The 57,671-nt window shown below is 61.3% G+C and carries 49 protein-coding genes and 1 pseudogene (1 of these 50 only partly in view); 8 read left to right on the forward strand and 42 right to left on the reverse strand.

Features of this window, described 5'->3' with window-relative positions:
- The 35 genes and pseudogenes from BW992_RS25885 to BW992_RS26055 form a co-directional block, all read right to left on the reverse strand.
- Nucleotides 1-130: pseudogene (locus BW992_RS25885) on the reverse strand (STAS domain-containing protein) (its annotated part extends 170 nt beyond the left edge of the window); the annotation flags it as partial.
- Nucleotides 131-233: 103 nt separating this feature from the next.
- Entirely contained in the window at nucleotides 234-683 is a 450-nt protein-coding gene (gene fliJ / locus BW992_RS25890; protein ID WP_053154949.1) for a flagellar export protein FliJ, read from the reverse strand.
- Between the two features lie 6 nt (nucleotides 684-689).
- The gene (fliI, locus tag BW992_RS25895) at nucleotides 690-2,048 is read right to left on the reverse strand and encodes a flagellar protein export ATPase FliI (RefSeq protein ID WP_053154947.1); all 1,359 of its coding nucleotides are present in this window, start codon (nucleotides 2,046-2,048) and stop codon (nucleotides 690-692) included.
- Nucleotides 2,038-2,868, reverse strand: a complete 831-nt coding sequence (fliH, locus tag BW992_RS25900; protein WP_072389500.1) for a flagellar assembly protein FliH — start codon at nucleotides 2,866-2,868, stop codon at nucleotides 2,038-2,040. Before fliH ends, fliI begins: the two co-directional genes overlap by 11 nt.
- Nucleotides 2,869-2,875: 7 nt before the next feature.
- Nucleotides 2,876-3,895 carry a flagellar motor switch protein FliG gene (gene fliG / locus BW992_RS25905; protein WP_053154943.1) on the reverse strand — a complete coding sequence of 340 codons (1,020 nt, stop codon included), beginning with the start codon at nucleotides 3,893-3,895 and terminating at the stop codon, nucleotides 2,876-2,878.
- The gene (fliF, locus tag BW992_RS25910) at nucleotides 3,888-5,672 is read right to left on the reverse strand and encodes a flagellar basal-body MS-ring/collar protein FliF (protein ID WP_072389502.1); all 1,785 of its coding nucleotides are present in this window, start codon (nucleotides 5,670-5,672) and stop codon (nucleotides 3,888-3,890) included. Before fliF ends, fliG begins: the two co-directional genes overlap by 8 nt.
- 16 nt (nucleotides 5,673-5,688) lie before the next feature.
- Nucleotides 5,689-6,015 (reverse strand): flagellar hook-basal body complex protein FliE, encoded by a 327-nt coding sequence (gene fliE, locus BW992_RS25915; protein ID WP_072389504.1) that lies wholly within the window; start codon nucleotides 6,013-6,015, stop codon nucleotides 5,689-5,691.
- Between the two features lie 230 nt (nucleotides 6,016-6,245).
- On the reverse strand, nucleotides 6,246-7,640 hold the full coding sequence (locus tag BW992_RS25920) for a sigma-54-dependent transcriptional regulator (RefSeq protein ID WP_072389506.1): 1,395 nt from the start codon (nucleotides 7,638-7,640) through the stop codon (nucleotides 6,246-6,248).
- 4 nt (nucleotides 7,641-7,644) lie between these two features.
- Nucleotides 7,645-8,835, reverse strand: coding sequence for a sensor histidine kinase (locus BW992_RS25925; RefSeq protein ID WP_172834668.1), 1,191 nt, complete (start codon nucleotides 8,833-8,835; stop codon nucleotides 7,645-7,647).
- Between the two features lie 134 nt (nucleotides 8,836-8,969).
- Entirely contained in the window at nucleotides 8,970-10,445 is a 1,476-nt protein-coding gene (locus tag BW992_RS25930; RefSeq protein ID WP_072389509.1) for a sigma-54 dependent transcriptional regulator, read from the reverse strand.
- Nucleotides 10,446-10,617: 172 nt separating this feature from the next.
- Complete coding sequence (locus tag BW992_RS25935; RefSeq protein WP_072389511.1) at nucleotides 10,618-10,914, reverse strand: flagellar protein FliT; 297 nt, start codon at nucleotides 10,912-10,914, stop codon at nucleotides 10,618-10,620.
- Between the two features lie 11 nt (nucleotides 10,915-10,925).
- A complete protein-coding gene (gene fliS / locus BW992_RS25940; RefSeq protein ID WP_072389513.1) occupies nucleotides 10,926-11,321 on the reverse strand; it encodes a flagellar export chaperone FliS in 396 nt (131 codons plus the stop codon).
- 131 nt (nucleotides 11,322-11,452) lie between these two features.
- Nucleotides 11,453-12,889, reverse strand: a complete 1,437-nt coding sequence (gene fliD, locus BW992_RS25945) for a flagellar filament capping protein FliD (protein ID WP_072389515.1) — start codon at nucleotides 12,887-12,889, stop codon at nucleotides 11,453-11,455.
- Nucleotides 12,890-12,970: 81 nt separating this feature from the next.
- Nucleotides 12,971-13,336, reverse strand: coding sequence for a flagellar protein FlaG (locus BW992_RS25950; protein ID WP_072389517.1), 366 nt, complete (start codon nucleotides 13,334-13,336; stop codon nucleotides 12,971-12,973).
- Between the two features lie 72 nt (nucleotides 13,337-13,408).
- Nucleotides 13,409-14,260 (reverse strand): flagellin domain-containing protein, encoded by an 852-nt coding sequence (locus BW992_RS25955; protein WP_072389519.1) that lies wholly within the window; start codon nucleotides 14,258-14,260, stop codon nucleotides 13,409-13,411.
- Nucleotides 14,261-14,510: 250 nt separating this feature from the next.
- The gene (locus tag BW992_RS25960; protein WP_076407270.1) at nucleotides 14,511-14,780 is read right to left on the reverse strand and encodes a hypothetical protein; all 270 of its coding nucleotides are present in this window, start codon (nucleotides 14,778-14,780) and stop codon (nucleotides 14,511-14,513) included.
- The gene (locus tag BW992_RS25965; RefSeq protein ID WP_076407271.1) at nucleotides 14,777-16,069 is read right to left on the reverse strand and encodes a motility associated factor glycosyltransferase family protein; all 1,293 of its coding nucleotides are present in this window, start codon (nucleotides 16,067-16,069) and stop codon (nucleotides 14,777-14,779) included. The genes BW992_RS25960 and BW992_RS25965 overlap by 4 nt, the downstream gene beginning before the upstream one ends.
- Nucleotides 16,070-16,154: 85 nt before the next feature.
- Nucleotides 16,155-17,081: a ketoacyl-ACP synthase III gene (locus tag BW992_RS25970; protein WP_072389525.1), complete on the reverse strand. Its 927-nt coding sequence runs from the start codon at nucleotides 17,079-17,081 to the stop codon at nucleotides 16,155-16,157.
- Nucleotides 17,082-17,301: 220 nt separating this feature from the next.
- Nucleotides 17,302-20,235 carry a TIGR00180 family glycosyltransferase gene (locus tag BW992_RS25975; RefSeq protein ID WP_076407272.1) on the reverse strand — a complete coding sequence of 978 codons (2,934 nt, stop codon included), beginning with the start codon at nucleotides 20,233-20,235 and terminating at the stop codon, nucleotides 17,302-17,304.
- A gap of 50 nt (nucleotides 20,236-20,285) precedes the next feature.
- Entirely contained in the window at nucleotides 20,286-21,023 is a 738-nt protein-coding gene (locus BW992_RS25980; RefSeq protein WP_072389529.1) for a cephalosporin hydroxylase family protein, read from the reverse strand.
- 15 nt (nucleotides 21,024-21,038) lie between these two features.
- Nucleotides 21,039-22,109 (reverse strand): class I SAM-dependent methyltransferase, encoded by a 1,071-nt coding sequence (locus BW992_RS25985; protein WP_072389532.1) that lies wholly within the window; start codon nucleotides 22,107-22,109, stop codon nucleotides 21,039-21,041.
- A complete protein-coding gene (locus tag BW992_RS25990; RefSeq protein ID WP_072389534.1) occupies nucleotides 22,099-22,956 on the reverse strand; it encodes an NAD-dependent epimerase/dehydratase family protein in 858 nt (285 codons plus the stop codon). Before BW992_RS25990 ends, BW992_RS25985 begins: the two co-directional genes overlap by 11 nt.
- On the reverse strand, nucleotides 22,953-24,179 hold the full coding sequence (locus tag BW992_RS25995) for a class I SAM-dependent methyltransferase (protein WP_076407273.1): 1,227 nt from the start codon (nucleotides 24,177-24,179) through the stop codon (nucleotides 22,953-22,955). Before BW992_RS25995 ends, BW992_RS25990 begins: the two co-directional genes overlap by 4 nt.
- The gene (gene rfbC, locus BW992_RS26000) at nucleotides 24,176-24,736 is read right to left on the reverse strand and encodes a dTDP-4-dehydrorhamnose 3,5-epimerase (protein ID WP_076407274.1); all 561 of its coding nucleotides are present in this window, start codon (nucleotides 24,734-24,736) and stop codon (nucleotides 24,176-24,178) included. The genes BW992_RS25995 and rfbC overlap by 4 nt, the downstream gene beginning before the upstream one ends.
- Nucleotides 24,733-25,815 (reverse strand): CDP-glucose 4,6-dehydratase, encoded by a 1,083-nt coding sequence (gene rfbG, locus BW992_RS26005; RefSeq protein ID WP_072389540.1) that lies wholly within the window; start codon nucleotides 25,813-25,815, stop codon nucleotides 24,733-24,735. Before rfbG ends, rfbC begins: the two co-directional genes overlap by 4 nt.
- Nucleotides 25,797-26,570, reverse strand: coding sequence for a glucose-1-phosphate cytidylyltransferase (gene rfbF, locus BW992_RS26010; RefSeq protein WP_072389542.1), 774 nt, complete (start codon nucleotides 26,568-26,570; stop codon nucleotides 25,797-25,799). Before rfbF ends, rfbG begins: the two co-directional genes overlap by 19 nt.
- 260 nt (nucleotides 26,571-26,830) lie before the next feature.
- Nucleotides 26,831-30,403 (reverse strand): glycosyltransferase, encoded by a 3,573-nt coding sequence (locus BW992_RS26015; RefSeq protein WP_076407275.1) that lies wholly within the window; start codon nucleotides 30,401-30,403, stop codon nucleotides 26,831-26,833.
- 95 nt (nucleotides 30,404-30,498) lie between these two features.
- Nucleotides 30,499-32,064 (reverse strand): flagellar hook-associated protein 3, encoded by a 1,566-nt coding sequence (locus BW992_RS26020; protein ID WP_072389546.1) that lies wholly within the window; start codon nucleotides 32,062-32,064, stop codon nucleotides 30,499-30,501.
- A gap of 13 nt (nucleotides 32,065-32,077) precedes the next feature.
- Nucleotides 32,078-34,144 carry a flagellar hook-associated protein FlgK gene (flgK, locus tag BW992_RS26025; RefSeq protein ID WP_076407276.1) on the reverse strand — a complete coding sequence of 689 codons (2,067 nt, stop codon included), beginning with the start codon at nucleotides 34,142-34,144 and terminating at the stop codon, nucleotides 32,078-32,080.
- 10 nt (nucleotides 34,145-34,154) lie between these two features.
- A complete protein-coding gene (gene flgJ, locus BW992_RS26030; protein WP_072389551.1) occupies nucleotides 34,155-35,471 on the reverse strand; it encodes a flagellar assembly peptidoglycan hydrolase FlgJ in 1,317 nt (438 codons plus the stop codon).
- Between the two features lie 10 nt (nucleotides 35,472-35,481).
- The gene (locus BW992_RS26035; protein WP_168199562.1) at nucleotides 35,482-36,552 is read right to left on the reverse strand and encodes a flagellar basal body P-ring protein FlgI; all 1,071 of its coding nucleotides are present in this window, start codon (nucleotides 36,550-36,552) and stop codon (nucleotides 35,482-35,484) included.
- A 45-nt stretch (nucleotides 36,553-36,597) separates the two neighbouring features.
- Nucleotides 36,598-37,293, reverse strand: coding sequence for a flagellar basal body L-ring protein FlgH (gene flgH / locus BW992_RS26040; RefSeq protein WP_072389553.1), 696 nt, complete (start codon nucleotides 37,291-37,293; stop codon nucleotides 36,598-36,600).
- 48 nt (nucleotides 37,294-37,341) lie between these two features.
- Nucleotides 37,342-38,127 carry a flagellar basal-body rod protein FlgG gene (gene flgG, locus BW992_RS26045; RefSeq protein WP_053154880.1) on the reverse strand — a complete coding sequence of 262 codons (786 nt, stop codon included), beginning with the start codon at nucleotides 38,125-38,127 and terminating at the stop codon, nucleotides 37,342-37,344.
- Nucleotides 38,128-38,176: 49 nt separating this feature from the next.
- On the reverse strand, nucleotides 38,177-38,914 hold the full coding sequence (locus BW992_RS26050) for a flagellar basal body rod protein FlgF (RefSeq protein WP_072389555.1): 738 nt from the start codon (nucleotides 38,912-38,914) through the stop codon (nucleotides 38,177-38,179).
- A 254-nt stretch (nucleotides 38,915-39,168) separates the two neighbouring features.
- Nucleotides 39,169-40,731 carry a sigma-54-dependent transcriptional regulator gene (locus tag BW992_RS26055; RefSeq protein ID WP_072389557.1) on the reverse strand — a complete coding sequence of 521 codons (1,563 nt, stop codon included), beginning with the start codon at nucleotides 40,729-40,731 and terminating at the stop codon, nucleotides 39,169-39,171.
- A gap of 346 nt (nucleotides 40,732-41,077) precedes the next feature.
- On the opposite strand from BW992_RS26055, the gene phhA reads away from it, so the two are divergent.
- From phhA to BW992_RS26070, 3 genes are all read left to right on the forward strand, one after another.
- Nucleotides 41,078-41,863, forward strand: a complete 786-nt coding sequence (phhA, locus tag BW992_RS26060) for a phenylalanine 4-monooxygenase (RefSeq protein WP_053154874.1) — start codon at nucleotides 41,078-41,080, stop codon at nucleotides 41,861-41,863.
- Nucleotides 41,864-41,961: 98 nt separating this feature from the next.
- Nucleotides 41,962-42,318 (forward strand): 4a-hydroxytetrahydrobiopterin dehydratase, encoded by a 357-nt coding sequence (locus BW992_RS26065; RefSeq protein ID WP_003184087.1) that lies wholly within the window; start codon nucleotides 41,962-41,964, stop codon nucleotides 42,316-42,318.
- Nucleotides 42,318-43,511 carry an amino acid aminotransferase gene (locus BW992_RS26070; protein ID WP_072389561.1) on the forward strand — a complete coding sequence of 398 codons (1,194 nt, stop codon included), beginning with the start codon at nucleotides 42,318-42,320 and terminating at the stop codon, nucleotides 43,509-43,511. The genes BW992_RS26065 and BW992_RS26070 overlap by 1 nt, the downstream gene beginning before the upstream one ends.
- An 80-nt stretch (nucleotides 43,512-43,591) precedes the next feature.
- Here the strand turns inward: BW992_RS26070 and BW992_RS26075 are convergent, their stop codons facing one another.
- Nucleotides 43,592-44,155 carry an NAD(P)H nitroreductase gene (locus BW992_RS26075; protein ID WP_072389563.1) on the reverse strand — a complete coding sequence of 188 codons (564 nt, stop codon included), beginning with the start codon at nucleotides 44,153-44,155 and terminating at the stop codon, nucleotides 43,592-43,594.
- Nucleotides 44,156-44,326: 171 nt separating this feature from the next.
- On the opposite strand from BW992_RS26075, the gene BW992_RS26080 reads away from it, so the two are divergent.
- Entirely contained in the window at nucleotides 44,327-45,781 is a 1,455-nt protein-coding gene (locus BW992_RS26080) for a TrkH family potassium uptake protein (RefSeq protein ID WP_072389565.1), read from the forward strand.
- Here the strand turns inward: BW992_RS26080 and BW992_RS26085 are convergent.
- Nucleotides 45,738-46,793: an AraC family transcriptional regulator gene (locus tag BW992_RS26085; RefSeq protein WP_072389567.1), complete on the reverse strand. Its 1,056-nt coding sequence runs from the start codon at nucleotides 46,791-46,793 to the stop codon at nucleotides 45,738-45,740. The genes BW992_RS26080 and BW992_RS26085 overlap by 44 nt on opposite strands.
- A 156-nt stretch (nucleotides 46,794-46,949) precedes the next feature.
- Between BW992_RS26085 and BW992_RS26090 the strand changes: the two genes are divergently transcribed.
- The gene (locus BW992_RS26090; protein ID WP_072389569.1) at nucleotides 46,950-47,261 is read left to right on the forward strand and encodes a DUF962 domain-containing protein; all 312 of its coding nucleotides are present in this window, start codon (nucleotides 46,950-46,952) and stop codon (nucleotides 47,259-47,261) included.
- A 2-nt stretch (nucleotides 47,262-47,263) separates the two neighbouring features.
- Here BW992_RS26090 and BW992_RS26095 read toward each other — a convergent pair whose 3' ends face one another.
- The gene (locus tag BW992_RS26095; protein ID WP_072389571.1) at nucleotides 47,264-48,079 is read right to left on the reverse strand and encodes a UDP-2,3-diacylglucosamine diphosphatase; all 816 of its coding nucleotides are present in this window, start codon (nucleotides 48,077-48,079) and stop codon (nucleotides 47,264-47,266) included.
- 135 nt (nucleotides 48,080-48,214) lie between these two features.
- On the opposite strand from BW992_RS26095, the gene BW992_RS26100 reads away from it, so the two are divergent.
- On the forward strand, nucleotides 48,215-48,964 hold the full coding sequence (locus BW992_RS26100) for a helix-turn-helix transcriptional regulator (RefSeq protein ID WP_072389573.1): 750 nt from the start codon (nucleotides 48,215-48,217) through the stop codon (nucleotides 48,962-48,964).
- 162 nt (nucleotides 48,965-49,126) lie between these two features.
- A complete protein-coding gene (locus BW992_RS26105; RefSeq protein ID WP_072389575.1) occupies nucleotides 49,127-50,017 on the forward strand; it encodes a DMT family transporter in 891 nt (296 codons plus the stop codon).
- On the opposite strand, the gene BW992_RS26110 is transcribed toward BW992_RS26105, so the two are convergent.
- Complete coding sequence (locus BW992_RS26110; protein WP_072389577.1) at nucleotides 50,011-50,298, reverse strand: SelT/SelW/SelH family protein; 288 nt, start codon at nucleotides 50,296-50,298, stop codon at nucleotides 50,011-50,013. The two genes, BW992_RS26105 and BW992_RS26110, sit on opposite strands and share 7 nt — an antisense overlap.
- Nucleotides 50,299-50,369: 71 nt before the next feature.
- Here BW992_RS26110 and BW992_RS26115 point away from each other — a divergent pair, with 71 nt between their 5' ends.
- Nucleotides 50,370-52,571: a patatin-like phospholipase family protein gene (locus BW992_RS26115; protein WP_072389579.1), complete on the forward strand. Its 2,202-nt coding sequence runs from the start codon at nucleotides 50,370-50,372 to the stop codon at nucleotides 52,569-52,571.
- Nucleotides 52,572-52,664: 93 nt separating this feature from the next.
- Here BW992_RS26115 and BW992_RS26120 read toward each other — a convergent pair whose 3' ends face one another.
- The 3 genes from BW992_RS26120 to recQ form a co-directional block, all read right to left on the reverse strand.
- Nucleotides 52,665-54,632, reverse strand: a complete 1,968-nt coding sequence (locus BW992_RS26120) for a FimV/HubP family polar landmark protein (protein ID WP_076407277.1) — start codon at nucleotides 54,630-54,632, stop codon at nucleotides 52,665-52,667.
- Nucleotides 54,633-54,783: 151 nt separating this feature from the next.
- Entirely contained in the window at nucleotides 54,784-55,218 is a 435-nt protein-coding gene (locus BW992_RS26125; protein WP_072389583.1) for a MarR family transcriptional regulator, read from the reverse strand.
- 128 nt (nucleotides 55,219-55,346) lie between these two features.
- The gene (recQ, locus tag BW992_RS26130) at nucleotides 55,347-57,473 is read right to left on the reverse strand and encodes a DNA helicase RecQ (protein ID WP_072389585.1); all 2,127 of its coding nucleotides are present in this window, start codon (nucleotides 57,471-57,473) and stop codon (nucleotides 55,347-55,349) included.
- Nucleotides 57,474-57,671 lie beyond the last annotated feature (198 nt).

Below are 57,671 nucleotides of genomic sequence, written 5' to 3' on the forward strand. Positions count from 1 at the left end.
AGGTTTCGGGCTTCTTGTGGAACTTTTCGTAAGATTCACGAAATTCCTGGTGCCGCCCGAAATCGAAACGACCCTTGATCGAAATCGTCAGTTTCTTCCCATCGTCGGATACTTCTGTAACGACTGACATAGTAGGCTTCCCTGTCATGGACATACGTGTACAAGGTGTAGCACCTGGTAGAGGACTGAGCAAGGCCTTGGATCGCCCCGCCCTCTAAATTCCAGTGCCCCGGTCAAAACGGATCCTGGCGCGGCAGGCGCTGGGACAGCTCATCCAGCAGCTTCTGCTCGCGTTTGTCTTCCAACTGTCGCGCCTCATCGATGTAACGCTGCACCAGTTTGCGCAGCCCTTCGACGCGGGCGAAAGCCTCCTGCCAACTCTGGCGCGCCTTCTCCAGGTTGTTCTGGTGCCAGACCAGGCTCTGGCGCTGCTGGTCGATGGCCGTCCCCAACTGCGCGAGAAACCCCTGATAGCCCAATAACCACTGGCCGGAAACGCCGTGGCTGCCACGGGCGATCCATTGTTCCTGATATTCCAGGCGGAAATTCTCCAGGTCGGCCAGCTTGCTTTCGGCAACGGCCACTTGGCCCTGGAAATACGCCAACCGCTGGACCGCGGTCTTCTCGGCCTTTTCCGCCATGTCCACCACGGGCGCCAGGCGCGCCGCACGACTCGTGGCCATGATCGGTTATCCGCCGGAAACCGGGGCGAAGATGGTCTGCAGGTGCGCTTCGCTGGCGCCCATGCCGATGTTGTCGTTCAGGCTCTGGCGCAGGTAGACCGCCATGGCTGGATAGAGATTGATGGCGGTGTCGGTCTCGCGATCGCCCCCGGGTACGTAGGCCCCCACACTGATCAGATCGCGGCTCTGCTGGTAGCGCGACCAGTATTGCTTGAATTGCTGGGCGCGCTTGAGGTGTTCGGCGCTGATGACCGATGGCATGACCCGACTGATGGACGCCTCGATATCGATGGCCGGGTAATGCCCCTCCTCCGCCAGGCGCCGGGACAGCACGATGTGGCCGTCCAGCACCCCCCGCGCCGAGTCGGCGATGGGGTCCTGCTGGTCGTCGCCTTCGGACAGCACGGTATAGAACGCCGTGATCGAGCCGCCGCCCTTCTCGGCATTACCGGCGCGCTCCACCAGCTTGGGAAGCTTGGCGAACACCGATGGCGGATAGCCCTTGGTGGCCGGCGGCTCGCCGATGGCCAGGGCGATTTCCCGCTGGGCCTGGGCGAAACGGGTCAACGAGTCCATCAGCAACAGGACATTCTTGCCCTTGTCGCGGAAATATTCGGCGATGCGGGTGCAATACATGGCGGCCCGCAGGCGCATCAGCGGCGCGTCGTCCGCCGGCGAGGCCACCACGACGGAGCGCTTGAGGCCTTCCTCGCCGAGGATGTGCTCGATGAATTCCTTCACCTCACGACCCCGTTCGCCGATCAGCCCCACCACGATGATGTCGGCTTCGGTGAAGCGGGTCATCATGCCCAGCAGCACACTCTTGCCCACCCCCGTACCGGCGAAAAGCCCCAGACGCTGGCCGCGCCCTACCGTCAATAAACCGTTGATGCAGCGAATGCCCACGTCCAGCGGTACGCTGATGGGGTCGCGCTTGAGCGGGTTGATCGTCGGACCGTCCATCGGCACCCAGTCCTCGGCCTTCATGCCGCCCTTGCCGTCCAGGGCACGGCCGGCACCATCCAGCACGCGCCCGAGCATGCTCATGCCCATGGGCAGCCGGCCGGTATCGGCCAGGGGCACTACCCGCGCACCGGGCGCGATGCCCGCCACGCTGCCCACCGGCATCAGAAAGACCTTGCTGCCGGAAAAGCCCATGACTTCGGCTTCGACCTGCACCGGATGGTAGGTGTCGTCATTGATGACCAGGCAGCGGCTGCCCATGGCGGCACGCAGGCCTTCGGCCTCCAGGGTCAGGCCGACCATGCGCAACAGACGTCCTTCCAGGATCGGCTGGCCGGCCAGTTCGGTGGCCTCGGCGTAGCTGCCCAGGCGCTTGCCGAAGCTGGTTCTTTCAAGGCGCATCGCGAGCATCCGGTTCGGTAGCGATCAGTTCGGCGGCATCCAGGCCGGCACTGACGGCGCCCCTGGGCTCGTCCGGCAATTCCACGCTAAGGTCGGCAGCGGCCGGATGCAGGGCCTGTTCGTGCAACTGGTCGAAGAGCTTGGCCATGGCTTGCTGGATGCGGGTTTCGACAGTGGCATCGATGCGACTGTGTTCGGTTTCCACCCGGCATCCACCCGGCAGCAAGGCTTCGTCCTCGACGATGCGCCACGTTTCCTCGTGACGCTCGCGCAGAGCTTTGACCAAGGCGAAATCCTGGGGATTGATGTATAGGCGCACGTTGCCCACGCCCAATGGCAACAGCTTGAGGGCCTCGCGCATGACATGTTCGATCTGGCTCGAATCGATGGCCAGTTCGCGCTGGATCACTTGCCTGGTGATGTGTTGCACCAACCCCACCAGGGATTTTTCGATCTGTGTATCCTGCTCGGCGATGGGCTCGAACAGGTTGAGCATCAGTGTCTCCAGCGCCTGGAGCTTGGCCGTCAACGCCGTTTCGGCTTCCTGGCGGACCTTGATGGACGTGCTGTGGAAGCCTTCCTTCTCACCGATGGCGAAACCTTCGTTGTAGGCTTCCTGGCGAATGCCTTCCACTTCCTCCAGGGTCAGCGGCTGGACTTCCTCCAGCGGCACTTCCTCGATTTCCGGCAGTTCCTCCACCGGCTCGGGCTCAGGCTCCGGCACATGAGGATCGAAGCTGGGCAGCGACCAGACGTCGAAACCACCGACATCCCGGGCGCGGATCAGGTCGCTGGGTGCATCATCACTCTTGGCAGACATAACGACCTTAGATCATCTCTTCGCCGCCCTTGCCACCGAGCACGATTTCTCCGGCTTCGGCCATGCGACGGGCGATGGTGAGGATTTCCTTCTGTGCGGTTTCCACATCGCTGACGCGCACCGGGCCCTTGGCCTCCAGGTCGTCGCGCAACAGTTCGGCCGCCCGTTTGGACATGTTCTTGAAGATCTTCTCCTTGACGCCTTCGTCCGACCCCTTGAGGGCCAGTACCAGCACATCGGAGGACACTTCGCGCAACAGCGCCTGGATACCGCGGTCGTCGACATCGGCCAGGTTGTTGAACACGAACATGAGGTCTTCGATCTGACCGGACAGGTCTTCGTCGAACTCGCGGATCGAGTCCATCAGTTGGCCCTCGATCGAACTGTCGAGGAAGTTCATGATATCCGCCGCACGCTTGATGCCACCCAGGGTGGTGCGCGAGGCATTGGAATTGCCCGAGAACTGCTTCTCGAGTATCTGGTTCAGTTCCTTCAGCGCCGCCGGCTGCACGGTGTTGAGCGAAGACACCCGCAGGATGATGTCCAGCCGCGCCTTGTGATCGAAATTGCCGAGCACTTCGCCCGCCTGGTCGGGATCGAGGTAGGCCACCACGATCGCCTGGATCTGCGGGTGCTCGTAACGGATCACGTCCGCCACGGCCCGCGGCTCCATCCACTTGAGGCTGTCCAGGCCACTGGTGTTGCCCCCCAGCAGGATCCGGTCGATCAAGCCATTGGCCTTGTCCTCGCCCAGGGCCTGGGTGAGCATCTTGCGCACGTAGTCATCGGAGCCGACGCCCAGGCTGGTCTGGTCGCCGACGATGTCGACGAACTCGCTCATGACCTGCTCGACCTGCTCACGGTGCACGTTACCCATCTGCGCCATGGCCACACCCACACGCTGGACCTCCTTGGGCCCCATGTGGCGCAGCACCTGGGCGGCATCGGTCGACCCCAGGGACAGCAGCAGGATCGCGGCCTTGTCGACCCGGGACAATTTGGCAACGGCGGCTCGATTATCACTCATCTGCGTTAATCCACTCTTTCACGACCTGGGCCACACGACCCGGATCTTCTGCCACCAGACTCTTGATGGCGTTCAACTGTGCGTCATAGCCTTCGCTCGGGCTTGGCAACAGAATGCTCTGCGGCCCACCGAGGCTGACGCGATCGTTGGCCAATTCGCCATCCAGGCCACCCATGCCTCCCAGCTCTACATCACCCAGGCCGGCCAGTTGCTTGTTCCTGCCGCCATTGGTGATGTTGTTGAGTACCGGACGCAGCACCCCGAAGACCAGCACCAGGATGAACAGCACGCCCAATACTTGCTTGACCACATCCCAGAACCAGGGTTGCGAATAAAACGGAATATCGGCGATCACTTCTCCGCGCTCGGAGGAGAACGGCACGTTGATCACGCTGACGCTGTCGCCACGGCTGGCGTCGAAACCCACGGCGTCCTGTACCAGGCGGGTAAAGCGCGCCAATTCGTCGGCGCTCCAGGGCGCACGGGTGGTTTCGCCGTTCGCCGGGTTGACCTTGACCTGATCGTCCACCACCACTGCCACCGACAGGCGGTTCAAACGCCCTTGCTGTTGCTTGGTGTGGCTGATGGAACGGTCCAGCTCGAAGTTCTTGGTCGATTGCTGGCGCTTGTCGGCCGGGTACGGCGCGAGCATCGGCTGGCCGGTGGCCGGATCCATGATCTGCTGGCCGTTGGCATCTACCAGCGGCTGGCCTGGCTGCACCATACCGGCAGCCCCGGCGGCACCACCAGTGGTCTGCGGCGCGCTGGCCGGCGATGGCGGCTGGTTGCTCAGGGCACCGGGCACGCCTTGGGGGCCATTGCTGGCGGTGCGCTGCTCAGTCACCGACTGCTCACTGCGCAAGGCCGGTTGATCGGGGTTGAACTGCTCGGACGTCGACTCGACGGCGCTGAAGTCCACATCGGCCGACACTTCGGCCTTGTAGCGGTCATTGCCCAGGATCGGCTGCAGGATGTTGTGGACACGCTGGGTCAGCATGCCTTCCATGCGACGGCTGTAGTCGAACTGCTTGCCAGCCATGGTCAGTTCGGAGTTTTCCACCTGGTCGGACAGCAGGTTACCCTTCTGGTCGACCACGGTGATCTGCGACTTGCTCAATTCAGGAACGCTGGTCGCCACCAGATTGACGATCGCCAGGACCTGGCCAGGCTCGAGCGCGCGGCCCGGGTACAACTCGACCAGTACCGAAGCACTCGGCTTGCGCTCGTCGCGCACGAATACCGAGCTTTTCGGGATCGCCAGGTGCACACGGGCACCCTTGACGTTGTTCAGGCTGGAAATGGTACGCGCCAGCTCGCCTTCCAGGCCGCGACGATAACGGGTCGCTTCCATGAACTGGCTGGTGCCCAGGCCCTGATCCTTGTCGAGGATCTCGAAGCCGATATTGCCGTCGCTGGGCGTCACGCCGGCGGCGGCGAGCTTGAGGCGCGCACGCGCTACGTCGTCGGCCTTGACCAGCAGGGCACCGGAATTGGGCTCGACGGTATAGGGAATGTCTGCGGAAGCCAGGGTCTCCATGACTTGCTTGGCGTCCATGCCTTCCAGGCTGCCGTACAAAGGACGGTAGTCCGGCTGCTGGGACCACAGCACCACGGCGAAACCAATCGCCACGCTGGCAGCCAGGCCGACCAACAGGCCGACCTGACGCAGCATGGTCATCTCGGAGAGGTTTTCCAGGAAAGACAGCCCGAACAGCGGCGGTTTGCCGTCTGGTGCAGGGGTCTTGGCCGGAACGTTATCAACGACTGCTTCTGCCATGACTCAATAGTTTCCTTTAGACCGGCATCTGCATGATGTCTTGATAGGCCTGAACCAGTTTGTTGCGAACCTGGGTCAATGCCTGAAACGAGACAGAGGCTTTCTGCGAAGAGATCATTACGTCAGTCAGGTCGACGCCACTTTTGCCAATTTCAAAAGCACTGGCCAGTTGACTAGACGCCTGCTGGGTATCGTTCACTTTATTGACGGCCTGACCGAGCATGTCGGAAAAGCTGCTGCCACCCACCTGGGGGACCGCGACCGACTTGGGCTGTGCCATGGCGTCCATCTGCATGGCCCGCATGTCCAGCATCAATCGATTAAATTCAATACCTTGGCTCATGGTCTACTCTCTCTGGCGGCCCGCATTTTTTTGACACTTACTCAGCGGGTATACAGGTGTTAGCAACAAGGGTGCCAGCTCCGTGGCCGTCATAAACAAATGCGCGCGCCGCTCCTTCGAGGCACCTGTGCAAGCGCGCCTGCTGGCGATAGCGGTGTGTCGGTCAACGTCCTCGTCGCGAGACCATGGTCGTCGCGCGCAGACTCGTTCCCACAGGGTTCAACTCAAATTCAACTGGCGAACAGGTAGGCCTCTACGTCCATCCCCGCGTCACGCATCTGCGCCAGCTTGTAGCGCAAGGTGCGCGGGCTGATGCCCAGACGTTCCGCCGCCTCCTTGCGCCGGCCACGCTCGGCACGCAGGGTGTCGATGATCATCTGGAACTCGCGCCGCCGCAGGTCATCGCCCAAGGCCCCAGCCGACTCGCCCTCGACTTCCGCCGCCGGTACGAATGCCGCCACCGGCGGCTGCGAAGCGACCGGCAATGGGGCACAGGCCACCGGGCCGGCCAGGCAGAAATCCTCAGGCTGGATCAAGCCGCCCTGCTGCAGGATCAAGGCTCGCTGGATCGCGTTATCCAGCTCCCGGACATTTCCGGGCCAAGGGTAGGCAACCAGGCAGGCCTGCGCCGCCGGCGACAACCTGGCGGCCGCATGCTTCATTTTATTGACGTGCCGGGCCAACAACCGCTCGGCCAGCGGCAGGATATCGGCAGTGCGCTCGCGCAATGGACGCCAGGCCAGGGGAAATACCGACAGGCGGTAGTAAAGGTCTTCCCGAAAACGACCCGCCGCCACTTCGCCGGCCAGGTCTCGGTTGGTGGTCGCCACCACGCGGATATCCAGGTGGATGGGCTTGCGCCCACCGACCCGCTCCACTTCCCGCTCCTGCAGCACCCGCAACAGCTTGGCTTGCAGCCCCAGGGGCATTTCGGAAATCTCGTCGAGCAGAATGGTGCCGCCATCGGCCTGCTCGAATTTGCCGGCCTGGGCCGCAATGGCCCCGGTGAACGAGCCCTTTTCGTGACCGAACAGGGTCGCTTCGAGCATGTTGTCGGGAATCGCCGCGCAGTTGATGGCAATGAACGGTTCGTTGGCGCGCCGGGATTGCTGATGGATATAGCGCGCCAGGACCTCCTTGCCGGTGCCGGACTCACCGGAAATCAACACAGTGGAATCGCTACGCGCCACTCGCGCGGCCAATTCCAGCAGTTGCGCACTGGCCGGCTCGAACGCCACCGGCCCTTCGCCTTCGACGAGCGGGACACCCAGCGCATGGCGCGCCACCAGATCCAGCAGCGCCTTGGGTTCGAATGGCTTGACCAGGTAATCCGCTGCGCCCTGGCGCATGGCGTCCACCGCTCGCTCCACCGCACCGTGGGCGGTCATCAGCAACACCGGCAATTGTGGATGGCGGGCACGTAACAGCCCGAGCAACTGGTGACCATCCATGCCCGGCATGTTCACATCACTGACCACCAGGTTGAAGGTTTCCCGAGCCACGGCCAGCAGCGCGTCCTCTGCCGAGCCAACGGCAACATAATCATGCCCGGCCAGCACCAGCGTGTCGGCCAGCGCTTCGCGCAGGGCCCGGTCGTCCTCTACCAGTAACACCTTGATCGCCATCACTTCACTCCACCTGTGGCGAACTGGAGAACAACGGCAGGAGCACCGTTGCACAGGTCCCACGCCCCAGTCGCGACTGCAATTTCAATTCTCCCTGATGGGCACGGGCCACGGCCTTGACCACGGTCAGGCCCAGGCCGGTGCCGGTGGCCTTGGTGGTGAAGAACGGCTCGCCGAGGCGAGCCAGCACAGCCGGCTCGATACCGCTGCCGCTGTCGCTGACACACAGACGCAGGGTCTCGGCCCGGGTGTAGAGGTGAACCTTGAGACGCACGTGCTCGCCGCCGGCCTGGATCGCATTTTCGATGAGGTTCAACACCGCCCCCACCAAGGTGTCACGGTTACACAGCACCTCACCGGCATGGCTATCACACTGCCAGCGGATCGGCAGGTCCCGCACATGGGTCAATGCCGCGGCCTGCAGGGATTGCAACAGCGCCTTCGGGGTTACCCGGTCGGTCAATGGCAACTCGCCGCGGGCGAAGACCAGCATGTCCCGCACCTGATGCTCCAGCTCGTGCAGGCGCTCTTTCAAACGTCCGGCAAAGCGCTGCTGGGTTTCCACCGACAGGGGTTGCTCGGTCAAATGACTGGCGTACAACAGGGCGGCGGACAATGGCGTACGGATCTGATGAGCCAGCGACGCCACCATGCGCCCCAGGGAGGACAACCGCTCATGGCGCGCCAACTGGTCTTGCAGGTGACGGGTTTCAGTCAGGTCGTTGAGCAGCACCAACTGCCCGGGCTCGGCGTCCAGCGAACGGGTCGAAATGGACAAGCGGCGACCATCCTTGAGGGAAACTTCATGACCGTCGTCTTCACGAGGCGCGAAGCAGCGGGCAATGACGTGTCGCCACAACTCGCCCTCAAGGGGCAGCCCGAGCAGCTCGCAAGCCGCCGGGTTGGCTTCGCGGACGAAACCCTGGGCATCGATGACAATGACGCCGCCAGGCAGAAGGTCGAGCAGGTTCTGCAGCCGGTTGGCCAGACGCTCTTTTTCCGCCAGCTCTTGCATGCGCTGGGCGCTGACCACCGCCAACTCACCCTTGAGCTCGGTGACCCGGGCTTCGAGGAGGCTGTAGGAATCGGTCAGTTGGCTGGACACCTGATTGAACAGCGAAAACGCCTGCTCGAGCCCAAGCCGGCTTGCCTGCTCGGCGGAAGGCATGCCCCCCGCATCGGGGACCGAAGACATCTGAACGTGGGCGGCTTGGCTCATCGGGCTCTCTCGCTTGGCTGACCGTCAGTTAAACGGAACGTTGAGAGAGCTTTAGCAATACCCGTGCCGAAAAAAAACCGCCTGAAAATCAGACGGTTGCAAAACAGGCGTCAATCATCCGCCTGTTCGTCTCCTTCGCGACGGCTCATGCCGTACTTGCGCATCTTTTCCACCAGGGTGGTGCGGCGAATGCGCAAGCGTTCCGCCGCACGGGCCACGATGCCGTTGGCGTCGTCCAGCGCCTGCTGGATAAGCCCCTGCTCCAGGCCTCCGAGGTAATCCTTGAGGTCCAGGCCCTCCGGCGGCAGCAGGGCATTGGCGGTGAAATCCGGCGTGTGGCCGTTGATCACCACCCGCTCTTCCAGGTCGCTGCGCAGGCTGTCGACCATTTGCTCGTCTTCATCGTCGACGTAGCGGAACTTCTTGGGCAGCTCGGCCACCCCAATGACGCCATAGGGATGCATGATCGCCATGCGTTCCACCAGGTTGGCCAGCTCACGGACGTTGCCCGGCCAGCCATGGCGACACAGGGACATGATCGCCGCCGAATTGAAACGGATCGAACCGCGCTTCTCGTGCTCCATGCGCGAAATCAGCTCGTTCATCAGCAACGGGATGTCTTCGACCCGCTCACGCAACGGCGCCATCTCGATGGGAAACACATTGAGGCGATAGTAGAGATCCTCACGGAAACTGCCCACCTCGATCATGCTCTCGAGGTTCTTGTGGGTCGCGGCGATGATGCGTACGTCGACGCTCTGGGTCTTGTTGCTGCCCACTCGCTCGAAAGTACGCTCCTGCAGGACCCGCAGCAGCTTGACCTGCATCGGCAAGGGCATGTCGCCGATCTCGTCGAGGAACAGGGTGCCGCCATTGGCCAGCTCGAAACGCCCGGCCCGGCTGGTGATCGCCCCGGTGAAAGCGCCCTTCTCATGGCCGAACAGTTCGCTTTCCAGCAACTCGGCCGGGATCGCGCCGCAGTTGACTGGCACGAATGGCGCCTCGCGACGCTTGGAATGGTAATGCAGGTTGCGCGCGACCACTTCCTTGCCGGTGCCGGACTCGCCGAGGATCAATACGCTGGCGTCGGTGTCGGCCACCTGCTGCATCATCTGGCGAACATGCTGGATCGCCCGGCTGGTACCGACAAGGCTGCGGAACAGGTTGGGTTCACGATGCCTGCCGCGCTCGCGAGCCTGGTCATACATCTCGCGATAGACCTGGGCCCGGTGCAGCGAATCGAGCAACTTGCTGTAGCTGGGCGGCATTTCCAGGGTGGAAAGCACTCGGCGACGCTGGTCCTCTGGCAAGTCAAGGGAAGAATTTTCGCCCATTAACAAAACCGGAAGGAACTCATCCCAGGTTGAGAGTGTCTTTAGCAAGCCCAAAAGAGTTGCGGGAGCATTTACGGTCCCGATAAGGACACAAATGACTTCACGACTGGACGACAAAGAGCCGACTGCCTGCTGCCAGTCATGGCTTCCGCAGGGTAAATTTTCTTCGCCAAGAAAATTCAGGATCACCGCCAGGTCGCGGCGGCGAACGCTATCGTCATCGATCAGGAGAATTTTGGTTTCACGCCACATGCAATAGCAACTTCCCTAGTCAACTCAGTGCCCGGAATTAGGGGGCAAGCTAGACGCTTGCAGACTTGTCGTGCCTGTAGACGCCTGAAAAGTGTAAACAGCCACTAGTTAAGTCAAAAAACGCTGCAGAGTCAAATTTATGGCGCAGTTTGTTCGGATTATTTGAGCAGGATCAACCGAACAAGTGGTAAACCTTGGCCGCAGCCTGTGCCTGCTGGACCTGCGACATCTCGTTGACTATCGCCTGCCGCTCCCCTGTCGCCGCCTCGAGCAATTGCCTGTACACCCCCAGCAACTCCTCAAGATTACTTCGCAAAGCTGCCTCATCCACTCCGGATTCGCTCAGGGCGTCTTCCATGCAGGAACGGCAGGTCATGTCCAACTGACCGATTGCCTCCCAATTACGCTCGGCCAGGGCATCGACCAGGGCATCACGGGTTTGTTCTATTCGCTGCAGGACAAGACTCATGAGAGTACTCCTTAAAATTGCGGACCTTGCGGAGCAATGCCATCCCAGCCTTCCTTGACTGTGCGAAGCAGATCGGCGACTTCGTCAAGAATCTTCGGATCGGTCTTGGCGTTGGCTTCAGCCAAGCGTTTCATCATGTAAGCGTAGAGAGCATCCAACTCGGCAACCGACTCGGCCTGGTTTTCCAGATCCAGGCCTTCACGCAGACCGCCGATGATGCCGATGGCCTTGCTGATGAAGACGCCTTTGTTGGCGATATCCTTGCGCTCCATCGCACCCTTGGCCTGCGCGATACGGTCCAGGCCGCCTTCCATGAGCATCTGTACAAGACGATGGGGACTTGCTTCGGAGGTTTGCGCCTGGGCACCAATCTTCTGGTATTGGCGAAGGGCTAACATCGGATTCATGTTCTACCTCATCTAAAAACTTCGGTTCGTATAAACAGCGTATCGACGCCGCGTCAAAAAACTTTAGACCGGAAAGCCGAAAGCCCGGAACGCTATCAAACGTCACCGGGCTTTTTTGCATCGGTTGAAGATCAGCTGTTCTTCTGTTGTGCCGTCAACGCTTCGAACATCGAGGTAATGTTGCTGGCAGTTGCCTTGAGCTTGCCGACCAAGGTGTCCATATCGTTGTACTTTTTGGTCAGCACAGCGGTAAGGGTCTCGATTCGGCGATCCAGGGCCGCCTGGTCCGCACTCAATTTCGCCTTCAGAACATCAAGATTCTTGGAACGAGCCGTCAGAATGGAGTCGATGGTTTTCTTGGGATCATTCGGATCGGCCTTGTTAACGGTATAGGGAGCGAGCGCATCTTTCATGCGTTCGATCAGGCCGTTTTCGCCCGTGAAGAGGGTTTGAATTTCCCCTCCCAGTTGCTTTTCGTTCAGGGCAGCAGTGAACTTCGTACTGTTGAAATCCAGAGCACCGGTGGTCTGGTTAGTGGTAATCCCCAACTGGGACAGCACGGTGAGCTTATCGCCCGCACCGGTTTCGGATAAAGGAGCCCGTATGGCCGCCAGAAGCGATCGTGGCAACGAGTCGCCGGTGAGGGCTGCCGGAACGGAATTACCATCGGCATCTGTCGACGGTTTGGTCAGGGAAGTCACTGCCTTCGCAACGGCGTTATAGGCATCGACAAACTTCTGGATGGACGCTTTCAAGCCGTCGGTGTTGGTGGCAACGGTGACAGTCGTTGGGCCGGAGTTGGCCACGAGCAACGTCATGTCAAGACCGGAAATAACGTTACTCAACTTGTTCGTCGGGCTGGTCATTGACAGCCCATCAACTGTGAATACCGCATCCTTGGCCAGGCCGATCGAGCCCGAAGAGGTTGCACTGGGCGTGCCCATCAACGTAGAGCCATCCGCAGCCAGACTGGCAATACCGCTGAGAGAGATGTCGCTGCCCGCACCGGTTTTAGTCGATCCCACCACCAGCCGCGAACCGAAATTGTCGGTCACGATGTTGGCGGTCAGACCGCTGGAAGAATACTTGCTGTTGATGGCATCCCGAACCGATTGCAACGTCCCATCAGCCGGTACATCGAGGGTATAGTCTTTTCCCGCCTGGCTGATGGTCAGCGTACCGGCCCCTACCTGACTGGAAGCGCCACCGGCGAAAGCGGCCGTCGCAACTTTTGACGACGTCGCCAGTTGGGTGACATTTATCGAATAGGTACCGCTTACCGCCGAGTTGGTGGCCGCCACCGTCAACGCCGTGTTATTGGCCGACGTGGCAGACACGCCCGTAAATTGCGGAGTGGTCGTACTGCCCAGGCTATCAAGCGTGGATTGAAACGTTGCCAGCAGCGACTTCAGGGTGCCGATCCCGGAGATGTTGGCCGCATTAGTCTTGGTGGCGCGGTCGATCTGACCTTGCTTGGCCGCTTTGTCAGAATCAACCAGTGCCTTGACGATAGCAGTGGTATCAAGGCCAGAGCCTAAACCCAAGCCAGGTAGAATTGGACTTGCCATGTGGGACTCCCTTCAGTGTGTCGCCGGCTTTTTGACCATTACAACGGCAAAAAAACTAAACAACAAAATTCGTGCCAGTCATCAGGCTTCAGCACTGAACAACAGGCTGTTTGCATCATTCAAGCTATTGGCCAGCTTAAGAACTTCTTCATTCGGGATCTGGCGAATCACTTCACCGGAATCACTGGCAATCACCTTGACCACTACTTTGCCTGAAGGCTCATCAATAGAGAACTCCAGGTTGCGCTTGACCGACTGGACGAACTTCTCGATTTCCTGGACGGCTTTCTTGAGTTTGTCCTGCTCGACGGCAGCTTCTTTAGGAGTCTGCTTGACCGGTGTCACGATAGCGACGTCAGCCCGAGGCTTCTCCACTGGCTTGTCGGCCACTGTTGGCGCCGGCTTGGCCGCAGGATAAGACAAGTTCAGCTTCACGCTCATATCCATGTCCATCACCTCTTGAACGGAAAAAGCGAGAGAGTACGCAAGCGCACTCCCCCGCTAAAACTCATCCGGCTATTACTGAAGCAGCTTCAGTACAGCGGATGGCAGTTGGTTGGCCTGGGCCAGAACCGAAGTGGAAGCCTGTTGCAGAGTCTGCTGCTTGGTCAGCTGGGCAGTTTCAGCAGCGAAGTCGGTGTCTTGTACACGACCCAGTGCAGCACTGGCGTTTTCGTTGATGTTCTGCAGGTTGGAGATGGTGCTGGTCAGACGGTTTTGTGCAGCACCGAGGTCAGCACGGCTGGAGTTGATGGTCTTCAGAGCTGCGTCGATCGCATCGATTGCCGCAGCAGTGTTGGTCTCAGCTTCAGCACTGTCGGCAGCACTGATCGCGATGGCTGCAGAGTCAACGCTCAGAGTCGCTGCGTCGAAGCCGCTGTCCAGGGTCAGGGTGATCTGGTTGTCAGCACCGGTGTTGGAACCGACCTGGAAGGTCATGGTGCCAGCAGTACCGTCGATCAGGTTCTTGCCGTTCAGGTTGGTGGAGTTGGCGATCCGGGTCAGCTCGTCGGACATAGTGGCAAACTCTTTGTTCAGAGCTGCACGATCGTCGGTGCCGTTGGAGTCGTTTCGAGCCTGAACAGCCAGCTCACGCATACGCTGCAGGATGTTGGTGGACTCTTGCAGAGCGCCTTCAGCGGTTTGCGCGATGGAGATACCATCGTTGGCGTTTTTGATCGCCATGGTCTGACCGCGGATTTGCGAAGTCATACGAGTGGAGATCTGCAGGCCAGCGGCGTCGTCTTTGGCGCTGTTGATTTTCAGGCCGGAAGACAGGCGGGTCATCGAAGTGGAGAGAGCATCGGAAGCGCGGTTCAGGTTCTTCTGAACGTTCAACGATGTGACGTTAGTGTTTACTGTTAAAGCCATGACGAATTCCTCGTTGGTTGGGTACTGCGGCTTCCGGCCCTGGCAACCGCCGGGTGTGGCCTAGAGAACCTTCGTAATAGTTATCGTCGTAATCGGAACTTGCTTTAGCAGTTTTTTCAGATTTTTTGCCATCAGCTTGCCACCCCTCATAAATCAAGGACTTGGCTGCGCCTGGAGTGAAAAAATGACGCCAGGGAAATGCCGGAGCCGCGACTCTGCATCGGGACCAATAACGACAGGCGAAAAGCACCTAGATGATCAGACTGGCGCTCAATAGCTCCACCAGTTCGTACTCAAGGTAATCGGCCAGCGAAAGCCAGTTCTGGGTTTGCTGGTCACTTAGCATGGACGCAAGCAGATCGGCCCAATATGACTGGACATTCTCTGGCATAGCCTCAACGAAAGGTTGCGCCGCTTCGACCAGGATAACCATTGTAAGCCCCGCCTCGACGTCCCGTCCCAAGCGAAACAAACGGGCGCATTCTCGCGCATCATCGATCACACGCTCTTGCACGGTCATCGAGTGAACTCCTCATTGAAATCGGTGCCGACGATCCTCGCCCCATCACGACTGCTGTTATAGAAGCGCACCTGGGGATGGGCCGCGATAAACCGTTCCAGCTCACACAGATAACTGCGGAAATTCAGTTGGGTCTTGACCCGGCTGCCATGACCATCAAGAACCCAGTGCTTTGCCGCCCCCAAATGCGGCCCTAGGTCACCATCACCCCAACCAGCGTGAGTCTTGTCATGGGGAAAAGCGAAATCCGCCCCGAACAGGGTAATCCGGGTCGCTCCCATCTTTACTGCCAAGTCCACGGCAGGATGGATCACGCTGCCCCCCGCATGCAGAAGACCACGGGGAAACTGCTGGCGCATTTGCCGATAGACCGGACTGGGGGAAAAGCCAGCGTAACGTGGCCCCTGCCACGCACTGAGCACCGAGGGATCAGCCATCGGCATATAAACCAGTGCAATATCGGCCGTATGATCGGGCGGTAGGTGCCGCGCCGATATGCGCTGATCGATGCTGACCACGATGTCCGGCCTAATACCCTGGCGGAGCAGCGGCAGATAGGCCGTGTCGACGCAAATCAATAGCGGTCGGCCGTCTTGCTCCCGAATGCTGCGCAGCCTCTGGAAATGCTGTTCAAGGCTGGGACCGGTGGCAATGACAAACACCTCCCGTTCGCCCAGGGAATCGAACAGCTCGGCCACATCGTGATCCACCTGCACAAGACCGGCAGCGGCTTTCAGGCGCGCGACAATCTCCGGTGCCTGCGAGTGGAATTCACGATTGTTGAACGCCAGGTGGGTTTCACTGACCAGCCGGTCGCGAATCTTGGCATTGAAGTCATCGGCCAGGACCAATTCGGCGGGCAAGGCAAAGAATGGCAACTTGATTTCCGCCTGGTCTCCCGCATAAAGCAGTTCGACTCGCGGATCGACGAGCCACTGCGTCTGATCCAGTACCCGCAGCACCAGAGCGAACACCGAGCCGTTGAGAATATGGACGTACAAGCGCTCGAGCCCGGCCCGCTCCAGCAAATGGTTCTGCAGATCTCCCAGCCCAGTGCCATAGACATGCAACACGGCGGCGTCCGACGGCAGGCTGGCAGCTTGCAGTTCAGCCTCGGCGAGGCGGTCATGTCGACTGGTCAGTTGGATACCGTCGATGCTCAAGGTCGATCCCTGGCCTTCCACCAGGTCTGCCCGCAGCCCGTCGACCGCCTCCGACAGCAGGCGCTCGGCCATGAGCGGCCAACGCTGCTTGATCGTCTGGAGATTGCACTCAAAGAACTCGCTCATGGCGTCTCGACTTTCCAGTGGGCAAAAAAAATAGCGTCCAAGGTTACACCTTGGACGCTATTTTTGTGCCTGGGTTTTAATGTTCTCAGGGGCGATAGATAATCGCCGATCCCCACGACAGGCCAACACCAAAACCGCTCAAGGCAACACGTTTCCAGCTGGAATCGAGCACATGCTTCTCCAACAGCAATGGAATGCTCGACGAGACGGTGTTCCCGGTCTCGACCATATCCTTGATGAATTTCTCCGGCTCGCCCTCGAAACGTCGCGCCACGGCATCGACAATCGCCGCACTGCCCTGGTGAATGCAGAAAGCGTCGATGTCGCTGGCTTGCAGGTTGGAATCGGCCAGCAATTCATGCAAATGTGCCGGAACCTTGAGCAAGGCGAAATTGAACACCTGCCGGCCATTCATGAAGAACACGCCATCGCTGACTTTCAGATGCGGCGCACCGGAGCCGTCAGTGCCGAACTTGGACTTGCCCAGTTGCCACGGCGCATCCTCGCCCATCCAAGTCGCTGTGGCGGCGTCGCCAAACAGCATCGTGGTGTTGCGGTCTTCCGGATCGACGATTTTCGAATACGGGTCAGCGGTTATCAACAGCCCATTCTTAAGGCCTGCGGCTTCCATGAAGCCCTTGATGGCGTAGATGCCATAGACATAACCCGAGCACCCCAGGGAAATATCGAATGCCGCGACGGTGGTAGGCAAGCCGAGCTTGTCCTGGACGATGGCCGCCGTATGGGGCAATCCTTCCTCGTCGCCATTCTGGGTGACCACGATCAGAACATCGATGGCTTCGCGTTTCAGACCAGGATTGTTGGCAAACAGCGCATTGGCCGCTTCAACACACAGGTCGGAGGTCTCCTGTCCATCATCCTTGCGTGGAAGGAAGGCGGAACCGATCTTGCCGAGAATGAATTCTTCATCCTTTTCGAACTTCGCACCCTGTGCGTAATTGTCCACGCCGGCTACAGGAACGTAGCTCGCAATGCTTTTTATGCCAATCATTACGGCTTCCCAATCAAAAACAGCCCAATACCACCGCTCGCAAGGAATCGAGGGGGCGCCGACAAAAAGGGAAGTATAAAGGGCTATCACTGGACCTGATAACGGCCAGGCGCCATCTTCCCGGTCAATACAATACAGTGAAGATGCGCGTTATGACTCGCAGGTCACGCTAATTTGCCGAATAAGCCCTTTTTTGAAAGGGCTATCCGTAACGGCATGCCTATCCGATCAGCCGAGCCCAGTTCACAGTCTTGGGAGCGCCCAGTGCGAAGCCCGTCCCGGTCGGGGTCAGGTTGGGGTTACGCATCATGTCGTGTTCGAAGCGCGACGGCCATTTGTCTCGCAGTGCATCTGCAGCTCCAAATGCGTCGGGCAAAGTGCCAGGGTGCAGCATCTGAGCCTGAGGCGTCCACACCGTGAGATAACCTGCGTCGGCCGATTTCAGACACAAGTCGACATCGGCAAAGGCATCGGCGAAGGGTCCTTCGTCCAAACCGCCCACGGCTTCGAGCAGGTCCTTGCGAATCATCAGGCAAGCGCCGGACACTGCCGAGCAGTTCTGCTCCACCAGGTGGCCATTGAGGTAGCCCTTGGCGTCCTTGCGCTCACCGACATACACCGAACACACCAGCCCATCGGGACTGAGCACCAGGCCGGCCTGGGTGGTGATACCGCGCATGTCCATCTGCTTGCTACCCACGATCCCCACTTCAGGCCGCTGGGCCTGGTTGAGCAGGCTGTCGAGCCAGTTGGCGTTGATCACTTGAACCTCGGCCGACAACAAGACCAGGTACTCTCCCCTGGCCTGGGCAGCCGCCCAGTTGTACAACGCCGACGCACTCAAGCGTCGATCACTGCGCAGGATACGGATCCGGTCGCCCTTGCCCTCCAGGCTGTCGAGCCACTGGGCCAATGCTTCAGACTGGCTATGATTGTCGGCGATCAGAATTTCGTGACGCTGATAACGGGTGCGCTGCAGCACGCTGACGAGCGCTTGCTGCACCTGTTCGAAGTTATCCCGGCTTTCAAGAATGATCGACACCAATGGTCGTTCGGCGTGTTGGTAATCGATCTGGTAAGTCAATGGCTGGGCTGAAGTGACCTGGGCTCGATAACCCCGCGCAGCCAAGTGACGCGTCAGTACCTGACGTTCCTGCGGGTTCTCTTGTTCAGCCGGGGCATTGCAGATCAACAAGGGCTCAGCCAAGTGAGCCAGGCCGGCCATCCCTTCATCGACGATCAGACGCAACAACAGGTCCTGTTCCAGCGCCTGGGTGTATTGCGCGGTGAAGCCGCCAGCCTGAGCCAATACATCACGGCGGATCAGCCAGTGACGCGCCATCAGCGACGGCACCGACTGCAGCAGATCGAGGTTGACGCCCGGACGGAACACATCGGTCAGGCTGCCATCAGCCTTGCGCTGGATCTCATCCATGGCCACGGCGCGCACGCCTTCGGCTCCGATCAGTTCGAGGCTGGCGCGCAGCAGGCCACAGGCGGTGAACTGGTCACCGGCCTCGGCCAGCACCAGCCAATCAGCGGCCGATTGTCCGATGATCTGATTGATGCGCTCGACATAATTGGCGGTGCTTACTTTGACGAAATGCACCGTGTCGCGCACGGTGGTTGTCGCCGGCAAGTCGCCGGTGGTGAAGACCACTACGTTGAAGGCTTTGCAATGGCCATTGACCAGGCTGTCGAAGGTAGCCTGCAACTTGAACATGTCCGCGTCCAGGTCCAACAGCAGGATACCGAAACGCGGCCCGCCCTGATGCTCGGCCAGGCGAGCATGAATGGATTTGAGTTGCCCGGTATCCGGGGCACGCGCGTCGAGCCAGTTCAACAGGCGGCCAGAATGCATGTTCTCCAACAACCGGCGGCCCTGTTGTCCAGGCACCGAATCCAACCGCTCGGCCCAAGCCTGCAACTTGATCGCTTCCTCAGGCTCGTCGCTGCTTTTCAACGACTCTGCCAGACGCTTGACCACGGTACGGTTGAACGCATAAAGGCCCTGGGCCTCCCAGAGACGACTGCGCAAGGTACGTTCGTTGTCGTTGGGCTGCACGCGCATCAGTTCATGCTGACGCACCAGGATACCTTCCAATTGCTGAAGCTGAAGACGCCCGGCCGGCATGGCATGCAACAAAAATTCAAATTCAGTCAGCAGATCGAACACCCGCTGATTATAGAAAGGCATTTCGACAAACTGCTGCGGTCCGAACGAACGCACCGGTTCGCCCCCCGCCTGCGTCCAGACCGAATTGATGATCTGTGTACCTTTGAGTGAACGCCCCTGCAGCAGGCAGTCGGCCATGGCCGCAAAACTGTCCAGGGCGATCTGCTTGACACGTCCCGGAGCCTGCTCGCGCAGCGGTGTCGGAAGCGACGCCAGGAATTCGGCGAACTGCTCGCGCTCCGCCACGCTCTTGGCGTCCTTGTAGCTCAGCACCGTCAACACGTTGGTGTTGTGCTCGGAACCACCGTAATTGAGCTCGCGAACGGCGAACGGGATCGGCAGGATCCGGGCCTTCGCGCAGGCCAGCAAATAAAAGGTATGACCGATTTCCTGCCATTCGAAACTGGTCCCGGGGGGCAACAGGCTATACCACTGCTGCAGCAGATCGGTACGGGTCACGGCATAGAACGGGGGCAGGAAATGATCCATGAAACGAATCACCCGGTCTTCGGCCAGCTCGCTGTTGTAGTCCTCGTGCACTTTGCGATCGCGACGGAAGTAATTCACTTCGGTCGCACAAGCCACGTACATGAACCCATAGCCGTGGCACAGGCCGTAGTCGGGGTTGGCTTCAAGGAATTCCACAGACTCGGTCAAGGCGTCGTGGAGCAGAAAGTCGTCATCGGCGGCGAACACCATGTAAGGCGTCTTGACCTGGTTTACACCATAAACCAGCTTGTCCTGCAGTCCCTTATAGGTGAACTGGGGCAGATGGCGGTAATCGACCGATGGGAAGTCCAGGGCAATTTGTTCATCGCGCTCGACCGATGAATCAAGCACCAGTACCGAACAGGGATAGCTGCTGTAGTAGTGCAATGTACGGCGCAAGAACGCACTGCGATTGTGGGAAATCACCACCACGGTGAACCGCTCGCTCAACGGCTCCATGTTGTCTTGAAAAGTGTTCTTAACCTGCATATTTCCTGTCCCCACAACCTGCCAGACGCTAATGACTTGAAACCTATGGTTTAACGAACCCGACGCAGATAACCGTCCGGCGCAACGGTGATCAGCAACTTGTTCTGCAACTGCCGGTCGATCTCGAAATCGCCGTTTTCCTCGAGGTATTTCCAGACGGCTGTCTTCGGGTTGTCACCCGGTCCCCACGGACGGTCAGGGAAAAAATCCGCCGGCATGTCTTCCACGACTGTATCCATCACCACGCAGTAACTGCCCACCGATACCAGCGGCGCGTACAGGCGCAATTCCTCGAGCACGTGGTCGTGGGTGTGATTGGAGTCGAGTACGAGAATGACTTTCTTGCCCTTGGCCGCCGCATATACCCGCTCGGCGATAGCCGGATCGATGCTCGACCCTTCGATCATCGAGATACGCTTGCTCATTGGATGGCTTTCAATGGCTTCGCGGTTATGAGGGCGGATATCCAGGTCGATACCCAGGACTTCGCCGTGACCCTGCAGTTCCAGCAACGAGGCGTAGTAAATGATCGAACCGCCATGGGCGATGCCGCATTCAATGACCAGGTCAGGCTTGATCTGCCAGATCAGTTCCTGCATCGCCATCATGTCCTGCGGTAGCTGGATGATTGGCCGGCCCATCCAGGAAAAGTGATAGCTGTACTTGTGCTTGGCCGACTCGTTGAAAAAATCCCTGGCCAGGCCAACGAGTTTCTCGTCCTGCCCCTGGCCGGCGATTTCAGTCTGGCATTGGGCTTCGAAAGCTTTATGGATCGTGTTGTCAGTCATATTCGAATCTCGCTGTTATTGGAACGAAGCGCTGTCGACGGCGTGGTAGACATAACGCCCACCGGTCATCCGTTTGATCTCTTCGAGGTAATTGGAATTCATTACGAACACGTGGGCCCCTTCGGGCAGGGTGTCCATTGCTTCATCGGGTGAAGAAACCCGTGCGCCACTGAGCGGCAGATACCGCCCTTGCTTGGCCGGATTGATATCGATCACGCAGTCCACAGCCACGCCTGCCCGTTGCAGGAATAGCGAATAGATCACGCCCTTGGAAGAAGCTCCCCAGATCGCCGAACCCTGTTGCGGCGCGGCCTGGATAATCTGCACGGCGCGCCCGAGGCTGGCGGTGAATCCGTCGGGCAATTCCAGCAGCGCTGCCGGTTGGACGGGGCTCAGGCGCAACGTTGCCAGGTCGGCGACGATGTACAGGTACTGGCCGCCAAACAGATGCCCTGCTTCATGCACCGTACCGAACATCCGGCGCAGGTCATCGAGGCGGAAATAATTGACATGCTCGTAGAACAGATCGAACCAGGCACGATGCTCCAGAATCCAGTCCAGGCAGGGCACCTCGATATAAATCTGTCCCCCCTGGTTGGCCGCGGCGATCTCAGCCAGAAAGGCCACCGGGTCCTGAATATGTTCCAGCACATGGCGCAGCACCACCGCATCGGCCGACAAGCCCAATTGGCGAGTGAACGGTGCCTTGATGACATCGGCATTATGGCCCTCGTAGGCCGGGTCGATACCCGTGATGGCGTAACCCCGCGCCTTGAGCAACTCCAGGAAATAGCCTTTGCCGCAGCCGACCTCAATCAATGCCTGACCACTGAAATGCCGGGCAATGATTCCTTCTACGTCAGCTAGGTGCTTCTGGAACTGCCCCGAATGGGCCTGTTCGTTCTGATAGTCGCTGTCATAGTTGAGCTTGTCAGGATCGAACGCCTGGTTGAACACCAGCCCGCTCTCTTCATCCTGGACCAGCACCATATCGGCACAGGCCGAGGCCCTGGCCGACTGCTCATCGGCAAAGGTCCGGTTCTGCAGGACCGGAAGACCGGTGGCCCGGTAAAGCTCACGCGTCATGTGCAGCTCCCAGCAAGGATTGCAAACGTTCGGCCACTCCCCAGAACGCCATGGGCTCATGGGTCGGGTATGGATAGTGGCCAAGGTTCAGGCGAATGGAGGCTCCACGCTCGCGAAGCCGCGCTTCCACCAGCGCCCGAACCGACACCGGTTGACCGCTGGAACAATTGATCACGCCATCGAACTGGCGCTGCAACAGCAACTCCGCCAGGTAAGCGGCAGCCGTGCCGACGGGCAGATAATCCCGCAACTGCTCGCCACCGGACATATCGAACACCTTGGCCTGGGCGTCGATGGCCCGGTCCAGTGCGGCCAGCAGGCTGTTGGGATTCTGGCCAGTACCATGCAGGTAGAAAAGGCGCGCCCACTGCAAGGTGAACGGATATTCGCGCTGCAAGTGTTCCAGAAAAACCCGCAGGGTATTTTTCGCCAGCCCATAGGGATTGGCCGGAAGCGGCTCGGTCCGCTCGGATAGCGGCCCGCTTTGCAGGCCATATTCGAAGCAGGTACCGGTGACCATTACCTGGGAGACGCCCGCCGTCACCGCTCGCTTGATGAAGCAGTAGTCGGCCATCAGGTTATGTTCGAAATGAAACAGTGCCTGATAATTCGGCAACCCGGGCCATGCCAGGTGTGCCAGCGCATCGACGCCTTCTACCAAGGCAGCGATGTCCAGGCTTTCCAGGTGAACATCCGTTTCCACGAATTCGACCTGATCGAACCAAGGCAGGGCCATGGCCGGCTCGCTCCGCCGCGCAGCGGCCCGCACCCGACAGCCTCGCGCCAGCAAGGCCTGCACCAGGTGACGGCCGACGAACCCGGTGGCGCCGGTGACCAGGACCTTCACAGCACGGTCAACTCAGGGACGGCGATCAGAAACTGTCCGCCCCATTGACGAATTTCGGCCAGCTGTTGGCTGACTTCGCTCAACAGATTCCAGGGCAGGACGAGTATGTAATCTGGTTTCTCTGCTGCAATACGCTCGGGCGACACGATAGGAATCCGGCTACCGGGCAGGTATTTGCCTTGCTTGTGTGGGTTGGCATCGGCAACCCAGGCCAGCAGGTCAGGCTTGACCCCGGCGTAGTTGAGCAACGTATTGCCCTTGGCCGCCGCGCCGTAACCCACCACGCGCTTGCCTTCGGCCTTGGCCTGTAGCAGAAATCGCAGCAAACCATGCTTGATGGCTTCGGCGGCCGGCGCGAGCGTTGCGTAATACGCTGAGGTTCTTACGCCCGCATCCAATTCAGCCTGCAACTGCAGTTGCACCGAGGCCTGCACCGGTCGACGCACGCCATCGGCACGCTGGACGAACACCCTTAACGAACCGCCGTGGGTTGGCAGCTGGCTGACATCAATTACTTCCAGACCGTTGCGCTCACACAAGGTCTGCACGGCCGTCAGCGACAGATAGGAAAAATGTTCGTGGTACAGGGTGTCGAACTGCTGCCCGGCCATCAGCGTGAGCAACTGCGGAAATTCGAACGTGGCGACGCCGGTTGGCTTGAGGAGCGTGGCGAAACCGCCGAGGAAATCATTGATGTCCGGCACATGGGCCAGCACGTTGTTGGCCGCCATCAGGTCGGCCGCCCAGCCCTCGCCTTTCAATTGCGAGGCCGTATCGCGACCAAAGAACACCTCACGAATCTCCAGGCCTTTTTTCCGCGCCGCTTCGGCGGTGCTGTGGGTCGGCTCTACGCCCAGGCACGCAATGCCGCGACTGGCCACGTATTGCAACAGGTAGCCGTCGTTGGCAGCCACTTCGACCACGCGGCTGTCAGCGCCCAGTTCGAAACGTTCAACCATCTCGGCCACATAGCGCTCGGCGTGGGCCAGCCAAGTGCTGGAGAAAGAACTGAAGTAGGCGTATTCGGCATCGAACAGGCTGTCGGCCCGGGTGTAATCCTGGGTTTGCACCAGCCAGCATTGCTGGCATACGGCGACCTTGAGGGGTACCCATTGCTCGGGCTGTTCCAACTGATCGGCCCGCACGTAAGCGTTGGATGGCGGCGACGTTCCCAAGTCAATCAAAGGCAACGCCAGGGCAGACCCGCAACCTCGGCAATTCATAGACGTACTCCAGCGAAACGCTCGTCGATCCAGGGATGGTTGCGGTCCCTGTTCGACAGATTATTGACAGACAGCGGCCAGGCGATGGCCAGCCGCGGATCATTCACCGATAACCCGCCCTCATGCTCTGGAGCATAGTCGGCGCTGTGCAGGTAAAGCAGCTCGGCATCGTCGGTCAGGGTCTGGAACCCGTGGGCGAAGCCGGCCGGGACCAACAGGCTTCGGCCGTCACCAGCCTTGAGATGCTCGGCGTGCCAGTGCAGGAAAGTGTCGGAATCGGGGCGCAGATCCACCGCCACGTCCCAGACCTCACCCCGCAGGCAGGTAATCAACTTGGCCTCTGGCTGCGCCGCGTTCTGATAATGCAGGCCGCGCGCACTGCCCCGTTCGCGGGTGCAGGAATGGTTGATCTGGCGGATATGAAAGGGCTGGCCGAACGCACTCAGGCTGCCTTCGCAGAACAGCCGGGCGAAATGCCCGCGCTGGTCTTCGAAGCGCTTGTGCTGGACGCTGAACAGACCGGCCAACGGCAATGCCTTCAACGAAAATTCACTCACAACGCGCCTCGATACAAATTCAACTGGCCGAGGGAAACCTGGCGCATGTCATCGCCGTTTTGCCAGGCCAGGTGCCAATCCAGCGTCTGGGCCAGGCATTGTTGCAGTGTCCAGCGCGGTCGCCAGCCCAGCAATTGGCGGGCGCGACTGCTGTCCAGGCGCAACAGGCCGGCTTCATGCAAATCGCTCGGTTCGATCCGCAAGCCGGGCGCTTGCGGCCAGCGTTCGGCGAGTAGCCGGACCACTTCGCCAACACTGCACATGTCCGCTTCGCCAGGACCGAAATTCCAAGCCCCGGCGAACGTCGGGCCTCGCTCGAAAAGACCGGCGGCCAATTGCAGGTAACCCGCCAAGGGCTCCAGCGCGTGCTGCCATGGGCGCACCGCCTGTGGATAACGCAATGTCACCGGCTCGTTCGCCGACCATGCCTTGAGCACATCCGGAATCAGCCGCTCAGGCGCAAAGTCGCCACCACCCAGCACATTGCCGGCACGCGCCGTAGCCAGTGCCAGACCGTGCTCGGCATGACGCTCGACCGAAAAGAACGACGCCGCATAAGACTGCGCGAGCAATTCGCAGCAGGCCTTGCTGCTGCTATAGGGATCGTGCCCTCCTAGGGGCTCGTTCTCGCGGTACGGCCACAGCCATTCCTGATTCGCGTAGACCTTGTCGGTGGTCACCAGCACGCAGGCCCGAACCCCACCGACCTGGCGAATAGCCTCCAGCAGGTTGAGGGTACCCATGACGTTGCTTGAATAGGTACCCAACGGGTCGCGATAACCTTCACGCACCAACGGCTGGGCCGCCAGGTGCAGGACGATCTGCGGCTGCACAGCTGCAAGCAATTCAAGCAGCGCGCCGAGGTCGCGCAAGTCGCCCCGTCGATCATCGATGTCTGTGCCCACCCGGGCCAGTTCGAACAGGTTTGGCTCGGTGGCCGGGTCCAGGGAAAAACCACTGACGTGGGCCCCCAGGCTTTGCAGCCACAGGGTCAGCCAGCTGCCCTTGAAACCGGTATGACCGGTAACCAGTACCCGTTTGCCGCGCCAGAACGCCGGACTCAACCCCATTGCTTCCACGGGGCCTCCCCGCTCTGCCACAAGGCCTCAAGATGGTTCTTATCGCGCAGGGTATCCATCGGATGCCAGAAACCGTCGTGCTGGAAAGCCTGGAGCTGCTGCTCGGTCGCCAGGGCCGCCAGCGGCTCGGCTTCCCAGGAAGTCTGATCGTCAGCAATGTAAGGCAGGACTTTGGGCGACAGCACAAAGAACCCACCGTTGATCCACCCCCCGTCCCCTCGAGGCTTTTCAGTGAAACCCAGGACCGTATCGCCGTCACGCTCCAGCGCGCCGTAGCGTCCCGGTGGCTGCACCGCCGTCACCGTCGCCAGCTTGCCGTGGGACAAATGGAAATCCACCAGCGCGCCGATATTCAGGTCCGAAACGCCGTCGCCATAGGTGAAGCAGAAGGCCTCTTCGTTTTCAAGGTAACGCGCCGCACGACGCAGCCGGCCGCCGGTCATGGTGTCTTCCCCGGTGTCGATCAGAGTCACGCGCCACGGCTCGCTGTAGTTCTGGTGAACGTCCATGCGGTTGTTGCACATGTCGAAGGTGACATCGGAGGTGTGCAGGAAGTAATTGGCGAAAAAGTCCTTGATGGCATAGCCCTTGTAGCCCAGGCATATGACGAAGTCGTGGATTCCATGAGCGGAATACTGCTTCATGATGTGCCAAAGAATTGGCTTGCCACCGATTTCGATCATCGGCTTGGGCTTGAGGTGCGACTCCTCGCTGATCCGAGTGCCGAGCCCACCTGCCAGGATAACTGCCTTCATCGTCTCCCCTCTTGTCCATCACCGGGCTCGGCCAAGCGTGTTTCGCTTTTGCGGGCGCGGGGATTACACCTTCGATGCCGCTTCGGGCGCTCCGACTTGCCGGGAAGCGCTCGTTTTATGGCGATATGAGGGGGACTTGCAGGAAACGCGCCAGCTCGACAGGCGGGAAGGAAGATCAGGCGGGAACTGAACGTGGCTTCAGAGGTATGAGGCGGGCCCGCTCGCCACAGTGTTGCAAGGAGCCCGCTTGTGTACGGCGCTCAGTCCGCTAACCACCCCCATAACCAATACTGCAGGTTGCTCCCACCGAGCATGAAGTCGCGATGCACCGCTTCGCGCAATTCATCGCCCATGCGGTAGCTGGCGTCCGGGTCGGCCAGGTGCATGCGGATTGCATCGATCCATTCCCGCGTGCTGTTGCTGCGTACCTTTGTACAAGGGAGGAAGCCCTCGTATGCCTTGGTATCGGTGCAGATGACCGGATAGCCGCAGGCACCGTATTCCAGCAAACGCAGGTTGCTCTTGCAGTCGTTGAAGATATGGAATTCCAGCGGGGCCAATGCCAGGTCAAGGTTCAGGCTGGCCAGCTTGAACGGATAATTGCTCAAGGCGACCGAGCCATGGAATTCATGAATGTAGGGACGCAGCGCATCCGGGCACATGCCGAAGAACACCCACTCCACTTCGTCGGCCAGTTCACGGACAACGTCTGCAATGATTTCCAGGTCGCCGCTGTGACTGGTGCCGCCTCCCCAACCCACCCGCGGTTTGGAGGACGTCGCGCGTCGGCTGGTCAAGCGCGCCCATGGCTCCGGTGGCAGCATATTGGGAACCACGCGGATTTCACGATGCATACTGGATAAGGCATCTGCCAGCGACTGGGTCGTCACCACTACACGATCGCACAGCGCAATCCCCTCGCGCAGCATCTGCTCGATATTGGCCGGTTTGTTGCGGGCGTGGGTATTTTTCTTTGGTGCGCTGACGACGTAGTCGTCGAGTTCGAAAATCCGCAGGGCGTTGGAGTATTTCTTCATCCGCAGGATGTCGCCGGCGGCCCCTTCGCTGTAGCGCCCCTGCAGCACGATGGTATCGGGCGACATACGCTCAATCTCAACGGTCGAAGGCGACTCGTAGGCCACACGGGCAATGACGCGACCGGCAGCCTCCAGCTCGGCCAGTGGAGCCGTGACGCGATAATGACCGACTGCGGTGGCATTGACTGGCAGGCCAAGGACCAGAGGCAACGCGCGGGTGCAGAACGGATTCCAGTTGTTGCGCAACGAAGGTTCCAGGCTGAAGCTGGACGCCCCCAGACTCAGGGACGGACTATAGGACGGGTCACGCGCAATCTGCGGCAACCATTTGCGATAAAAGACTTCGCGCTCACGCTCCAGCAATGCCGTTTCTTCGGACTGTTCCGTAGGCAAAGACAAGGCAACCTGGGTGACGCTGGCATAGGGCGTCCAGACCACCAGGTAACCCTCCTTGCCGGCACGCAAACACAAGTCCACATCGCTCAGGCCAAGGGTGAAGGTCAGATCGTCGAAGCGACCAAGCTCATCGAATGCCTGCTTGCGAATCATCAGGCAATCGCTGCTGACCGAACTCCAGTTCTGGGTGGTATGCAAACGCTGCATGTAACCGCGAGAAGATGCCGACTCACCATGAAAAGGCGCTCCCACTGGCCCGGACAACCCGAGAATCTGCCCGGCAGCGACAATCGTACCCTGTGGGCTGAGTATCCGTGCACCCACCACCGCCACCTCGGGACGCTGGGCATGATTGAGCAGTTCATCAAGCCAGTCAGCCTCAGTGATGACTATCTGGGGGCTGAGCAGCAGCAGGTATTCACCACGGGCCAGGCCGGCGGCAAAGTTACGCACCGCCGCGTCGTGATCATCCCCGGCGTGGCGCAGCACTCGCAGCATGCTCGCGCCCAACTGCGCCATGCTCGCCAACCAGTCGAGCATGGCCGGATCGCGGACGCCGCTGTCCACGATGAGAATTTCATAGTGCGCATACGCGGTACGCTCGATCAGGCTTTCGGTACAACGCTGCAATGCGCCCAGCGAATCACCGGTACGCACAATGATCGACACCAACGGACGTACACTGTGTCGGTAGTCGATGCGATTGATCACCGGAAGGAGATCCTGACGGATCTCGTGGGCCACCCCAATGCGTTCCAGGTGCGCACCAACCATCGCTGCGTTGTCCTGAACGACCTCGGGCCATGACAACCACTGGGCGAAACTCAACGTGGACTCCACCTGGATTTCGGCGATGTGCTCGATGGTGTGCGGGCCGGCCTCTTCCACCAGGCGCCAGAGCAGGTCCTGAGGTGCCAACTCGCCGCGAGCCGGATCGAAACCACCCAAGGCCATGAAACGTTCGCGGTCGAAAGCCAGGGTTCGCCCCACATAGGGATAGGCGCGCATCAGGTCCAGGTTGAAATCCGGCTTGAACACCGGTTCGAAGGATTCCCCGTCTACCAGGGCCCCTTCATCGCTGTAGATACAGCACACGCCGGGTTTTCCAGCAATGCGCTCGGCCATGATCAACAGTGTAGAATTTCGCAGAATGTCACCAGCCCGCAACAAGTAAAACCACTGGGAACCCTCCAACTGGGGCACGATGGCGTTGAGTTGCTGTGCCCAGTCGGACTGGAAGGGCAACTGCAATAAACGCTCATCGACCTCGCAACGAGCATCGGACAGCACTACCACGGCCTGGGCTGGATAAAGCTGGCCTGCGATACTGCGCAGTGTCGTCCCCAGCGCCACCTCATCGCCAATGCTATCAATGACGATGGGCACGATGTTCACACGTACCGGCCAACTGTCGATGCGTGCAGGCAAACCCTGCTGTTCCACCTTGCTGAACTGCCGGATCGCCAGCCATTCACGGTAAAACTCGGCGTAGCTTTCGCTCTGCGCCCCAACCCGGCCATTGACAACCGTGTTGCGGTTGCCCAGCACGCGAGTCACGCACAACTCCTGCCAGGCATGAGGCTGATCAGTGATCTTGTTCAGGTCGATACAGCGAACCCACCCCGAGGCAGGGGCCGCCTCACCATTACGGGCCACAAGCATCTGTGCCAGCCACTCCTCCTCCACTTTCGCGGCCTTGAGAATATGTGCAGTCTTGCTCAGACGCTCCGGGTACAGACGCTCCATGCTCAGTACCGTGTTCAATGTCACCAGGTTGCCGCGGCGCAACAGGCAGACGTACAGGGCGAAGTCGAGAATGGCGACAAATCCGTTTCCGTCCTGGATCAGCGCTGGCAACAACTCGAGCACATCGGCACGACGCATCAGCGATGAACTGAAATTACCAAGGAAGTTGGTGGGCGTACTCTCGAAGATCGCCAACATATCGTCGCCTTTGATCAACGCATCGTTCGGCGAAAAACGGCAATTGTCGACACGCGGCGGCAGGATGAAATTACCTGCGTCACACAATAATCGAAGGGCGAATACGACACTGACATCGGCATGCTCGATCAGCACCTGGGCTTGTCGCTCGATACTCGGTGCAAACAGCCGGTCATCATCGCACAACACCTTGATGAACTCGCCGCGAGCCTCCTCGACACAACGCAACAGGTTGCCCTGCAGCCCCAGGCGCTGGGGGTTCTTCAAGTAGCGGACAGGGTGAGCCGGCTCGGCGAAGGATTCGACGATGCGGCGAATTTCATCGTCAGACGAATCGTCACACACAACGATCTCGATGTGCTCGTACGTCTGGGCCAAAGCACTGAGCAGTGCCTGGTCAAAAAACCGAGGGTTGTATGCGGGGATGACGATGCTAACGAGGGGCAGTGACTTCACGGTTAGGACTCTCGAGCGGCGGGCCCCGACCTTTTCAGGCCAGAGCCCCGGAACCGCTTAGGAAAAAGACGGTTGGCGGCTCGATCGATACCGACTCAGATCTTGTTGAACAGACCCAACTGCGCGATCTTGCTGAACGCCAGTTGCGAGGCCTGAAGCATGGTTTGCTGCAAGGTCAGGCGGGTCATCACTTCGGCCGCGTCGGAATCACGGATCGACGATTGGGTCTGGGTATTGGCCGCGATCAGGCTCTTGTTGGTGTCGCTCTGGGTATCCAGCGCTGAACCACGCCCACCCACCGAACTCAAGGCGCTGGACAATTGGTCGGTGCCGCTCGCCAGGTTGCCGATACCGGAGGCCAGCGAGGCCTGCAGTTTTTGCAGCGCGATCGGGTCGCCATTGGTAGGCGTGTTCAAAGCATTCTTCAACTGGTTCACGGTATCCAGGATATTCTGGGTTTCGTGCGTGTTGACGGCGATGCTGAATTGATCGTCCGCGCCCGGCGTACCGTCGAGAGTAAAGCTCACTCCGGAAGCGGTGGCAACGTTACCGGCCAGGGTACCGCTGGACACCGGTTGGCTGTCAGCGGTCAACGGCGCGGCATAGAGATCGAAGTCGGTGGCGCTGGTGAATTTCAACACAGCCGAACCGGTAGGAAAGCTGGCGTGGTAGGCCACCGGGTCGGTGATTTCGCTGCCCGTGATCTGTACCGCGGTCGGGTTGCCGGGGCTGCGGGTCGCGGCGAACGTGTCCGGCTTGGCGGCCAGGGTAAAGGTATGCCCAGGCAACACGGCGCCGGGCGTATCGCCCGTCTGCAGATTGATGTTGAGGGTCAATTCGAGGCCGCGGAACATGATGGCCTGGCCTTTTTTGCTGTTGGGATCGAACGCGCCCCCCTGGCTGGCTTCGGCAGTGACATCGTTACCTCCCGAGTCGGTGATCCTGAGTTGGGTACCACTGGTGAATTCCACCGTGTACGGCTCACCGCTACGGAACTTGCTGTTGTAGCTGACACTGGATGACACCTGTCCGTTGGACAGCACCACACGACCGTCGTCCACCGCCGGCGCTGTCCGGGTGACCTGGCTGCGGCTGGTATTGATCGCCTGCTCGAACACTTCCCAGCCAGTACTGTTGGTGGCCATGGACATGGTGTCGCCAACAGGCAGGTCGAGGGTCACCTGATCGCCGTTATAGCTGTAGCTGCCATCGTTGTTGCGGGTGAACGGCACGACATCGCCCTTGGAACCGGCAAAGATGTACTTGCCGTTCTCGTCCTTGCTGTTCATCAGGCTGAGCAATTGCTCCTCGATCTGCGCCAGCTCCGACGCGTTGGCCTGGCGGTCGGCGTCGGTATAGCCCGCGTTACCGGCCCCCACGGCCAGCTCCTTGGCACGCTGCAACACGTTGCCGATGCTGTTCATGACCGCTTCGGTGGTGCCCAGGGTTGCCTTGATCGTGTTGGCGTTGGTTTCGTATTGGGACAGCATCGACGCCTGTGTGCCTAATTGCAGCAGCCGCGACGCCCCTACGGGATCATCGGCGGCGGTATTGACCCGCACCAGACTGCTGGCTTCTTCGCTGGTCTTGACTATTTTCGCGAAGTTTTTCTGGTAGTTCGCAGCCGTGCTTTCGTAAAACTGGGAGGTAGAGATGCGCATGGACTACGACTCCTTAAAGACTGTTGATCAATGTGCTGAAGATTTCCTGCGCCGCCTTGATGATCTGCGAGGACGCGGTGTAGTACTGCTGGAACTTGACCAGATTGCCGGTTTCTTCATCCAGGTCCACGCCCGAAAGCGAGTCGCGGGCGTTCTTGGCGTTGTTCAGGATCGCGCCGGTGGCGGCGCTGTCCAGCTTGCCCTGGGCGGCCTTGGCGCCGACCCCCTCTACCAGCTTGCCGTAGGCATCGTTCAGGGAGATTCCCTTGCTGGCCGAACCGGTGTCCACGGTCTTGGCTGTCTGAAGACCTGCCAGGGCGGTACCGTTACGGTTGTCCAGGCTGCCGGGCTGGCTGAGACTGATATCGATGCCGGCACCGTTGGATGGCGCACCGGCAATGGACATGTCGAACGTGACGGTACGCTGCACCGGCGGTACGGACGAATCCATGATCGGGTTGTCACTGGCGTCCTTGAGCGGAACGCTCAGGCTCAGGGTGTTGCTCTGGCCCGGCTTGATCGTACCGCTGCTGAGCGTACCGCCTTGGGCGTCGAGCAGCTGGTAGGCCTGGCTTGTGCCGTCGGCCGAAGTCGCACCGAACACCACCTTGACCGGCATGGAGTTCTTGATGCCGTTCTGGATGATGCTGGTGGTAGCTTCATCATAGATGTCCAGCTTGGTCGTCATGGTCGGCTGGCCGCTGGCCGGAATGGTCAGCGTGCCGCTGCCGCCCGGCGTAATGGCCGCGCCCAGCGGGGCCGCGATCGCCAGCCGCTTGGAGTCGGTCATCTCGGTCTTGATGCTGCCCGCCGCGTTGCGGGTCGGGGTGATCTTGAACGAATCGCCGGCCGCCGCGGTGCCGTTGGCAAAGGTCATCGAAAAACCGTCGATCACCGGCGGCGGCGTGGTCGTGGTGCTGAATGCCCCCATCGAAGTCCCGTCGGGCAAGCGCTGTACGATATATCCAGTGGCGCTGGTGAACGTCACTTTATAGTCGTTGGTGGTCAGCTTGCCGGTGTCTTCGATGGACACGTTGAAGTTGCCGGAACCTGCGCTGTTACTCAGCGCGGCGACGCTGCGCTGGCTCATCTGCGCAGTGCTGTTGATGTTGCTGAACAGGTTGGAGCCAAACGCACCGTTCTTGTCGATGCCCGAAGCCTGGATGGTATTCATCTGGTCGGCGACGACCAGTGCCACCCGGCCCAGCTCGTTCATGGCCGGATCCAGTACGGTGCTGCGATAGCGCATCAGGCCGCCGATTTCACCGCCGGTAATTACCTGGGTCAGGTCCATGACACTCGAGCCGCTGTTGAGCTGGATGCCCATGCGACCCGGGTCGTTCTTGTCCGGCACCGCCTCGAGTTTATTGGTGATATTGCCCATGACCAGTGGCTGGCCGGAGCCGAGGTAGATGTCCAGGCTGCTGCCGTTCTCGACGACCTGGGTGCCGGTGAACGTGGACAGTTGGCGAATGGTTTCGCTACGGGCATCGAGCAGATCGTTTGGCGCGCCGCCGGAGTTGGAGACTTCGGCGATTTTCTTGTTCAACTGGGCAACAGTGGTGGCCAGACTGTTGATCTGGTCGACCATGTTCGACAGGTTGCCGTTGATGTTCTCGTTCTGGGCGGTCAACTGGCTGGCAACCGAATTGAAACGGTTGCTCAAGGCCTGGGCATCGCTGAGCAGCAGTTGGCGGGACGCATCGTCCCCCGGCTTGGCGTTGACGTTCTGCACCGAGGCGAAGAACTTGGTCAGCGCACCGTTGAGGCCGGTACCGCTGTCCGACAGCAGGGAGTCCAGCGGAGTGATCTGCCCCTGGTAGGCCGCCGCATCGCTGTTGAGCGAGGTGGTGGTTTTCAACTGCGCTTCAAGATACGAGTTATATACCCGGCGCACATCGGCCAGGGTCGTGCCGGAACCAATGAACACGTTGCCGTACTGGTTCGACGCCTTGGTGGTCTGCACGGTCTGCTGACGCGAATACCCGGCGGTATCGACGTTGGCGATGTTGTTACCCGTGGTTACCAGTGCGGTCTGGCTTGCGGACAGACCCGACATCCCGATATTGAGCAAACTCATGGTTCAGACCTTATAAAGTCGTTGTGGCGCCAGCCGACGCGTAGTTTTGGTAACTCGTCATCTGCCGGGCTATGTTCGAAATCTTGCTGGCGTAGTTCGGATCGGTGGCGTAACCGGCCTTCTGCAACTCGCGTACAAACTGTTCCGGGTTATCGGCCGACTTCAGCACATCTTGATAGCGGCTGTTGCTTTGCAGCAGGTTGACCAGGTCATGGAAACTGTCGCGGTACGAGGCGTAGGAACGGAACTCGGCCGTCTCCTTGACCATCTCGCCATTGCGGAATTCGCTGGTGATCGCCCGGGCCGAATCGCCCGTCCAGTTCTTGCTGGCCTTGATGCCGAACAGGTTGTGGCTGCTGCTGCCATCGGGCTGGCGCATGACCGACTTGCCCCAACCGGTTTCCAGGGCAGCCTGGGCCACCAGGTAACGCGGATCGACACCGATGCGGTCTGCCGCTTCCTTGGCCATCGGCAACATGGCGTTGACGAACTCGTCGGCATCGCGGAAAGCCTTGCGCGCCGGCGCCAGTGGCGGCTGGGCCACGGCGCGGCCGTAAATCTGCATGTCGCCCTTGGACTCGGCGGCCTTGAGCGTCGCCAACCAGTCGCCATTGGCCAATTCGCCAGAGGCAGGCTTGACGCCGGTAACGGCGCGGTCCGGCAGGATGTTCATCGCGGGGGCATCGGCATTGACCTTGCCATTGGCCACAGCCGAAGGCACCAGCCCGGCCAACAGTCGGTCGGCCAGTTTCGGCGGCAAGGCCAGGCGACGCTGATTGAGCAGCTCCATGTCGTTGCGGTGACCACCCTCGCCCGCTTCCTGCGGTGCCCTCACGGCCCGCGAAGCCCACAGCGGACGTTGGCCGCTGGTGCGCGAAAGAGGGCCGTCGGACAAGGTTCCGGCAGCCACAGGCGTGGGCACCGGTGCCTTGGCAACCTGGTCCTGCGCCTCTTGCTGCTTGGCGGCCGACAACGTGGCCGCCTCGCCCGATGCCAGGGGCTTGTTCTTGGACATCTGACGCAGCAACACATCCGCCAGGCCGATGCCTCCGCCCTCACGAGACATGGAAACGGCCAACTGCTGGTCGTACATTTCCTGGTACTGCTTGGCCTCGGGCGTGTTCATAGGGTTGTCCTTGCCCAGCACCTCGGTGGCCGAACGCATGGACTTGAGCATCTCGCCGATGAACAGCGACTCGAACTCCTGCGCCACCTTGCGCAGGTTACCGTCGCTGTTCTTGTCGCCGACCTTGAGCTGATTCAGGCGATTGAGGTCCGAGTAGGAAGCCGAATCCCCGCTGATCAAGGCGCCTTTGCGCATATCCATGGCTCGTTCCTTAAATCACGATCAGGTCGGCTTGCAACGCGCCGGCCTGCTTCAAGGCTTCGAGAATCGCCATCAGGTCGCCCGGTGCCGCGCCGACCTGGTTCACCGCCCGGACGATTTCATCCAGGGTCGCGCCCGGGCCGAACTTGAACATCGGCTTGGCTTCCTGCTCGGCGTTGACCCGCGAGCGGGGAACCACGGCGGTCTGGCCGTTGGACAACGGCCCCGGCTGGCTGACGATCGGGTCTTCGGTGATGGTCACCGTCAGGCTGCCGTGAGTCACCGCCGCTGGCGACACCTTGACGTTCTGGCCGATCACGATGGTACCGGTGCGCGAGTTGATGATGACCTTCGCCACCGCCTGGCCCGGATCGACTTCCAGGTTTTCCAGGATCGACAGGTAGTCGACCCGCTGGCTCGGGTCCAGGGGCGCAGTGACGCGGATCGAACCGCCGTCGATAGCCTGGGCCACGCCTGGGCCGAGCATGTCGTTGATCTTGTCGACGATGCGCTTGGCGGTGGTGAAGTCGGAACGGTTGAGGTTCAGCGTCAGGCTGTTGCCCTGGTTGAAACCGCTCGGCACCGCACGCTCCACCGACGCACCGCCAGGGATGCGACCTGCCGACGGAACGTTGACGGTGATCTTCGAACCATCGCGCCCTTCGGCATCGAAACCACCCACCACCAGGTTGCCCTGCGCAATGGCGTAGACGTTGCCGTCGATCCCCTTGAGCGGCGTCAGCAGCAAGGTGCCACCACGCAGGCTCTTGGAGTTACCGATGGAGGAAACGGTGATATCCACTTGCTGACCGGGCTTGGCGAACGCCGGCAGATCGGCGCTGACCGAGACCGCCGCGACGTTCTTCAACTGCACGTTGCCCGAACCCGCCGGCACCTTGATGCCGAACTGCGACAGCATGTTGTTGAAGGTCTGCAAGGTGAACGGCGTCTGGGTGGTCTGGTCACCCGTGCCGTTCAACCCCACGACCAGGCCGTAGCCGATCAACTGGTTGGAACGCACGCCGGAGATGCTGGCGATATCCTTCAGGCGCTCGGCTTGAACGCTGAAGGCCGCCGACATGACCAGGACACCGAGCAACAGCTGTTTAAGATTCAACTTGACCACCTAGAAAGGGAACTTGGGGCTGAGGAAGAAACGGTCGAACCAGCCCGGCTGACTCGCATCGGCAAACGCACCGGTACCCGAGTACGTAATGCGCGCATCGGCCACACGAGTCGACGAAACGGTGTTGTCGGTCGCGATGTCATCCGCACGGACCATACCCGCGATACGCACCAGTTCGTCACCAGTGTTGAGGGTCAGCCACTTCTCGCCCCGCACGACGATGATGCCGTTGGGCAGCACATCGGCGACGGTCACGGTGATCGAACCGGTCAGGCTATTGCTCTGCCCGGACTTGCTGTCACCCTTGGTGGCCCGGTCGGCGCCATAGCCGGCGTTGAGGCTCAGGTCATTGCTGCCGATCGGGTTGTTGGTGGTCAGGCTGGAACCGAACAGCGAGGTAAGGCCGACGCTGGTCTCGCTGGTCTTGTCGATCTGCGAGTTGGCGTTCTTGCTGGCCTGGGTCCGCTCGTTCAGGGTGATGGTGATGATGTCACCGACCCGGAAGGCCTTGCGGTCGCTGTACAGGTTCTGTTCGAAGCCGGCCTGGTAGATCGAGCCGTTATTGGCGGCGGCCGGCAACGGCGTGCGCGGCAACACCGGAGCGTAGTACGGGTCATTGGGCTTGGGCGTAGGCGCGACGCAGCCCGCGAGCGCGGTGATCCCACTCAGTGCCAGTACAGATACAAAGCGATTCATGACCCTACCTCTAGGTGTTGCAGGCGACCCAGGGTCGCCCTGACGTGATTACAGATTCTGTGTAACGAACGAGAGCATCTGGTCGGCGGTGGAGATCACCTTGGAGTTCATCTCGTAGGCGCGCTGGGTGGTGATCATGTTGACCATCTCCTCAACGGTGCTCACGTTGGACGTTTCCAGGGTGTTCTGCAGCGTGGTGCCGAAACCGTTCAACCCCGGCGTGCCGACTTGCGGCGCACCGCTGGCGGCGGTTTCCAGGAACAGGTTGTTGCCCACCGCTTGCAGGCCGGCCGGGTTGATGAAGTCGGCGGTCTGCAGGTTGCCGATCACCTGGGCGGCCGGGTTGCCCGCCACAGTGATGGACACGGTGCCGTCACGGCCCACGGTGAAGGTCTGGGCATCGTTCGGGATGATGATGGCCGGCTCCAGGGCGAAACCGCTGGCGTTGACGATCTGGCCATTGGAATCGAGGTGGAACGTACCGTCACGGGTATAGGACGTGGTGCCGTCCGGTTGCAGGATCTGGAAGAAGCCGCGACCGTCGATAGCCATGTCCAGCGGCTGCTCGGTGGTCTGCAGGCTGCCGGCGTTGAAGTTCTTCTGGGTGCCGACGATGCGCACACCCGTACCCACTTGCAGGCCCGACGGGAGTTCGCTGTCCTGGGTCGACTGGGCACCTGGCTGGCGCTTGACCTGATACAGCAGGTCCTGGAATTCGGCGCGATCACGCTTGAAGCCCGTGGTCGACACGTTCGCCAGGTTGTTGGAAATGGTGGAAAGGTTGGTGTCCTGGGCGGACAGACCGGTTTTGGCAACCCATAGAGCCGGAAGCATTCGATTCTCCTCGTACGCCTGTTTTTCGGCGCGACGCTGTAGTTAATGGTTAGATCTGCAAGACCCGAGCCATGGCCTCGTCGCCTTCTTTGGCGGTGTTCATCATTTTCACGTGGAGCTCGAATTGCTTGGCCAGGGCCAGCACCGACGTCATCTCATCCACGGCATTGACGTTGCTCGCTTCCTGGAAGCCCGACACCAGTTGCACGTTGGCATCGATGGGCGCCGGCTGGCCGTCCTTGGTACGGATCGTGCCGTCCAGGCCCTTGGTCATGTTCTTGGGGTCCGGGTTGACCAGCTTGATGCGGTCGACCTCAGCCATCACGCGCGGGCCTTCGCCCATGGCGCGGATGCTGATGGTGCCGTCCTGGCCGATCTCGATCTTCTGCTCCGGCGGCACGGCGATCGGACCGCCGTTGCCCATGACCGGCATGCCGTTGCCGGCCCGCAGCACGCCCAGGGCGTCAACGTTCAGGCTGCCGGTGCGCACATAGCTTTCGCCCCCGTCGGGGTTCTGCACGGCCATCCAGCCCGGCCCGCTGACAGCCACGTCCAGGTCGCGACCGGTTTCAACCAGTGCACCCGGCGTGAAGTCCGTGGCTGGACGTTCGGACATGGCGAATGCCCGCGCCGGAAAGCTGTCGCCGAACACGGGCATCGAACGTGCCTGCTCTAGGTCTTTCTGGAAGCCGTTGGTGGAGATGTTCGCCAGGTTGTTGGCATGGGCCCGTTGCGCCAGCGCATTCTGGCTGGCGCCGGTCATTGCCACATAAAGGTACTTGTCCACTTTCGTTCCTCTGCATGCCGGACGTTTGCCGTCCACTGCTGTGTTGCACAGCCTCAAGCAATTTGCAGACCAACTTTTTTCTGGCGGCTCGCGGCCCGGCAAACAAAGGACTTGCAGGTTTTTGCGGGAAAGACGGGAATGTATCGAAGACGAAAAACCGGCGGTGTCATGCCGCTGGATGGCAAAGGATTACCGTGGAGCAGACTCGCAAATGCCTGTGGCGAGGGATTTATCCCCTCGTCACAAATAACGGATTACCTCCCAGGCTCTTTACCCACCTCATACTCACGCAACTTATTGGCAATGGTGGTGTGGGAAACCCCTAGTCGCTTGCCCAGTTGGCGGCTGCTGGGGTGCTCGGAGTACAAGCGCTCCAGCACCGCCTTCTCGAAACGCCCGACGATCTCGTCCAACCCGCCCTCGAGTGAGAAATCACCAAGGGGCTGGCGCACGCCGTAGTCCGGCAGGCGAATATGCTCGGCCTTGACGGTACCGCCATCGCACAGGGAAACGGCCTGAAACAGTACGTTTTCCAGTTGCCGGACGTTGCCAGGCCAGTGGTAATGGCTCAGACGGTCCATCGCCGCCGGAGCCAGCCTGGGCAGCGGGCAGCCGATCTGGCGGCTGGCCTGGTCGAGAAAATGCTCCACCAGTGGCCTCAGGCCATCGAGGCATTCGCGCAACGGCGGGATGTGCAGGGACAGCACGTTCAAGCGGTGGTACAGGTCCTGGCGGAATTCTCCCCGGGCACAGAGCTCGGACAAATCCACCTGGGTCGCGCAGATGACCCTGACGTCCAGGTACACCTCCTCATCGCTGCCGACGCGCCGGAAGCAACCGTCCTGCAGGAACCGCAGCAGCTTCACCTGCAGGCGCGGGCTCATTTCCCCGACGCCGTCGAGGAACAGCGTGCCTCCGGCGGTCAGTTCCAACAGGCCGAGCTTGCCTTCGGCACGGGCGCCTTCGAAGGCGCCGGGGCCGTAGCCGAACAGTTCGGTCTCGGCCATGGATTCCGGCAACCCGGCGCAATTGAGCGCCATGAGGGGGGATTGACCCCGGGGACTGGCCAGGTGGCAGGCGCGAGCCAGCAGCTCTTTGCCGGTGCCGGTCTCGCCTTCTATCAACAGCGGCGCATCCAGCGGCGCCATCCGCCGGGCCTCGCGGACCACCGCCGCCATCACCTTCGAGCTCTGGAAAATACTGTCGAAGCCACGCAGCTCCTGCTTGCGCACGTTATAGATCCGTTCGCCGACCCGGTCGGCCCGATGCAGCGTCAACACCGCGCCGGCCATGGCCTCGCTGTCGTCGTGCTCCGATTGCAGCGGGGCGATGTCGGCCAGGAACACGTCCCCCTTGACCTTGACCCGCAACCCATTGATCCGCGACTGGTTGGCGCGCACCAGTTCCGGCAGGTCGAAATCCTCGGCGTAGCGCGACAGTGGAATCCCCGGCACCTCGTCCACCCGCACTCCAAGCAGTTGCGCCGCTGCCCGGTTCGCCGCGACGATGGAACCGCCCATGTCGATGGACAGCACCGGAAACTCCAGGGCGCCAAGCAAGGCATTGAGTTCCATGTGCCGACGCTCGCTTGGCATCAGCCCTACGCGCTTGACCCCGAACACCCCGGCGATGCCTTCGAATTTCGGGCGCAACGCCTGGAACTGGATATTGATCAGGTTGGGGCAGTGCAGGTAAATCGCATTGCCATGCTCGCCCCCCACTTCGCCCCGGGCAACGTTGATGCCGTACTCCACCAACAGATTGAGAATGTCCCGCAGGATGCCGATGCGGTTCTGGCAATGGACTTTGATGCGCATGAGAAGGCCTGGTGCGTTAGGAATCGATAGGGACAAGGCCCGCAAAGCGCTGCCGCGTCGCCCGGTGGAGCAAGCCCACCAGTGTTTTTGTCTGGAGGCGCAAATAACCGTCAAGATTATGTGACAGCTGTAGGCCTTTTCCTAGCTGAAAATCTCCAGAGAATCGAAGGCCAGCAAAAAACGTCACGAAAATTTTACAGAACGAGGACAGCTATCATTGATTGGCGCGCTTGCACCTGCTGCACGATCCCCTGCTTGGGGTTATCTCTAATGCATCGCTGGACATAAAAATAAACAGCCTTTCTCCGGTTCGAAAAAACCAGAGGAAAAACAGCAGGAGAGCAGCATGAAGCAAACGCAATACGTGGCCCGCGAGCCCGATGCGCAAGGTTTTATCCACTACCCCGCCGAAGAACACGCGGTGTGGAATACGCTGATCACCCGCCAGCTGAAAGTCATCGAAGGCCGTGCGTGCCAGGAATACCTGGACGGCATCGACAAACTCGGCCTGCCCCACGACCGCATTCCGCAGTTGGGGGAAATCAACAAAGTGCTGGGCGAGACCACGGGCTGGCAAGTCGCCCGGGTGCCGGCGCTGATCCCTTTCCAGACCTTCTTTGAATTGCTCGCCAGCAAGCAGTTTCCGGTGGCCACTTTCATCCGTACCCGTGAAGAACTGGACTACCTGCAAGAGCCGGACATCTTCCACGAGATCTTCGGCCACTGCCCGCTGCTGACCAACCCCTGGTTTGCCGAATTCACCCACACCTACGGCAAGCTCGGCCTGCAGGCCTCCAAGGAAGAGCGTGTCTACCTGGCGCGCCTGTACTGGATGACCATCGAGTTCGGCCTGGTGGAAACGCCTCAAGGCCGGCGCATCTACGGCGGCGGCATCCTGTCATCGCCCAAGGAAACCGTGTATTGCCTCTCGGACGAGCCGGAGCACCAGCCCTTCGACCCGCTGGAAGCCATGCGCACGCCATATCGCATCGACATCCTGCAGCCGGTGTATTTCGTGCTGCCCGAACTCAAGCGCCTGTTCGACCTGGCCCACGAAGACATCATGGGCATGGTCAAGCGCGGCCGGGAACTGGGCCTGCACGCACCGAAATTTCCACCGAAAGCCGCGTGACCCGCGATTTTCGATCTCAATTGAGTCTGTTGCACGGCACGGCTTTGTTTTAGCGTGGGTGCATCGACGCTTTCAACTATTCGATCCAGGAACACACCATGAACACTCTGAACCAAGCCCATTGCGAAGCCTGCCGCGCCGACGCCCCACAAGTCAGCGACGAAGAACTGCCGGTCCTGATCAAGCAGATCCCGGACTGGAACATCGAAGTGCGCGACGGCGTGATGCAGCTGGAAAAAGTCTTCCTGTTCAAGAACTTCAAGCATGCCCTGGCGTTCACCAACGCCGTCGGCGAAATCTCCGAAGCCGAAGGCCATCACCCGGGCCTGCTCACCGAGTGGGGCAAGGTCACCGTGACCTGGTGGAGCCATTCCATCAAGGGCCTGCACCGCAACGACTTCATCATGGCCGCCCGCACCGATGACGTGGCCAAGACCGCCGAGGGCCGCAAGTAATGCACTTCGATGCCATCGGCCGGGTGCCCGGTGACCCGATCCTCGGCCTGATGGAGGCCTACGGTGCGGACAGCAACCCGAACAAGTTCGACCTGGGCGTAGGGGTCTACAAGGACGCCCAGGGCCTGACGCCGATCCTTGCGTCCGTGAAGCTGGCCGAGCAGCGGCTGGTGGAACGCCAAGCCACCAAGACCTACATCGGTGGCCATGGCGACGCCACTTTCGGCCAATTGGTCAGTGAACTGGTGCTGGGGGCCGACTCGCCGCTGGTCATGGACAAACGCGCCGGCGTCACCCAGACCCCGGGGGGCACCGGTGCGCTGCGCCTGAGCGCCGATTTCATTGCCCAATGCCTGCCGGGCCGTGGTGTCTGGCTGAGCAACCCGACCTGGCCGATCCACGAAACCATCTTCGCCGCGGCAGGGGTCAAGACCCGCCTCTACCCTTACGTGGGCGCCGACAACCGTCTGGATTTCGAGGCGATGCTGGCCACCCTGGGCCAGGCACCGAAGGGCGATGTGGTGCTGCTGCATGCCTGCTGCCACAACCCCACCGGCTTCGACCTGTCCCATGAGCAATGGCGCCAGGTCCTGGACGTGGTACGCAGCCGCGATCTGCTGCCCTTGATCGACTTTGCCTACCAAGGTTTCGGTGATGGACTGGAGCAAGACGCCTGGGCGGTCCGGCTGTTTGCCCAGGCCTTGCCCGAAGTGTTGATCACCAGTTCCTGCTCGAAAAACTTCGGCCTGTACAGGGACCGTACCGGCGCGTTGATCGTCTGTGCGGCGGATGGCGAGAAGCTGCAGGATATTCGCAGCCAACTGGCCAACATCGCCCGCAACCTGTGGTCGACGCCACCGGACCATGGCGCGGCGGTGGTGGCGACGATCCTGGGTGACGCGCACCTCAAGAGCCTGTGGACAGACGAAGTGCAGGTCATGCGTCTGCGCATCGCGCAGCTACGCAGCGGCCTGCTGGAGGCCTTGGAGCCTCACGGCCTGCGCGAACGCTTCGCCCACATCGGCGTGCAACGCGGGATGTTTTCCTACACCGGCTTGAACCCGGAACAGGTCAGGCACCTGCGAGAGCGACACAGTGTCTACATGGTCGGTACAGGACGGGCCAACGTGGCAGGCATCGATGCCACGCGCCTGGATCTGCTGGCCCAGGCCATTGCCGACGCCTGCCGATAATCGCAGCGCATTCGTGGCGAGGGGGCCTGCCCTTCGCCACGATGACCCAGCCGAACGGATGCGGCGGTGCGATATGGCGTTTACTGGCCGGTCCACTCGCGAACGAATTCGCTGATGTCTTCCTTGGGCGCCGTACGCGCTTCCTTCTGCGGCGTGCCCAGGTAGAGGAAACCGATCACTTCTTCCCCCACTTCCAGGCCAAGCCCCTCGGCCACGTGGGGCGAATAGGCCAGATCTCCCGTACGCCATACGCCACCGACGCCCTGGGCGTAGGCCGCCAGCAGGATTGCATGGGCCGCGCAGCCGGCCGCCAGCAATTGCTCGGACTTGGGGATCTTGAAATGGTCTTGCAGACGAGCGATCACCACCACGACCAGGGGCGCACGCAGCGGGCCATTGAGGGCCTTTTCCACAACGGCCTCAGCCACCAGCGGGTCATTGAAACGCGCCGCTTCGGCCAGCAGTTCGCCCATGCGATAACGCGCTTGCCCTTCGACCGTCAGAAAACGCCATGGCCGCAACTGGCCATGATCCGGCGCGCGCATCGCGGCGGCGAACATGACCTCCCGCTGCTCGGGCGTAGGCGCCGGGTCAATCAGGCGTGGAACGGAAACACGGTTGAGCAAAGCGTCGAGAGCCTGCATCGGCCACCTCCCTGGAAAAATGTCCGGCTATTCTAGTGGCTGTACGGCGAGTCCGTCAGCGCAAATTCGAATACCGGCTCCCAGGCCGCACCCGCCAGGCCCGGATGGCGGTTTACATGCCATTCGCCGCAGGTAGAATGGCGCCCTTCCCTTTCAGCCCGAGCGGACTCCATGGCGTTGCCGACCCTGCGAATCATTGGTTTCATCATCGGCATCTTCCTGATCACCCTGGCGATCTTCATGGTCGTGCCCATGGCCACGTTGCTGGTTTTCGAGCGCACGGGCGACCTGCCGTCGTTTCTCTGGTCGAGCATGATCACCTTCGTCGCCGGCCTGGCCCTGGTGCTCCCGGGACGTCCCGAGCATGTGCATCTGCGGCCCCGGGACATGTACCTGCTGACCGTCAGCAGTTGGCTGGTGGTGTGCATTTTCGCAGCGCTGCCATTCCTGCTGACCCAGCACATCAGCTACACGGATTCGTTTTTCGAAAGCATGTCGGGAATCACCGCCACCGGCGCCACGGTCCTGAGCGGCCTGGACAACATGTCCCCCGGCATCCTGATGTGGCGCTCGCTGCTGCACTGGCTCGGCGGGATCGGCTTCATCGGCATGGCCGTGGCGATCCTGCCGCTGCTGCGCATCGGTGGCATGCGGCTGTTCCAGACCGAATCGTCGGACCGCTCGGAAAAGGTCATGCCGCGCTCCCACATGGTGGCGCGGTTGATCGTGGCCTCCTATGTCGGTATCACCATTTTCGGCACGCTGGCGCTCTGGTGGGCCGGGATGAGCCCGTTCGATGCCATCAACCATTCGATGTCGGCGATCTCGACCGGCGGTTTTTCCACCTCCGACCTGTCCCTGGCCAAATGGAGCCAGCCGGCGGTGCATTGGGTCGCCATCGTCATCATGATCCTCGGCAGCCTGCCGTTCGCCCTGTATGTCTCGATGCTGCGCGGCCATCGCCGGGCGCTGATCAAGGACCAGCAGGTCCAGGGCCTGATCGGCGTGCTGCTGGTGACCTGGCTGGTACTGGGCACCTGGTACTGGGCGACCACCGACCTGCATTGGCTGGACGCGTTGCGGCACGTGGCCCTGAACGTGACGTCGATCGTCACCACCACCGGTTTCGCCCTGGGCGACTACAGCCTGTGGGGCAACTTCTCCCTGATGCTGTTTTTCTACCTCGGCTTCGTCGGCGGCTGCTCGGGCTCGACGGCCGGCGGGATCAAGATCTTCCGTTTCCAGGTCGCCTACATCCTGCTCAGGGCCAACCTCACGCAACTGATCCATCCGCGCGCGGTGATCAAGCAGAAATACAACGGCCACCGCCTCGACGAGGAAATCGTGCGCTCGATCCTCACGTTCTCGTTCTTCTTCGCCATCACCATCTGCGTCATCGCCCTGCTGCTGTCGCTGCTGGGCGTGGAGTGGATGACCGCGCTGACCGGCGCGGCCAGTACGGTATCCGGCGTCGGCCCGGGGCTGGGGGAAACCATCGGGCCGGCCGGCAACTTCGCGCCGCTGCCGGACGCTGCCAAGTGGATCCTGTCGGCGGGCATGCTCCTGGGCCGGCTGGAAATCATCACAGTGTTCGTGCTGTGTATCCCGGCGTTCTGGCGTCACTGACCGGTTTGGCCGCCCGTGCCGCCCGGTACTCGCCGGGCGTCGTGTCGAACCAGCGGCGAAAGGCGCGGAAAAAATTGCTCGGATCGGCAAACCCCAGCAGATAGGCGATTTCCAGCAAGGTCATGTCCGGCTGCGTCAGGTACTGCTCGGCCAGCTCGCGGCGGGTGTCATCCAGCAGATGCTGGAAGCTGGTACCCTCTTCCTGCAGGCGTCGCTGCAAGGTGCGTTGAGACAGGTGCAATGCCTGCGCCACCACGTCACGCTTGGGTTCGCCCTGGGGCAGCAGCCGGCAAAGAGCCTGGCGCGCCTTGTGAGTCACGCGGCTTTCCGAAAAACGCGCCAGGTATTCGCCGGCGAAACGGTCATGCAGCAACGCCATGGCCTCGTTGGCCGTCGGCAGCGGTGCCTCCATGTCTGCCCGTTCGAAGATCAGCGCATCGTAGGGCGCATTGAACATCAGCGGCGCGGGGAAAGCCTGGTGGTAGGGCGTCGGATCAAGGGGCTCAGGGCCCTGGAACAACACTTTCACCGGATGCAGGGTGCGTCCGGTCAGCCAGTTGCACAGGCTCAACGCGCAGGCCAGGGATGCCTCGGTACTTTGCCGGGTGGGAGGCAGGTGGTCGCCGTGCACCGTCAGGACCAGCCCGTAATGGCCCTCAATCTGGCGGATGCTGGCCTCGGCGCTTTCGGCGATGATCCGCTGATAGCGCACCAACCGCTGGAAACCTTCGAGCAATGTGCGGCTGGACATCAGGGCATAACCCACAACATGGAACGACGCCGGGCGCACGATCTTGCCCATGTTCAAACCGATGGCCGGATTGCCCGACAGCTCCACCGCCAATTGCCAGAGCCGCGTCATGGAGTCCTGGGGGAAACGGGCATCCGGATCGTCCAGCGCTTCGAAGTCCAGCCCCAACTGCCCGAACATCGCGCGACAATCCAGGCCGTCCATCTCCAGCGCCTTGACAATCCCCATCGCCCAACTTGAAGAAGTCGTTCGTTCGCTCATGACATTTACTTGCATGACGAGCCGCGCGTTGCGGCCGGATTTGCGAAGGATACTAAAGTGGCGCCCATTGTCACTGTCCGTCGATGACAAGGGCTCCTAGACTTCCAGAAGAATGGCGCGATCGGCACCAGAACAATAACCACCGAGCAAGCAATTGTGGAAAACACCAAGACATTCAGCACATTCGCCGAGTTCTATCCGTACTACCTGGGCGAACACAGCAACAGCACCTGCCGGCGCCTGCACTTCGTCGGTACTTCCCTGGTCATTCTGATTTTCGTCATGGCGCTCGTCGTCGGCAACGGCGCCTGGTTGCTGGCGCTGCCCGTGGCAGGCTACGGCTTCGCCTGGGTCGGGCATTTCTTCTTCGAAAAAAACCGCCCGGCCACCTTCCAGCATCCGTTCTACAGCCTGCTGGGGGATTTCGTCATGTACCGCGACATGTGCCTGGGCAAGGTCGCGTTCTGAGCTCAAGCCGGCTCGGCGACCTTGATTGCCTTCAGCCGAGCCTCTCGCGCCTGGGCCTCCGCCAGGCGATAGAGTTCGATCGAACCATCCCAGTGCTCGATCAACGCGGTGCACGATTCGACCCAATCACCGCAATTGAGGTATTCCACCTCCCCTACCTTGCGGATCTCGGCATGGTGGATGTGCCCGCACACCACGCCGTGCAGTTCGCGCTTGACGCATTCGTGGGCGATGGCTTCCTCGAAATCGCTGATGAAGCTCACGGCAGTCTTGACCTTGTGCTTGAGGTACGCCGACAGCGACCAGTAGCCATAGCCATAACGGGCCCGCCAATGGTTGAGCCAGCGGTTCAGCGTGAGGGTGAATTCGTAGGCCCAATCCCCGAGGAACGCCAGCCAACGATGGTACCGGGTGATGACATCGAACTGATCGCCATGGATCACCAGCAGGTGCCGGCCGTCGGCGGTGACATGCACCGCTTCGTCCACCAGCTGGATGTTGCCCAGGATCAGCTTCGAATAGCGACGCAGGAATTCATCGTGGTTACCCGTCACGTAGATCACTTCGGTGCCGCGCTTGCTCATGGTCAGCAAGCGCCGGATGACGTTGGTATGCGCCTGGGGCCAGTACATGCCGCCGCGCAGCTTCCAGCCGTCGATGATGTCGCCGACCAGGTAGATCCTGTCGGCGTGGTAGCCCTTGAGGAACTGTGACAGGTGCTCGGCCTGACAGTCCCGGGTGCCCAGGTGCACGTCGGAAATCCACAGGGTGCGAACACGCTGCTTGCGGCTGGGTCTGGCGAGCTCGGCGCTGGTCATGGGCAACCCCTCTGATCGTTTTCACCACTGTGCATGCCGGCGATTAATGGCCCATGACAAATACAAGTCGGTTACATGACAGGGCCATGCATCGCGACCTGGGTGTATCCTGACGGCCTGCCATGGGAGACCGCGATGAGACCGATCCTCACGCTACGCCAATACAGCCAGGACCTGATCGTCCACAGCCATGACCACCCTCAACTGGTGTTCGGGCTGTCCGGCGCGCTGGATTTCGAGGTCGAAGGTTGCGGCAGCCAGGTGGTCCGGCAAAGTTTCGTGGTGGTGCCGGCCGGTGCCCATCACGCCTGCGACAGCCCCAAAGGCAGTCGTTGCCTGGTACTGGATGTACCCGGCGGCGATTGGCTCGATCAATGCCTGGGCGATCATGCCGACGCCAGCCGCCGGTTGCTCGACACCAGTGCCCGCCTGCCCCTGGATGCGGGGCAAAGCCAGTTGGTCAGTTGGCTGGCGGGCAGCCGGATGGACGATCCGTTGATCGCCCGGCAGGGGGCGGTGCTGCTGCTGGCCAGCCTCAATGACGCGCGTCCCGCCCCGACCGGTGGCCGGCGCCTGCCCTACGCCGCCCTCGACGCCCACATCGACCAGTACGCCGCCTATCCATTGCAGGTGGCGGACCTGGCCCAGGTCGCCGGTCTCTCCAGCGCCCGCCTGCATGCGCGCTTCGTCGCCGAATGCGGACAGACCCCGATGGAATACATCCGCAGCCGTCGCCTGCACAAGGCCGTGGGGTTGCTGCGGGACTCGGACCTGCCCATCGGCGAGATCGCCCACCGGGTCGGCTACAGCTCCCAGAGTGCCTTCGCCGCCGCCGTGCTGCGCGAATTTGGCGCCTCGCCGGGCAAACTGCGACGCCAACGCTAGCCGTGCGCTAAAAACCGCTAGGATCGCGACAGACGCGCCGGGCTGTCCCACGCTTCAATACTGACCAGCCATGCCGGCGTGGCGCGGGCTTTAGTCGGGTCGCGCCGCAGCGTACTTGCACAAGGTTCTGCGTGCATCCGCCGCTTTATAGAAAGGACTGTAATGACTCCCCGTACCGCCCTCGGCGCCCTGCACATCGGCGCCCTCATGTTCGGCCTGACCGGTGTGTTCGGCAAGCTGGCTGCCGCGTCGCCGACGATCATCGTGTTCGGCCGCGCCACGTTTGCCGTGCTGGCCCTGGCGTTCTTTGCCCGGTTCGCCAGTAGCACCTCCTGGCAGAAACTCCGTGCAGCGGATAGCCGTCGCCTGTTGCTGGGCGGACTGCTGCTGGCAGCACACTGGGTAAGCTTCTTCATCGCGGTAAAAGTCGCCGGCGTTGCGGTCGCTACGCTGGGATTCGCCAGTTTCCCCGCGTTTACCGTGCTGCTCGAAGGGTTGATCTTCCGGGAGCGAATACGCGCCAATGAAATCCTGCTGGTGGTGTTGGTGAGCATCGGCCTGGTGCTGGTCACGCCGGATTTCGACCTGGCCAGCGGTGCCACCACCGGCCTGCTGTGGGCGGTGGCTTCGGGCTTGCTGTTCTCCCTGCTGTCGCTGACCAACCGTGCCGGCTCCGGCCGCGTTCCGCCCGTGCAGGCCGCGCTGTGCCAGAACCTGGTGGTGGGGTTATGCCTGCTGCCCCTGGCCGCGCCGCAGTTGAGCGATGTACGTGCGCTCGACTGGCTGTGGATCGCCCTGCTCGGGGTGCTCTGCACCGGCCTGGCCCACAGCCTGTTCGTCGCCAGCCTGGAAGTGATCAAGGCGCGCACCGCGGCGGTGGTCTTCGCCATGGAGCCGGTCTACGGCATCGCCATGGCCTGGCTGCTGTTCGGTGAGAGCCCGACATTGCGCATGTTGCTGGGCGGCGTGCTGATCATCGTCGCGATCGTGGTGTCGAGCCAGCTGAGCCGTTCCAAGGCACCGCCGGCAGGCGTCGAAGCGACGTCTCACTGAACCCGGTCGTTATGGCCCAGGTCCCGCTCCGGATCGATCTGATCGCGCACCCGCTGCTTGAGCACCTTGGCCTCGGGGAAGCCGCCGTCGGCCTTGCGCTCCCAGAGCTGCACACCGTCGCAGCCAATGTGGAAAACCCCGCCAGTGCCCGGCACCAGGGAGACCTTGCCCAGATCGTCGCCGAAGGTGCTCAGCAGTTCCTGGGCCAGCCAGGCGGCACGCAGCAACCACTGGCATTGGGTGCAATAGGTGATGACGATTTCCGGTTTATGCTCGGTCATTGCGGGTCGACTCGTGGATTCGAAGGCATCGTTATAATACTCGCCTTTGACCGTCCGCCCCGAGATCGACGATGCGCCGCCTGCTGCCTTGCCTGCTTCTGCTCCTGTTGCCCTTGTTCAGTCATGCCAACGAGCCTGCCGTCCAAACCCCGCGTCCGAAGATCGGCCTGGTGTTGTCCGGCGGCGCGGCACGAGGCCTGGCCCATATCGGCGTACTCAAGGCCCTGGAAGAACAGGGTATCCGGATCGACGCCATCGCCGGCACCAGCATGGGCGCCGTGATCGGCGGGCTGTACGCCTCCGGCTACAAGATCGACGAGCTGGAAAGACTCGCCCTGGAAATCGACTGGCAGCAGGCCCTGTCCGATGCCCCGCCGCGCAAGGACGTGCCGTTCCGGCGCAAGCAGGACGACCGTGACTTCCTGGTGAAACAGAAACTGAGCTTTCGCGATGACGGCAGCCTCGGCCTGCCATTGGGCGTCATCCAGGGGCAGAACCTGGCTCTGCTGCTCGAGAGCCTGCTGGCACATGCCAGCGACACCCGGGACTTCGACAAACTGCCGATCCCGTTCCGCGCCGTGGCGACCGACATCGCCAGCGGCGAAAAGGTGGTGTTCCGCAAGGGTCACTTGCCCAAGGTCATCCGCGCCAGCATGTCGATCCCGGCGGTGTTCGCCCCGGTGGAGCTGGATGGCCGTCTGCTGGTGGACGGCGGCATGAGCGACAACATCCCGCTGGACGTGGCCAGGGAGATGGGCGTGGACATGGCCATTGTGGTGGACATCGGCACCCCGTTGCGCAACCGCAAGCAACTGGTGACGGTGCTCGACGTCCTGAACCAGTCGACCACCCTGATGACCCGGCGCAATTCCCAAGAGCAACTGGCAACCCTGAAGAAAGACGACGTGCTGATCCAGCCGGCCCTGGCGAGCTTCGGCTCGACCGACTTCGGCCAGGCCCGGGAAATGATCGATGCCGGCTATCGCGCCACCCGGATTCTCCAGGCCCGCCTGGCCCACCTGCGGCCTCCCGAGCCGACCGATCCACAACTCATGGCCGCACGCACGCCCAGCGAACGGACACCGGTCATCACGGCCATTCGCGTGGAAAACGATTCGAAAGTGGGCGATGACGTGATTCGCTATTACATTCGCCAGCAGATCGGTGAGCCCCTGGACCTGGGCCGCCTGCAAACCGACATGGGCACGCTGTACGGCCTGGACTACTTCGAACAGGTGCAATATCGCGTGGTCCACAAGGGACCGGACAACACCCTGGTGATCAACGCCCGGGGCAAGCGCACCGGTACCGACTATCTGCGACTGGGCCTGAGCCTGTCGGACGATATGCGCGGCGACAGCGCCTTCAACCTCGGCGCCAGCTATCGGGTCAACGGCATCAATCGCCTGGGCGCAGAATGGCTGACCCGGGCCCAGATCGGCGACCGGCAGGAGTTGTACAGCGAGTTCTATCAGCCGCTGGACGTAGGCTCGCGCTACTTCATCGCCCCCTACGGGCAATTCGAATCTCGCAACGTGGAATCGATCCTGGACAACGACCCGGTCGCGCAATACCGCGTGGAGCGTTATGGCCTGGGCCTGAACCTGGGCCGCCAGATCGGCAACAGCGGCGAGATCCGTTTCGGGGTCGGCCAGGCCTGGGGCAAGGCGGACGTGCGCATCGGCGACCACGACCAACCCAGCGAGGACTTCAACGAAGGCTTCTACGAGCTGAAATACTCGTTCGACTCCCTCGACAACGTGTACTTCCCCCACGAAGGCGAAGATCTCGGCCTGTCCTGGCGCCAGTACGATCCGGGCCTGGGCTCCGACCAGCGCTATCGCCAGTGGGAGCTGAAGCTGGACAAGGCCATGAGCAGTGGCCCGAACACGTTCATCCTCGGCGGGCGCTACGGGCGGACCCTCGACACGGCCGAGATCGTGACGTCGAGCTTCGTGCTCGGCGGCGCACGGCAGCTATCAGGCTTTCGCGAAGACGGCATTTCCGGGCAGAACATGAGCCTGATGCGCGCCGTTTACTACCGCCGGCTGACACCCCGAGCCTACCTGCCCCTGGATTTCCCACTGTACTTCGGCGGCTCGCTGGAGCGCGGTCGGGCCTGGAACAACGACAACGAATTCGACAGCGGCTACATCAACGCCGCCAGCATTTTCCTGGGCTTCGACACACCGCTGGGCCCGCTGAACTTCAGCTACGGCTTCAACGACGACGATGAGCAGGCGGTGTACCTGAATCTGGGCCAGACGTTCTGATGGCCAGGCAGGGAAGATTGGATCTCTGGACGGGCTTCTTCACGGGCCAGCCCGGGAAGAGGCCCATCTCCCCTGGAGGCTTTTGAAGAAGTATCAGCGAATCCCGGCCAACAGCACCCGCGCGGTCTGCTTGAGGGGTTCGTCGCCCTCCTGGAGCAGTTCTTCGAGCAACGTGATGGCGGTCTTGATGTCGCCATCGTCGATACAATTCTGCGCCTGCTCAAGCTTTTCCGAATGCTCCGATGCCTGTGGATCCGGAGAGGTCGCTTCGGGCTCCAGCGACAGCGGCTCGAGCTCCAGGGACTGCTCCTCATCGGCGAACCCGTCGAGGAAAGCATCGTCCAGTGACTCGGTTTCCAACGGCGCGCCCCATTGCAGCTCCGGTTCGTCGAAACCGGAAAGCGACAAATCGTCGAGGGCCAGTGGAGGCTCGACGTTTTTGCCGCCGGTGGCCTCCTGCCCTTCCTTGAGATCCCAGCTGGAATCCATGGACAGCTCATCCAGGTTCAGCTCGAACTCGCCCGGCGGGTGTAAAGGGGCCGGCTCGGGAGCGGGAGCAGGAACAGGAATTGGCGCCTGGGGCGCCGGGGGCACGGCCTCGGGTGCGCTGGCCACGGCGACCTTGGGATACTTTGCCCGGACCTCCTCCAGCGTCGAGGCATCGACTCCCTGCGTGGCCAAGTGATGCTCCTGGACCTGGAAGCCGATGGCATCCCCCTGCTTGCCCAGCACATCCAGCAGCTTGAGGCCCAGGTCGGTGCGTTCCGGCTCCGCCAGCAGCGCGGCCCGGAGCAATCCCGCCGCTTCGGCGAAGCGGCCATAGGTCAGGTAGATCCCCACCCCTTCCAGCACGTCGCCCAGTGGGGTATCGCCATTATTGAACGACGCGGCGACTTCTGGCGGGTCCGTCTCCACAGTCGTTCCATAGGTATCGGTGCTGTCCTCCAGCAGGGGGGCGGGACGCTCGGTCATCGACTCCGAACCGACCTGGGCCTGTTGCCGGCGGCGAATGAACAATAACAAGGCGAGCAGCCCCAACAGGCCCACCAGCGCCGCCACCCATGACCAGTCGATGCCCCCAGGCTCCGCCACCGGTTGCGCGTCAGCCGGCGGGGTGTCATTCACAGCCTCCGCTGCGGGGGACGCCGTTGGCGCAGACACCGTGGCACCGGGAGCTGGGGTGAGCTCGGCCAGTTTCGTCTGCAGTTCGCTGATCTGCTGGCGCTGGCCGGCAATTTCTTCGTCCTGGGCCTGGAGCCGGGCCTGCAGCTCTTCGATGGTTTTCTGTTGCTGCTGGTTCTGCAGTACGCTGGCGGCCAGTTGCTCGTTGGAATCGGCAGGGGCCGGAGCCGTATCAGCAGGGGCAGGCAACACGGCCGAATCGGGCAGCAACAGGCGTTGACCGATGGAGAGCCGTTCGCTGCCGGGGTTCAGGGCCAGGATGCCCTGCATCAGCTCGTTGACCGAGGCACCGCTGCCCGCGTCATGCAGGCGCTTGGCAATGATCCAGGGGTTGTCCCCCTGCACGACGGTGTAGCGCTTGCCTTGGGTCGCCGCAGGTGGCTTGATGGCTGGCGCCGCCTGGGTCGATGCCGCTGCCTTGGGCGTACTGGCGGTCGCGTCGGTGGCAGGTACGATAGCTGCCGTGCCTGGCGGGTCGATCAGCACCGTGTATTCACGCAGAAGGCGTCCATTGGGCTGATTGAGCTGCACCAGGAAATTGAGGAAAGGCTCTTCCACCGGTTTGCTGGAAGTCACCCGAATGAAACTGCGTTCGCCGCGCAGCACCGGCGTAAATCGCAGGTTGCTCAGGAAAAACACCCGCTCCACGCCGGCCCGGCTGAAGTCGTCCGGGCTCGCCAGGCTGGCCGATAGATCGCCCTCTTCGAGCCCGGCCACATCCACCAGGGCAATATCGGCGCGCAACGGCTGGTTCAAGGCGGAATGAAGCGTGATTTCCCCAAGGCCCAGCGCTGACGCCAGAGCCGGATACCCCAAGGCACCCATGACCACTGACACGTTGACCCAACTGCGCAACGTGGACTGCAAACTTCCAAGCATGGGTATCCCTTTCGATGACCAGAACAGCTTTCAATACGAGCGCAAGCTGGTGATCTCGTTCAGTTTCAGGTTGGGAAAACTGAACAAGAGCCCCCTATGGTTATAGTTCGCTAACCGCCGAATCTCAAAAGTCTGGCGCCAGGGATATGCCTCAGGACTTTTCCAGGTTGGCCAGGATCGTGCCGTGGACCCGCATGCACACCCGCATGTCCGCTTCGTCGACGCCTTCGAACAGCTCTCGACGCAGTTGGGTGGCAATGGTTTCGATCTGTTCGATCAACGGTCGGGCCGGTGCGCAAAGGACAATCTTCTTGGCCCGGCGGTCTTCGGCCACGGCCTGGCGTTGCACCAGCCCCTGGGTTTCCAGGCTGTCCAGCAGACGCGCCAGCGTCGGGCCTTCTACCGCGACGCTCTGGGCCAGTTCTCGCTGGGTCGGCGCATGTTCGAAACGGGCCAGGTGCAGCAGCACCAGCCAACGCGCCTGGGACAGGCCCAACCCGGCCAGGCGCCGGTCCAGTTCGGCACGCCAGCCTCGAGACATTTGCGCCAATTGCATGCCAAAACGGTGTTGATCGGTCAACGACATAGAAAACTCATCAGATCTTAAAATAAGAAAAACTAATTATTAGTCAGCTAAGCATGCACATTGGAATCCGGCAAGGCCGTTTCCCATTGAATCGCGTACTGAATCGTTAAAGGTCCGCAACTCATTGATCAGACTTCGAATTCCGACTGCAAGGCAGCCCTCACGCAGTACAGGACGCCCTCCGGTACCCGACCGACGAACAGCGCGGCGACCTCCGATACCGAGGGCAACTCACCCTCGCCATCCAGGAAAGCGTCCTGCACTTCGCCCATCAACTCCTCGGGCAAGTCCAGTGCCTGTTCCAGGGATAGCTGCTGCATGCCGATGGCTTCGGCGAGCATCGCATAGACGTTTTTTTCCGAGCACTGCAACTGCCCGGCGATTTGCAATGGCGTCATGCCCGCACGCGCCAGGGTGATGAGTTCGTGGCGTACGTCGGCCACCGACTTCGGCGTCTCGGCCTCCCCGCCCAATACCTGGAGGAACGCCTCGCCATAGCGTTCCAGCTTGCGCGCACCCACACCGCTGACCCGGGCCATCTCCGCCAGGGAGGTGGGCTGGCTGCGCAGCATTTCCAGCAGCGTCGAGTCGGGAAAAATGACATAGGGCGGCACACCGTGTTCCTCGGCCAACTTGCGACGCAAGGCGCGCAGGGCTTCCCACTGATCGCGCTCTTCGCCACGCACCAGCTGGCTGGCCTGGCTCTTGCCGCTCTTGACCGCCGTCGCCGGCTTGAGGTCCCGGCGCAGCTGGAGGCTGACCTCGCCCTTGAGCAAGGGCCGGCAACTGGCGCTCAGGCGCAGCCCGCCGTAGCCTTCCAGGTCGATGTCCGCCAGGCCGCGCGCCACGAGCTGTCGGAACAATGAACGCCATTCACTCTCGGAACGGTCCTTGCCGACACCGAACACCGACAGGTGCTGATGGCCGAAGCTGCGGACCTTCTCGTTGTCCTTGCCCAGCAAGACGTCCACCAGGTGCCCCACGCCATAGCGCTGCCCGGTGCGATAGATGGTCGACAGCGCCTGGCGGGCCGGTTCGGTGGCGTCCCAGGTTTCCACGCCGTCGACACAATTGTCGCAATGCCCGCAGGGTTGGGGCATGTCTTCGTCGAAATAGGCCAAAAGGGTCTGGCGCCGGCAGCGGGTTTCCTCGCACAGGGAAAGCATGGCGTCGAGCTTGTGTTGCTCCAGGCGCTTGTGGCGTTCGTCGCCTTCGGAGTTCTGCAGCATCTGCTTGAGCATCACCACGTCCTGCAGGCCGTAGGCCATCCAGGCGTCGGCCGGCAAGCCATCGCGGCCGGCACGACCAGTTTCCTGGTAATAGGCCTCCAGGGACTTGGGCAGGTCCAGGTGCGCGACGAAACGTACGTTGGGTTTGTCGATGCCCATGCCGAACGCCACGGTGGCCACCATGATCAGGCCTTCTTCGTTGAGAAAGCGCTTCTGGTGATAGGCCCGCAGGTCATTGGGCAGGCCGGCGTGATACGGCAAGGCCGGAAAACCCTGCTCGCAGAGGAATGCGGCGACCTCATCGACCTTCTTGCGCGACAGGCAGTAGACAATGCCGGCATCGCTGCGGCGTTCGGCGAGGAATGCCAGCAACTGCTTGCGCGGCTGCTCCTTGGGCACGATGCGGTAGAAAATGTTGGGCCGGTCGAAACTGGAAAGGAATCGCTCGGCCTCCTGCAAATGCAGGCGCTCGACGATCTCTTCACGGGTACGCTTGTCGGCCGTGGCAGTCAGGGCGATGCGTGGCACGTCCGGGAATAGCTCCGCCAGTTGCCCCAATTGCAGGTATTCGCGACGGAAATCGTGGCCCCACTGGGACACGCAGTGGGCTTCGTCGATGGCGAACAGGGCGATTTCCAGGCTCTGCAGGAACGCCAGCATGCGTGGCTGCACCAGGCGTTCAGGGGCCAGGTACAGCATCTTTACTTCACCGCGCTTGATCCGGGCCGCCAGCTCGCGCTGCTGGTCGGCATTCAAGGTGGAGTTCAACGAAGCAGCGGCAACCCCCAGCTCCTCGAGGGTGGCGACCTGGTCGTCCATCAGGGCGATCAGCGGCGATACCACCACCGCCAGGCCATTGCGCAACAGCGCCGGCACCTGGTAGCACAAGGATTTGCCGCCACCGGTGGGCATCAGCACCAGGGCATCGCCGCCGCTGGCCACGCGCTCAATAATGGCACCCTGGCGGCCACGGAAACTGTCGTAGCCGAAGATGTCCTTGAGGACGCGTTGAGCCTGTTCGAGCATAGAAACTCCAAAAATCACCGAAACATCCCTGCAAGGCTGGTTCAGAATCGAAAAGGCTGCGCCGGCAAATCGTAAGGGCGCGTTTCGAACCGGCTGGACGCCGCAGGGCGTCACAAAACGCGGCAGTATACCCGAGGCCTTCGCCGCAGAGGGCGATGCTGACAAGAGGTGCTTCTGACTTTCAAAGCAAGCCAAGCT

It is taken from the genome of Pseudomonas sp. 7SR1 (assembly GCF_900156465.1).
Classification (GTDB): domain Bacteria; phylum Pseudomonadota; class Gammaproteobacteria; order Pseudomonadales; family Pseudomonadaceae; genus Aquipseudomonas.

Bases quoted from the DNA above. Each gene is read 5' to 3' on its own strand.
- recQ (WP_072389585.1), bottom strand. From the start codon at position 57,473: ATGCTCGAACAGGCTCAACGCGTCCTCAAGGACATCTTCGGCTACGAC.
- BW992_RS25965 (WP_076407271.1), bottom strand. From the start codon at position 16,069: ATGAGCGAGTTCTTTGAGTGCAATCTCCAGACGATCAAGCAGCGTTGG.
- BW992_RS26065 (WP_003184087.1), top strand. From the start codon at position 41,962: ATGAACACTCTGAACCAAGCCCATTGCGAAGCCTGCCGCGCCGACGCC.
- flgJ (WP_072389551.1), bottom strand. From the start codon at position 35,471: ATGGATATGCGCAAAGGCGCCTTGATCAGCGGGGATTCGGCTTCCTAC.
- BW992_RS26115 (WP_072389579.1), top strand. From the start codon at position 50,370: ATGCGCCGCCTGCTGCCTTGCCTGCTTCTGCTCCTGTTGCCCTTGTTC.
- BW992_RS26020 (WP_072389546.1), bottom strand. From the start codon at position 32,064: ATGCGCATCTCTACCTCCCAGTTTTACGAAAGCACGGCTGCGAACTAC.
- BW992_RS26070 (WP_072389561.1), top strand. From the start codon at position 42,318: ATGCACTTCGATGCCATCGGCCGGGTGCCCGGTGACCCGATCCTCGGC.
- BW992_RS26110 (WP_072389577.1), bottom strand. From the start codon at position 50,298: ATGACCGAGCATAAACCGGAAATCGTCATCACCTATTGCACCCAATGC.
- BW992_RS26120 (WP_076407277.1), bottom strand. From the start codon at position 54,632: ATGCTTGGAAGTTTGCAGTCCACGTTGCGCAGTTGGGTCAACGTGTCA.
- flgG (WP_053154880.1), bottom strand. From the start codon at position 38,127: ATGCTTCCGGCTCTATGGGTTGCCAAAACCGGTCTGTCCGCCCAGGAC.
- flgK (WP_076407276.1), bottom strand. From the start codon at position 34,144: ATGAGTTTGCTCAATATCGGGATGTCGGGTCTGTCCGCAAGCCAGACC.
- rfbF (WP_072389542.1), bottom strand. From the start codon at position 26,570: ATGAAGGCAGTTATCCTGGCAGGTGGGCTCGGCACTCGGATCAGCGAG.
- BW992_RS25970 (WP_072389525.1), bottom strand. From the start codon at position 17,081: ATGATTGGCATAAAAAGCATTGCGAGCTACGTTCCTGTAGCCGGCGTG.
- BW992_RS25975 (WP_076407272.1), bottom strand. From the start codon at position 20,235: ATGCAGGTTAAGAACACTTTTCAAGACAACATGGAGCCGTTGAGCGAG.
- BW992_RS26080 (WP_072389565.1), top strand. From the start codon at position 44,327: ATGGCGTTGCCGACCCTGCGAATCATTGGTTTCATCATCGGCATCTTC.
- fliD (WP_072389515.1), bottom strand. From the start codon at position 12,889: ATGGCAAGTCCAATTCTACCTGGCTTGGGTTTAGGCTCTGGCCTTGAT.
- BW992_RS25980 (WP_072389529.1), bottom strand. From the start codon at position 21,023: ATGACTGACAACACGATCCATAAAGCTTTCGAAGCCCAATGCCAGACT.
- fliJ (WP_053154949.1), bottom strand. From the start codon at position 683: ATGGCCACGAGTCGTGCGGCGCGCCTGGCGCCCGTGGTGGACATGGCG.
- BW992_RS25955 (WP_072389519.1), bottom strand. From the start codon at position 14,260: ATGGCTTTAACAGTAAACACTAACGTCACATCGTTGAACGTTCAGAAG.
- fliH (WP_072389500.1), bottom strand. From the start codon at position 2,868: ATGTCTGCCAAGAGTGATGATGCACCCAGCGACCTGATCCGCGCCCGG.
- fliS (WP_072389513.1), bottom strand. From the start codon at position 11,321: ATGAATCCGATGTTAGCCCTTCGCCAATACCAGAAGATTGGTGCCCAG.
- BW992_RS25925 (WP_172834668.1), bottom strand. From the start codon at position 8,835: ATGTCTTCGGTCCCCGATGCGGGGGGCATGCCTTCCGCCGAGCAGGCA.
- BW992_RS26105 (WP_072389575.1), top strand. From the start codon at position 49,127: ATGACTCCCCGTACCGCCCTCGGCGCCCTGCACATCGGCGCCCTCATG.
- BW992_RS25930 (WP_072389509.1), bottom strand. From the start codon at position 10,445: ATGTGGCGTGAAACCAAAATTCTCCTGATCGATGACGATAGCGTTCGC.
- BW992_RS25960 (WP_076407270.1), bottom strand. From the start codon at position 14,780: ATGACCGTGCAAGAGCGTGTGATCGATGATGCGCGAGAATGCGCCCGT.
- fliG (WP_053154943.1), bottom strand. From the start codon at position 3,895: ATGAGTGATAATCGAGCCGCCGTTGCCAAATTGTCCCGGGTCGACAAG.
- BW992_RS25920 (WP_072389506.1), bottom strand. From the start codon at position 7,640: ATGGCGATCAAGGTGTTACTGGTAGAGGACGACCGGGCCCTGCGCGAA.
- BW992_RS25985 (WP_072389532.1), bottom strand. From the start codon at position 22,109: ATGACGCGTGAGCTTTACCGGGCCACCGGTCTTCCGGTCCTGCAGAAC.
- fliI (WP_053154947.1), bottom strand. From the start codon at position 2,048: ATGCGCCTTGAAAGAACCAGCTTCGGCAAGCGCCTGGGCAGCTACGCC.
- BW992_RS25935 (WP_072389511.1), bottom strand. From the start codon at position 10,914: ATGAGTCTTGTCCTGCAGCGAATAGAACAAACCCGTGATGCCCTGGTC.
- BW992_RS26035 (WP_168199562.1), bottom strand. From the start codon at position 36,552: ATGTCGGCGGCCTTCAGCGTTCAAGCCGAGCGCCTGAAGGATATCGCC.
- BW992_RS25950 (WP_072389517.1), bottom strand. From the start codon at position 13,336: ATGGATATGAGCGTGAAGCTGAACTTGTCTTATCCTGCGGCCAAGCCG.
- BW992_RS26100 (WP_072389573.1), top strand. From the start codon at position 48,215: ATGAGACCGATCCTCACGCTACGCCAATACAGCCAGGACCTGATCGTC.
- BW992_RS26095 (WP_072389571.1), bottom strand. From the start codon at position 48,079: ATGACCAGCGCCGAGCTCGCCAGACCCAGCCGCAAGCAGCGTGTTCGC.
- BW992_RS26125 (WP_072389583.1), bottom strand. From the start codon at position 55,218: ATGTCGTTGACCGATCAACACCGTTTTGGCATGCAATTGGCGCAAATG.
- BW992_RS26085 (WP_072389567.1), bottom strand. From the start codon at position 46,793: ATGAGCGAACGAACGACTTCTTCAAGTTGGGCGATGGGGATTGTCAAG.
- fliF (WP_072389502.1), bottom strand. From the start codon at position 5,672: ATGGCAGAAGCAGTCGTTGATAACGTTCCGGCCAAGACCCCTGCACCA.
- fliE (WP_072389504.1), bottom strand. From the start codon at position 6,015: ATGAGCCAAGGTATTGAATTTAATCGATTGATGCTGGACATGCGGGCC.
- BW992_RS26055 (WP_072389557.1), bottom strand. From the start codon at position 40,731: ATGCGCATCAAAGTCCATTGCCAGAACCGCATCGGCATCCTGCGGGAC.
- phhA (WP_053154874.1), top strand. From the start codon at position 41,078: ATGAAGCAAACGCAATACGTGGCCCGCGAGCCCGATGCGCAAGGTTTT.
- BW992_RS25995 (WP_076407273.1), bottom strand. From the start codon at position 24,179: ATGAATTGCCGAGGTTGCGGGTCTGCCCTGGCGTTGCCTTTGATTGAC.
- flgH (WP_072389553.1), bottom strand. From the start codon at position 37,293: ATGAATCGCTTTGTATCTGTACTGGCACTGAGTGGGATCACCGCGCTC.
- BW992_RS26075 (WP_072389563.1), bottom strand. From the start codon at position 44,155: ATGCAGGCTCTCGACGCTTTGCTCAACCGTGTTTCCGTTCCACGCCTG.